The 57,671-nt window shown below is 47.7% G+C and carries 54 protein-coding genes (1 of these 54 running past the window's edge); 20 read left to right on the top strand and 34 right to left on the bottom strand.

Translation table 11 applies throughout. The annotated features are described in order from the left end of the window. The 4 genes from dnaX to HXW94_RS02455 form a co-directional block, all read left to right on the top strand. A protein-coding gene (gene dnaX, locus HXW94_RS02470; RefSeq protein ID WP_178365321.1) for a DNA polymerase III subunit gamma/tau crosses the window boundary here: on the top strand, positions 1–867 show its final stretch. 903 nt of this gene lie to the left of the window's left edge; the window shows 867 of its 1,770 coding nt (coding positions 904–1,770); its start codon lies beyond the left edge, outside the window; it ends in the stop codon at positions 865–867. Between the two features lie 82 nt (positions 868–949). Next, positions 950–1,258 (top strand): YbaB/EbfC family nucleoid-associated protein, encoded by a 309-nt coding sequence (locus HXW94_RS02465; protein WP_178365320.1) that lies wholly within the window; start codon positions 950–952, stop codon positions 1,256–1,258. Positions 1,259–1,275: 17 nt separating this feature from the next. Beyond that, positions 1,276–1,875, top strand: a complete 600-nt coding sequence (gene recR, locus HXW94_RS02460; protein ID WP_178365319.1) for a recombination mediator RecR — start codon at positions 1,276–1,278, stop codon at positions 1,873–1,875. 4 nt (positions 1,876–1,879) lie between these two features. Then, positions 1,880–2,293, top strand: coding sequence for a YkgJ family cysteine cluster protein (locus HXW94_RS02455; protein WP_178365318.1), 414 nt, complete (start codon positions 1,880–1,882; stop codon positions 2,291–2,293). Positions 2,294–2,299: 6 nt separating this feature from the next. Here the strand turns inward: HXW94_RS02455 and HXW94_RS02450 are convergent, their stop codons facing one another. Then, positions 2,300–3,013, bottom strand: coding sequence for a DnaJ domain-containing protein (locus tag HXW94_RS02450; RefSeq protein WP_178365317.1), 714 nt, complete (start codon positions 3,011–3,013; stop codon positions 2,300–2,302). A 204-nt stretch (positions 3,014–3,217) separates the two neighbouring features. Here HXW94_RS02450 and HXW94_RS02445 point away from each other — a divergent pair, with 204 nt between their 5' ends. From HXW94_RS02445 to HXW94_RS02430, 4 genes are all read left to right on the top strand, one after another. Further along, positions 3,218–3,670 carry an Hsp20/alpha crystallin family protein gene (locus tag HXW94_RS02445; protein ID WP_178365316.1) on the top strand — a complete coding sequence of 151 codons (453 nt, stop codon included), beginning with the start codon at positions 3,218–3,220 and terminating at the stop codon, positions 3,668–3,670. A gap of 113 nt (positions 3,671–3,783) precedes the next feature. Beyond that, a complete protein-coding gene (locus HXW94_RS20060; RefSeq protein ID WP_178365315.1) occupies positions 3,784–4,350 on the top strand; it encodes an Hsp20 family protein in 567 nt (188 codons plus the stop codon). Positions 4,351–4,396: 46 nt separating this feature from the next. After that, positions 4,397–4,837, top strand: coding sequence for an Hsp20/alpha crystallin family protein (locus tag HXW94_RS02435; protein ID WP_178365314.1), 441 nt, complete (start codon positions 4,397–4,399; stop codon positions 4,835–4,837). 37 nt (positions 4,838–4,874) lie between these two features. Then, positions 4,875–5,261: an Hsp20/alpha crystallin family protein gene (locus HXW94_RS02430; RefSeq protein ID WP_178365313.1), complete on the top strand. Its 387-nt coding sequence runs from the start codon at positions 4,875–4,877 to the stop codon at positions 5,259–5,261. Positions 5,262–5,267: 6 nt separating this feature from the next. Here the strand turns inward: HXW94_RS02430 and HXW94_RS20055 are convergent, their stop codons facing one another. The 4 genes from HXW94_RS20055 to HXW94_RS02410 all read right to left on the bottom strand — a co-directional run bounded on the left by HXW94_RS20055 (position 5,268) and on the right by HXW94_RS02410 (position 8,945). Then, on the bottom strand, positions 5,268–6,077 hold the full coding sequence (locus tag HXW94_RS20055) for an OmpA family protein (protein ID WP_178365312.1): 810 nt from the start codon (positions 6,075–6,077) through the stop codon (positions 5,268–5,270). 156 nt (positions 6,078–6,233) lie between these two features. Then, a complete protein-coding gene (locus HXW94_RS02420) occupies positions 6,234–6,995 on the bottom strand; it encodes a motility protein A (protein ID WP_178365311.1) in 762 nt (253 codons plus the stop codon). Positions 6,996–7,000: 5 nt separating this feature from the next. Further along, positions 7,001–8,368 (bottom strand): HD-GYP domain-containing protein, encoded by a 1,368-nt coding sequence (locus HXW94_RS02415; RefSeq protein ID WP_178365310.1) that lies wholly within the window; start codon positions 8,366–8,368, stop codon positions 7,001–7,003. Between the two features lie 25 nt (positions 8,369–8,393). Beyond that, positions 8,394–8,945: an HD domain-containing protein gene (locus tag HXW94_RS02410; RefSeq protein WP_178365309.1), complete on the bottom strand. Its 552-nt coding sequence runs from the start codon at positions 8,943–8,945 to the stop codon at positions 8,394–8,396. A 106-nt stretch (positions 8,946–9,051) separates the two neighbouring features. On the opposite strand from HXW94_RS02410, the gene HXW94_RS02405 reads away from it, so the two are divergent. Further along, on the top strand, positions 9,052–10,056 hold the full coding sequence (locus tag HXW94_RS02405) for a LysM peptidoglycan-binding domain-containing protein (protein WP_178365308.1): 1,005 nt from the start codon (positions 9,052–9,054) through the stop codon (positions 10,054–10,056). Positions 10,057–10,067: 11 nt separating this feature from the next. On the opposite strand, the gene HXW94_RS02400 is transcribed toward HXW94_RS02405, so the two are convergent. The 4 genes from HXW94_RS02400 to HXW94_RS02385 all read right to left on the bottom strand — a co-directional run bounded on the left by HXW94_RS02400 (position 10,068) and on the right by HXW94_RS02385 (position 15,667). Beyond that, positions 10,068–11,885, bottom strand: coding sequence for a GspE/PulE family protein (locus tag HXW94_RS02400; protein ID WP_178365307.1), 1,818 nt, complete (start codon positions 11,883–11,885; stop codon positions 10,068–10,070). Positions 11,886–12,101: 216 nt separating this feature from the next. Further along, positions 12,102–12,290 carry a ferredoxin family protein gene (locus HXW94_RS02395; RefSeq protein WP_178365306.1) on the bottom strand — a complete coding sequence of 63 codons (189 nt, stop codon included), beginning with the start codon at positions 12,288–12,290 and terminating at the stop codon, positions 12,102–12,104. Positions 12,291–12,406: 116 nt separating this feature from the next. Continuing rightward, positions 12,407–13,369: a hypothetical protein gene (locus tag HXW94_RS02390; protein ID WP_178365305.1), complete on the bottom strand. Its 963-nt coding sequence runs from the start codon at positions 13,367–13,369 to the stop codon at positions 12,407–12,409. 21 nt (positions 13,370–13,390) lie between these two features. Then, positions 13,391–15,667 carry a cysteine synthase gene (locus HXW94_RS02385; RefSeq protein WP_178365304.1) on the bottom strand — a complete coding sequence of 759 codons (2,277 nt, stop codon included), beginning with the start codon at positions 15,665–15,667 and terminating at the stop codon, positions 13,391–13,393. Between the two features lie 241 nt (positions 15,668–15,908). On the opposite strand from HXW94_RS02385, the gene HXW94_RS02380 reads away from it, so the two are divergent. The 8 genes from HXW94_RS02380 to HXW94_RS02345 all read left to right on the top strand — a co-directional run bounded on the left by HXW94_RS02380 (position 15,909) and on the right by HXW94_RS02345 (position 28,019). Further along, positions 15,909–18,134 (top strand): LPS-assembly protein LptD, encoded by a 2,226-nt coding sequence (locus HXW94_RS02380; RefSeq protein WP_178365303.1) that lies wholly within the window; start codon positions 15,909–15,911, stop codon positions 18,132–18,134. Further along, positions 18,131–18,655, top strand: a complete 525-nt coding sequence (locus HXW94_RS02375) for a UpxY family transcription antiterminator (protein WP_178365302.1) — start codon at positions 18,131–18,133, stop codon at positions 18,653–18,655. Before HXW94_RS02380 ends, HXW94_RS02375 begins: the two co-directional genes overlap by 4 nt. Positions 18,656–18,730: 75 nt before the next feature. Continuing rightward, complete coding sequence (locus HXW94_RS02370; protein ID WP_178365301.1) at positions 18,731–19,006, top strand: HU family DNA-binding protein; 276 nt, start codon at positions 18,731–18,733, stop codon at positions 19,004–19,006. An 18-nt stretch (positions 19,007–19,024) separates the two neighbouring features. Then, positions 19,025–20,050, top strand: a complete 1,026-nt coding sequence (gene holB / locus HXW94_RS02365) for a DNA polymerase III subunit delta' (protein ID WP_178365300.1) — start codon at positions 19,025–19,027, stop codon at positions 20,048–20,050. Positions 20,051–20,067: 17 nt separating this feature from the next. After that, the gene (locus HXW94_RS02360; protein WP_178365299.1) at positions 20,068–20,865 is read left to right on the top strand and encodes a PSP1 domain-containing protein; all 798 of its coding nucleotides are present in this window, start codon (positions 20,068–20,070) and stop codon (positions 20,863–20,865) included. A 12-nt stretch (positions 20,866–20,877) separates the two neighbouring features. Next, on the top strand, positions 20,878–22,788 hold the full coding sequence (metG, locus tag HXW94_RS02355) for a methionine--tRNA ligase (RefSeq protein WP_178365298.1): 1,911 nt from the start codon (positions 20,878–20,880) through the stop codon (positions 22,786–22,788). A 31-nt stretch (positions 22,789–22,819) separates the two neighbouring features. After that, on the top strand, positions 22,820–24,205 hold the full coding sequence (locus HXW94_RS02350; RefSeq protein ID WP_246293702.1) for a penicillin-binding transpeptidase domain-containing protein: 1,386 nt from the start codon (positions 22,820–22,822) through the stop codon (positions 24,203–24,205). Between the two features lie 100 nt (positions 24,206–24,305). Continuing rightward, entirely contained in the window at positions 24,306–28,019 is a 3,714-nt protein-coding gene (locus tag HXW94_RS02345) for an SIS domain-containing protein (protein ID WP_178365296.1), read from the top strand. Positions 28,020–28,182: 163 nt separating this feature from the next. Here HXW94_RS02345 and HXW94_RS02340 read toward each other — a convergent pair whose 3' ends face one another. The 10 genes from HXW94_RS02340 to HXW94_RS02295 all read right to left on the bottom strand — a co-directional run bounded on the left by HXW94_RS02340 (position 28,183) and on the right by HXW94_RS02295 (position 34,712). After that, positions 28,183–28,563 carry a PIN domain-containing protein gene (locus HXW94_RS02340; protein WP_178365295.1) on the bottom strand — a complete coding sequence of 127 codons (381 nt, stop codon included), beginning with the start codon at positions 28,561–28,563 and terminating at the stop codon, positions 28,183–28,185. Continuing rightward, positions 28,560–28,793 carry a type II toxin-antitoxin system Phd/YefM family antitoxin gene (locus HXW94_RS02335; protein ID WP_178365294.1) on the bottom strand — a complete coding sequence of 78 codons (234 nt, stop codon included), beginning with the start codon at positions 28,791–28,793 and terminating at the stop codon, positions 28,560–28,562. Before HXW94_RS02335 ends, HXW94_RS02340 begins: the two co-directional genes overlap by 4 nt. A 96-nt stretch (positions 28,794–28,889) precedes the next feature. Continuing rightward, complete coding sequence (locus HXW94_RS02330) at positions 28,890–29,657, bottom strand: ComFC family protein (RefSeq protein ID WP_178365293.1); 768 nt, start codon at positions 29,655–29,657, stop codon at positions 28,890–28,892. Beyond that, positions 29,657–30,487, bottom strand: coding sequence for a 23S rRNA (guanosine(2251)-2'-O)-methyltransferase RlmB (gene rlmB / locus HXW94_RS02325; RefSeq protein WP_178365292.1), 831 nt, complete (start codon positions 30,485–30,487; stop codon positions 29,657–29,659). The genes HXW94_RS02330 and rlmB overlap by 1 nt, the downstream gene beginning before the upstream one ends. Then, the gene (gmk, locus tag HXW94_RS02320) at positions 30,487–31,047 is read right to left on the bottom strand and encodes a guanylate kinase (RefSeq protein ID WP_178365291.1); all 561 of its coding nucleotides are present in this window, start codon (positions 31,045–31,047) and stop codon (positions 30,487–30,489) included. The genes rlmB and gmk overlap by 1 nt, the downstream gene beginning before the upstream one ends. Before the next feature lie 2 nt (positions 31,048–31,049). After that, a complete protein-coding gene (locus tag HXW94_RS02315) occupies positions 31,050–31,322 on the bottom strand; it encodes a DUF370 domain-containing protein (RefSeq protein WP_178365290.1) in 273 nt (90 codons plus the stop codon). 19 nt (positions 31,323–31,341) lie between these two features. Further along, complete coding sequence (locus HXW94_RS02310) at positions 31,342–32,226, bottom strand: YicC/YloC family endoribonuclease (protein WP_178365289.1); 885 nt, start codon at positions 32,224–32,226, stop codon at positions 31,342–31,344. Positions 32,227–32,231: 5 nt separating this feature from the next. Next, positions 32,232–32,765: a DUF4416 family protein gene (locus HXW94_RS02305; RefSeq protein ID WP_178365288.1), complete on the bottom strand. Its 534-nt coding sequence runs from the start codon at positions 32,763–32,765 to the stop codon at positions 32,232–32,234. Then, on the bottom strand, positions 32,762–32,935 hold the full coding sequence (locus tag HXW94_RS02300; protein ID WP_178365287.1) for a Trm112 family protein: 174 nt from the start codon (positions 32,933–32,935) through the stop codon (positions 32,762–32,764). The genes HXW94_RS02305 and HXW94_RS02300 overlap by 4 nt, the downstream gene beginning before the upstream one ends. 22 nt (positions 32,936–32,957) lie before the next feature. Continuing rightward, a complete protein-coding gene (locus HXW94_RS02295; RefSeq protein WP_178365286.1) occupies positions 32,958–34,712 on the bottom strand; it encodes an ABC transporter ATP-binding protein in 1,755 nt (584 codons plus the stop codon). 64 nt (positions 34,713–34,776) lie between these two features. Between HXW94_RS02295 and HXW94_RS02290 the strand changes: the two genes are divergently transcribed. Continuing rightward, a complete protein-coding gene (locus tag HXW94_RS02290; protein ID WP_178365285.1) occupies positions 34,777–36,057 on the top strand; it encodes a 3-deoxy-D-manno-octulosonic acid transferase in 1,281 nt (426 codons plus the stop codon). Between the two features lie 104 nt (positions 36,058–36,161). Here the strand turns inward: HXW94_RS02290 and HXW94_RS02285 are convergent, their stop codons facing one another. The 7 genes from HXW94_RS02285 to HXW94_RS02255 form a co-directional block, all read right to left on the bottom strand. After that, entirely contained in the window at positions 36,162–36,647 is a 486-nt protein-coding gene (locus tag HXW94_RS02285; protein WP_178365284.1) for a MaoC family dehydratase, read from the bottom strand. A 378-nt stretch (positions 36,648–37,025) separates the two neighbouring features. After that, entirely contained in the window at positions 37,026–39,023 is a 1,998-nt protein-coding gene (locus tag HXW94_RS02280; RefSeq protein ID WP_178365283.1) for a hypothetical protein, read from the bottom strand. Positions 39,024–39,250: 227 nt separating this feature from the next. Then, a complete protein-coding gene (locus tag HXW94_RS02275) occupies positions 39,251–42,628 on the bottom strand; it encodes a C1 family peptidase (RefSeq protein WP_178365282.1) in 3,378 nt (1,125 codons plus the stop codon). A 15-nt stretch (positions 42,629–42,643) separates the two neighbouring features. Continuing rightward, positions 42,644–43,129 (bottom strand): hypothetical protein, encoded by a 486-nt coding sequence (locus HXW94_RS02270; RefSeq protein WP_178365281.1) that lies wholly within the window; start codon positions 43,127–43,129, stop codon positions 42,644–42,646. Positions 43,130–43,239: 110 nt separating this feature from the next. Continuing rightward, complete coding sequence (locus tag HXW94_RS02265; RefSeq protein ID WP_178365280.1) at positions 43,240–43,719, bottom strand: hypothetical protein; 480 nt, start codon at positions 43,717–43,719, stop codon at positions 43,240–43,242. Between the two features lie 72 nt (positions 43,720–43,791). Next, positions 43,792–45,267 carry a right-handed parallel beta-helix repeat-containing protein gene (locus HXW94_RS02260; protein ID WP_178365279.1) on the bottom strand — a complete coding sequence of 492 codons (1,476 nt, stop codon included), beginning with the start codon at positions 45,265–45,267 and terminating at the stop codon, positions 43,792–43,794. Positions 45,268–45,429: 162 nt separating this feature from the next. Beyond that, a complete protein-coding gene (locus HXW94_RS02255; protein WP_178365278.1) occupies positions 45,430–46,065 on the bottom strand; it encodes a hypothetical protein in 636 nt (211 codons plus the stop codon). A 1,006-nt stretch (positions 46,066–47,071) separates the two neighbouring features. On the opposite strand from HXW94_RS02255, the gene HXW94_RS02250 reads away from it, so the two are divergent. Continuing rightward, positions 47,072–47,269 (top strand): aconitase family protein, encoded by a 198-nt coding sequence (locus tag HXW94_RS02250; protein ID WP_281357788.1) that lies wholly within the window; start codon positions 47,072–47,074, stop codon positions 47,267–47,269. Positions 47,270–47,340: 71 nt separating this feature from the next. Here HXW94_RS02250 and HXW94_RS02245 read toward each other — a convergent pair whose 3' ends face one another. The 8 genes from HXW94_RS02245 to HXW94_RS02210 all read right to left on the bottom strand — a co-directional run bounded on the left by HXW94_RS02245 (position 47,341) and on the right by HXW94_RS02210 (position 56,953). Further along, complete coding sequence (locus HXW94_RS02245) at positions 47,341–48,333, bottom strand: diguanylate cyclase (RefSeq protein WP_178365277.1); 993 nt, start codon at positions 48,331–48,333, stop codon at positions 47,341–47,343. Next, positions 48,326–48,982 (bottom strand): hypothetical protein, encoded by a 657-nt coding sequence (locus tag HXW94_RS02240; protein ID WP_178365276.1) that lies wholly within the window; start codon positions 48,980–48,982, stop codon positions 48,326–48,328. The genes HXW94_RS02245 and HXW94_RS02240 overlap by 8 nt, the downstream gene beginning before the upstream one ends. Before the next feature lie 79 nt (positions 48,983–49,061). Next, a complete protein-coding gene (gene iscB, locus HXW94_RS02235) occupies positions 49,062–50,354 on the bottom strand; it encodes an RNA-guided endonuclease IscB (RefSeq protein ID WP_178365275.1) in 1,293 nt (430 codons plus the stop codon). Between the two features lie 142 nt (positions 50,355–50,496). Then, positions 50,497–50,967, bottom strand: a complete 471-nt coding sequence (locus tag HXW94_RS02230) for a response regulator (protein WP_178365274.1) — start codon at positions 50,965–50,967, stop codon at positions 50,497–50,499. Positions 50,968–51,186: 219 nt separating this feature from the next. Further along, complete coding sequence (locus HXW94_RS02225; protein ID WP_178365273.1) at positions 51,187–55,050, bottom strand: DUF3857 domain-containing protein; 3,864 nt, start codon at positions 55,048–55,050, stop codon at positions 51,187–51,189. Between the two features lie 423 nt (positions 55,051–55,473). Next, positions 55,474–55,692, bottom strand: coding sequence for a CopG family antitoxin (locus HXW94_RS02220; protein WP_178365272.1), 219 nt, complete (start codon positions 55,690–55,692; stop codon positions 55,474–55,476). A 4-nt stretch (positions 55,693–55,696) separates the two neighbouring features. Continuing rightward, on the bottom strand, positions 55,697–55,981 hold the full coding sequence (locus tag HXW94_RS02215) for a BrnT family toxin (protein WP_178365271.1): 285 nt from the start codon (positions 55,979–55,981) through the stop codon (positions 55,697–55,699). A 216-nt stretch (positions 55,982–56,197) separates the two neighbouring features. Next, complete coding sequence (locus tag HXW94_RS02210) at positions 56,198–56,953, bottom strand: GIY-YIG nuclease family protein (protein WP_178365270.1); 756 nt, start codon at positions 56,951–56,953, stop codon at positions 56,198–56,200. 302 nt (positions 56,954–57,255) lie between these two features. On the opposite strand from HXW94_RS02210, the gene HXW94_RS02205 reads away from it, so the two are divergent. Then, the coding region (locus tag HXW94_RS02205; protein ID WP_178365269.1) for a transposase at positions 57,256–57,671 on the top strand (416 nt) is incomplete at its 3' end.

Below are 57,671 nucleotides of genomic sequence, written 5' to 3'. Positions count from 1 at the left end.
GAGAGTCCTGTGCTCAATATGATCGAAACGGAAAAACATGAGCTTGACCGGATGTGCAAAAAATTTTCGTCGGCCTATCTTGGGATGCTGCTGGATCTTCTTTTAAAGGAAGAGAGCATTGTGCGCTTTGCATCCCACACCCAGACTGCCGTGGAGATGGTGTTGCTCAAAATGATCCAGATTGAGCCTGAAATCCGGCTTGATGAAATCATCACCAAGGTGGATCTTTTAGCACGCCGGATGGAAAACCGCCTTGGCCGGGCCGGTGTGGATGCCCCCGCGTCACAATGTGACAATCCGGCCCGGGAATCCGTCCAGCCTGCAGAACAGCCACAGCCCCCCGGCGACCCGTTCACGGAAAAAGTGCCTTTAGCAGCCCACCGGCCAATGCCGGAGCCCGTGCCCTATGAACCGGCGCATGAGCAGGTACCACCGTCGGATATCCAAACGGATTCATCCGGTTCACGCAGTTCCTCCGGGCCCGCCCCCCCTTTGCGTCAGGAGCAAGCACACCAGGGGCCGCCAACCTGGTCGCAGTTCATGGATGTACTCCAACGTGATCTGCCCTTTATCTTCGGCTTATTTTCCAAGGGCCGGGCAGACACATCGAACCCGGACAAAGTAATTGTAACCCTTGCATCCTGCTCCGGATTTGAACAATCCAGGCTCAACACCAAAACCAAGGTACTGACGGCGCTGAGCCGAAAACATTTAGGTAAATCCATTGAGGTAACCATAGAAAACAACACCGGCCCGGCAGATGAGAGGTTCCGGCAGCAAGAGTCCCGGCAAAAAGCGGAACAAGCAGCAACCGGCCACCCCATGGTCCAGCACGCGGTTCGCTTATTTAATGCAGATATTATATAAACGAGGGCCATCCTTGCACTGTCAATCTGCCAAGACCGGTCCACAACGTAACAATAACATTTAATATAAAAGGAATTGACCCATGAAAAATATGAGCAGCATGATGAAACAGGCGCAGAAAATGCAGAAAAAAATGCTGGAGGCCCAGAAGGATCTGGCCACCAGAACCGTTGAAGCCAGTTCAGGCGGTGGTATGGTAAAAGTGGTTGCCAATGGTGCCCAGAAGATTGAATCCATCGCTCTTGAAAAAGAGGTCGTTGACCCGGAAGATGTTGACATGCTTCAAGATCTTGTGCTTTCCGCAGTGAACGACGCGTTGAAAAAATCCCAGGATATGGTCTCCGCTGAAATGGGAAAACTGACCGGCGGCATGAATATTCCAGGCTTGTAAAAGCATCTTAACCCATTGTGAACCATTATCCCGAAGCCATTGTTCGACTGATCCATTCGCTTTCCACCTTGCCGGGAATCGGAAAGAAAACAGCAGAGCGGTTGGCCCTTCATATTCTGCATGCCCCGGAACATGAGGCTGCGGCCCTGGCCGCAGATATTACTGAACTGAAAAAAAGTGTCAGGTTATGCGCATCCTGCTTTGCACTCACGGACCGGGAAACCTGTCAGATCTGTTCAGACCCCGGCCGGGATAATGGCGTAATCTGCGTGGTGGAAAACCCCACGGATATGGCGGCCATTGAAAAATCAGGGGCCTTTTCAGGCGTGTACCATATCCTTGGCGGCGCCTTATCCCCCATTGACGGCATCGGCCCCGGAGACATCCGCCTGGCCGAACTGTTCAAGCGGGTCCGGCGCAGCCAAATCAGAGAAATCATCCTTGCCACCCGGACCAATGTGGAAGGTGAAGCCACGGCGGCTTATATCCGGAGCAAGCTGGCTGCAACAAACATTAAAATGACCCGAATTGCATCGGGCATACCCATGGGCGGGGAGCTTCAGTATGTGGATCCCTTGACGATGCAAAAAGCCATGGAAAAACGTTACGGGATTTAAAAAAATGCTGACCCCCGAAGATATTTTTGACTGTAAATTGTGCGGCCAATGCTGCACAGGATTTGGCGGTACCTATGTGGATGAAAGGGATATCGGAAACATCTGCGATTATATCCAGGCAGATCCTGACACCTTTGTGGAAACATATTGTGACATGTCCGGATCAAGGCCGGTGCTGACACTGGGACAAGACGGAAGATGTATCTTCTTTGATTCCCAAAAGCAGTGTACCATCCATCCGGTCAAACCATATATGTGCCGGGCCTGGCCCTTCATCAAAGCCCTGATCCACCATCCGGAAAACTGGGATATCATGGCAAACGCCTGCCCGGGTATGAAAAAAGGTGTTCCGTTCGAGGATATTTCACGCATCGCTGCCATGGAAAAAGAAAAACTTGATCGGGCTTTCAACCGTTAGCCTGACCTAATATATATCACGGATGCGAAAATGCACGGTCAAATTGAAATTTCCAATTCCATACATATCCACCGGCATTTGAACCACATGATTGTCTGATATTCCTGCCGGATAGCGGATCATGACCGGATACGCTCCTGACCGCGTGCCTTTCCCATGACATCTTCGGCACTCGTCTGCCCCAACCCATCCTTGACCGAAACAGGATGGACATTTTAGTTGTACCGGCAGAGCCACCTTAATTTGTCCTCCCCGAAATGCCTGTTCAGGTGTTAATGTGATCATGACATTGAGATTCTCATAACATTCGCTGTGAGGTTGAGATCTCTGCTTGAAATCATATAATATTCTATCAAACCCGTCATCAAATGATGGTCTGTAGGATTGAAAAGAGTGTGAAAAACTCGCACTGCCCAAATTCATCGCTTGTTCCTGTTCAGGTATGAGAGGCTCAACTTGTTTTCTTGGGCTTGAGCGTATAGGTTCCCTATACGTTGTCCCCCCATTTTTTTTTTGACTTAGGACTTGGCGGTCATGTGTCTGTCGTTTAATTGGATCTGACAATATGGAATATGCTTCCTGGACTGCAAGAAACGGAGAATGGTTATCCCCATACCGGTCTGGATGAAACTCTTTAGCAAGTCGTCTGTAAGCGTCTTTAATTTCATCACATGTTGCATCTGAAGAAATTCCTAAAACAAGGTAATAGTCTTTTGGCATGATAATCACCTTTGATACACATTATATCCGGATTATCTTCAAACTATCCTTTATTTATATTATCATGTCAATAAATATTTTAATAGTAATGAAAGTCATATTGACATGATATATTTTTTTGATTATCTTAGATTAGATCTTAAAAAGGGGTAACAAACCCGCTCTCGAAATTCAGAAATCAATACAGGAAAAGGAGTTGGAACTATGTTTACAAGACTAAGTGACATCGACAGAATGTTCGGAGCCATGGATCTGCTCCGAAACAAAATGGACAGACTTTTCAGTGATTATGACAGGTCATCCCTTTCTGATCCTGCTTTTACACTGAGATCTAATTCACCGCGAACCAATCTTCTGGAAAGTGGTGATACCTTTGAAGTCCAGGCCGAAGTCCCTGGCGTCTCAAAAGAAGACCTGAATATTAAAATTCAGGGGAATTATCTTGAAATCAGCGGCAAACGTTCTGTGGAGACCCCGGAGGGGTACAAAATTCACAGGAATGAAAGAGGCAGCAGTTCTTTTTCACGCAGTTTTTCGTTACCTGATGAAATTGATGCTGAAAAGGTTGAGGCCGCACTTAAGGACGGCATCTTGTACCTGAAACTACCAAGATCAGAAACGGCAAAACCCAAAATGATCGAAATAAACACCGCATAAAATCAGGGCACCATCTCTTATTGCTTGGAGGGCTGTGAGAACCAATTGAGTATTTCGTTGAGGATCTCGCAACCATTCTGACCAAAAATATCAGCTTTAAAAGGAGATGAAAAGTGGAATTAAAAAAAATAGCACCATGGAATTGGTTTAAAAAAGAGACCGGAGATAATGGACATACCATTCCTGAAACCTACAACAAAGATAAAGAGGGCAGGTATTCAGCAGGCTCATTAAGTGTTCTGCACAATGAGGTGGATCGGTTGTTTGATAATTTTTTCAATGGTTTGGGCTCTTTTCCATCATTTTCCAGGTCAGGAATGCGTGAAGAAATAACCGGCAGTCTACTGAAACCCAGGCTTGATCTAAGTGCAACCGATAAAGAATACACGGTTTCTTTAGAGATACCCGGCGTCAGTGAAAAAGATGTAAACCTTGAGCTTGCTGATGATACCTTAATTATTCGGGGAGAAAAAAAACAAAAAAAAGAAGAGAAAAAGAAGAATTTTTACCGGCTCGAAAGATCCTATGGTTCTTTTCAACGGACTTTATCGCTGCCGGAAGATGCCGACAAGGACAATATAAAAGCTGATTTTAAAAATGGTGTATTAAATATCACTATTCCCAGAAAGGCGCTTCCGTCCGGCACCAAAGCGAAACAAATAGAAATCAAAAATACCTAATACGCTAGTATTTACTATAAAAGTCAATTCACAAGCAGGAGGAATTATGTTTACAAGAATTAGCGATATAGACAGATTATTCGGGACCATGAATCTCCTTCAAAGGAAGCTGAACAATCTTTATGGCGATTATGGAAGACCATCCGCCTACAGATGGGAATTAGAATCAGCGACGCCCAGAATAAATCTCTATGAACACGGCGATAATTTTGAAATCAGGGCCGAAGTGCCAGGACTTGAAAAGGATAACTTAAATGTAAAGATCCAGGGTAACTATCTTGAAATCAGTGGAGAAAGAGGATCAGATGCGCCCGAAGGGTATAAAAGCCATAAAACTGAAAGAGGGGTTGGATCTTTCTCCAGAAGCTTTACACTACCGGCAGATGTTGACGCAACTAAAGTTGAAGCCGCACTTAAAGACGGTGTGCTTTATCTTACACTTCCCAAGCATGAAGCAGCAAAACCCAGGAAAATAAGCATCAATTAAACGTTAAGATAAATCTCTGAATAAGGAGGATATAATAATGGATAGAAGACAAGAAATCGTAAAACAAAACGAAAAAAACGTCGAGAAAACGCATGAATTGTATGAAGCAACGCCGGCCGTAGATATTTATGAAAATGACAATGAAATTCTTCTCCACGCTGACATGCCGGGGGTGGTCAAAGAAAATATCTCAGTTGATATTGATAACGGGACGCTATCAATATCCGGTGTCAGAAAACTTGAAACAGAAGGGGCTGCAACATATGAAGAGTTTTCAGACGTAGAATATGTCAGAAGTTTTTCCGTACCCCAGACCATTGATGTTGAAAAAGTTGAGGCGGAATTGAAAGATGGCGTGTTAAGACTGCACCTGCCTAAATCGGAAGCTGCCAAACCCAGACAGATAGAGATAAAAACAGCATAAGATATATCAATTTCTTTTATACAGGTCCTCGAACTGGCGGGCGATACTGTCACGCTCATAAACAATCTCCACCCGCCGGTTCCGGGCCCGGCCCAGGGCTGTATCATTGGTGGCCACGGGATGGTACTGGGCATACCCTTCAGCAGAAATATAAAAAGGCGGAACCCCGTATTTGACCAGCAGGCGTGCAACAGTAGACGCCCTGGCCGAAGAGAGTTCCCAGTTCGATGGATAAATGGGGGACGTAATGGGCTCGGAATCGGTATGCCCCCGAATCTTTACATGGTAGGCAAGCCGTGACAGGACTGCGGCCACTTTTTCAAGAATCTCCAGCCCCTTGGGCGACAACTCGGTGCCACCTGCTGAAAAAAGCAGCAAATCGGACATGGTGATAACCACACCGACATCGGTTTTAGTTACACTGACCTCCCCGCCCAGTTTATTGAAAAGAACCAGTTCCCTGATCTCAGAAACAATCTCATCCATCTCCTTTTCAATCATGCCGCCGAGTTCATCAATGGCCTGGCGATCCTCTTTTTTTTCCGAAGGCACCGGATGCATGACCAATCCCTCCCGGGTACCGGATTCAGGCACGGCCTGGGATCCCAAAGCACTTCTCAGGGATTTGACCAGTTCTTTATAGGTCTCCTGCTGGGTGGTACTCATGGCGAATAAAAGAACAAAAAAGCACATCAAAAGCGTTACCAGATCCGCAAAGGTTGCCATCCATGCAGGCGCACCTTCGGTGACATTGATAATCTCTTCCTTGACAACCTTTTTTTTTCCGCTGTCTGACGCTTCGTCGTTTTCAGCCACGCCTCTATTCCTTTTACTCGATAATTAAATTAGCGCCCTTTGGGCGGGTTGGTAGGTACTGGGTGCTGGGTGCTGGGTGCTGGGTATTGGGTACTGGGTAGTTGGGTGCTGGGGAATGGAAATTCCTATACTATCAATTTTCAGCTGAACCATGGATTACTTTTTCTCTTCCTTGGCACCATCCGCCAAATAGACTTTGAGTTTGTCTTCCATAAGTTTTGGATGTTCGCCTTCCCGAATGGATAAAATGCCCTCATAAACAATATTCATATTGGTGATTTCTTCTTCGGTACGCCCTTTGAGCTTATCGCTCATGGGAATAAAAAAAAGGTTGGCCATGATGGCCCCGTAAAATGTGGTAATCATGGCAACCGCCATCTTCGGACCAATGGTAGACGGGTCATCCAGATTGGCCAGCATCTGCACAAGGCCGATCAGCGTGCCGATCATGCCGAATGCCGGTGCATAGGCTGCCATGGCGGCAAAAACGGCCGAGCCGGTATCCAGATTCTTTTTGGTCAATTCCATCTTCTTTTCCATGATTTGTCCGATATCTTCGGTCTTAACCCCGTCCACCGTCATCTGCAGGGCCTGGGCCAGGTAAGGATCCGAAGTACTCTGAATATCACCTTCAATGGACAGCAACCCCCCTTTTCTGGCCTTGTTGGATATTTCCGTAAGATTGGCAATAATATCTTCGGCTTTTTCAATTTTAAACATGAATACTTTAATGGCGGTTTTAACGATGCCGATCACATCACCCAGAGGGAAACCAATCATGGTGGCGGCAATGGTACCGCCCACAACAATGAGAATAGAGGGGATATTGATGAACATACCGATGGGCCCGCCCAAAAGAATGGTACCCAGAATGAATCCGATCCCGGAAACAACGCCGATTATTGAAGAAATATCCATTGAGCTCAGACCTTTATATAAACAGTTTCGTCTACAGGGTATGCCCTGTGATATTGTATTATTTTATCGATGGCCTGCCGGGTCAGGGTCTGGCCGGCAGGCAGCAGTTTGGTGCCGCTCCGGGTGAACAGCGTTGCGCTGAGAATCATTCCCGGTTTCAGCTGTTCCACACCGACACCACGCACCTTGAGGGTCTCTCCGCCCCAATGCAGGACTGCATATTTTTCAAGCCATCCAGCGACCTCCGGATCAAGTCGGCTGCCTATTTTAGGCTCAAGTTCTGAAAGCAACTCCTGAATACCAACATGCGGATTGTTCTCCCGAAGGGTCTCCAGTTCATCCGCAGCAGCAAGAATTCTTGACGCCAACGGAATATGCCGGCGTTTCAAACCATCAGGATATCCGGTGCCGTCCACATTTTCATTCAAACAACGAATAATAGCCGCAGCCCCCTCAAATCCCCGGCAATGGCTGAGCAATTCAGCACCTTTAACCGGAAACTGCACGATCATGGCTTGATCATATCCTGAGGGACTGGTGAGTGGATACTGATCTGCGTCTTCCCCATCGGACACTTTTTTGCAAATATAATCCTTTGAAAGGAAAAGAAGTCCGATTTCGTGAAGCATACCAGCTCTTGACAGATCCTCAAACTGTTTCCGGGATCCCCCCATCTGCGTTGCGATAAAACAGGCAATTTTCCCCACACGCTCGCCATGGCCGCGATTGAGCTCCACCCGCTGACGAATTAGCGCATAAAGCATGTGGCCAAACCCTTTCATATCCGCAGCCATCTGCGTCTTGATATCCAAAAGACTTTGCTTCAAACGCCTGCGTTCTTCGGACATCTGATGAATCTGTTTCAACGCAGTATTCAAGTTACTCTTATCTTCAAGCAGCTCATCTTTGACCTCTTTTAATTCACTTTTAAACCGATCCAGATACCCAAAGGATTTTTCAAGGGAACCGCTCTTTGAAAAAAGTGTCTGTTCAAGATGAAGTTTATCTATTGCGCCTTTGGCCTTGACTTCAATTTCCCATAGATCCAAAGGCCAGTCCACCACCTGATCAGCACCCGATGCCATAAGACTTAATCGGACACTTTTGCGGGTATCTTCAGGAACAATGATAAAAATTGCCGGAAAAAATTTGAAATGATGCGTGCGCAACGCCTCAACCCATGACCGGACCTTTTCCGGGTCAAGCTCGGCATCATGGGCAAAAAGATCCATCAGCACAACATCCGGTCGCTGTTTCCGGGATGTTATCGCATCAGGCGTATTGACACAGGCAAGGAAAAAGTGCGGATCTGCAGACGCAAGTTCCTGGGGACACCGGGAACCCACGTATAAAATGGAAAGGCGCAAAGCCATAAATCAAACGATACCTGTATGTTGTCTATTCCGAATATCCACGGGTCCACCATTCATCCCAGCGGGTGCCAAGGATCTCCCGGGCAAGCTGTTTACCCGTCTCTGTTCTAAGGCGACCAACCACAAGGGGCAGCCAGGATTCAGGTGAGCTGGCGCCAAGATCTTTTAATTTTTTAAGTTCAAGAATAAAGGAAAGCTGATCTGCGTCATTGGCCAGGCGGGCTTCCATGGTCTCGCCCTGGTTGAATTCATCAATAAGGTCGGGAATATCCTTTGCCCAGTCAAGGCCTTGAATCAAATCTGATACCGCATGGGTTTCATCCACAGTGTTGTAGTGTTTATTAACATAATTCAAATCCCCTGTCCGGGCCTCGGCCGTATCATGCACCAAAGCCATGGAAATAAGCTTTTCAGCATCTACATCCGGTTCAAGACGGGCCATGACAAAGCACAAGAATGCTGTGGTGAAGCAGTGTTCCGCAATGCTTTCCTGTCCGACACCTAGAAAAGCGTATCCGTTGCGGTTCAAATCTTTGAGCATCCGTACTTCAAACAAAAGATCAGCAATTCGTGTCACGTTACACCCATTTTTTGTGATTTAGGCAACAAATATTGACATTTTATAGAACATTAGCTTAAATAAAGTCAAGATTTACAAGAATCAACACATCATTGGAGGCCCCATGCCGGTTCACGGAAAAATGTTTTCACCCTTGGTGTTCCTAATTGTTTTTTTTATCGGTGCCCATTTTTCCTCGCTTGGTGCCCGGGAAAAAGCAGAAAATGTTAACACACATCAGGATACAGGCTTTTACTACACCATTAAAAAAGGCGATACCCTTTGGGATCTGTCCCAAAAATTTTATGATTCCCAATGGGACTGGCCAGGCCTGTGGGAACTCAACAAAAATATTAAAAACCCCCACTGGATCTATCCGGGCAACACCATCAGGGTGTATCTCAAACCCGAATTAAAGCAACCGCGTCCTGAAAAAACAGTCCGGATGGCGGTTGAAACCCGGTTTAATTATCCCGCTATTCACAGAACCGGCTTTATAAAGCAAGAACAGGTGCCGCCTCTTGGCACGATATTGCGGGAAAAAGACGGCAATCTCATGATGGCCACAGATGATATTGTTTACATCAAATCCACGGGCCGCACCCCTTTGATTCCCGGACACAGGTACCAGATTTATACCACCTCTCAAGTGAATCAAAAAATCGGCACAAATCGCTACAAAGGCATTAAACATTTGATCAAGGCCGACCTTGACATTATTCAAGTCAACAATCAATATACTGTCGGAAAAATTATAAAATCCTACAGAGATGTGGTTTCAGGGGATATGATCATGGATTTTTATCCCAGACAACCGGTATTTAAAGTGAATGAACACCCTGATCCCATAGACGCGATGTTGCTCTGTTCCGAGGATGACAATGTTCTGGTTAACGATTACCGCATCGCCTTTATAAACAAAGGCTCCGGAGATAATATCCAGCCCGGCAATATTTACACCATCAAGCGCAGCAAAGAAACCGAATCCGTTTACAATATCAAAACAGGACTGAATATCGCACCGGTGTTAATCGGAAGGCTTATTGTTCTTCATACGGAATCAGCAAGTGCTACGGTCATGCTGCTCTCCTCAACCCAGGATATTAACCCCGGTGATATCGTGAATTAAGGATCTGGGCATCACGCCTGCTCCCAGGTGACTCTTAAAATCTCCTGGTAGGTGGTATGCCCTTTAAGCATCTTTTTTATTCCATTTTCCCGTAAAGGGATCAGACCCTGTTCACGGGCTTTCCGATGCATATCACCAAGGTTTGCGTTCCGGGTTGTCAACTGCTTTAACCCCTGGGTATAAGCAAGAATTTCATAAATCCCGGTCCGGCCGCTGTAACCGGTATTTCTACATTTTACACACCCTTTGCCGTGCTTTAGCTTTAACGGACCATTACCCGGCACCAAAAGGCCTAAGTCTGCAAGCTCCCGGCGGTCCATTTCAAAGGACTGGGTGCAATGGGGACAGATTTTACGCACAAGGCGCTGAGCAACGATCCCGGTAAGGGCGGAATGAATCAGATAGGGTGGAATCCCCAGGTCTAAAAGCCTGAAAACCGTGGACACGGCATCATTGGTGTGCAGGGTAGACAGCACCAAATGCCCTGTCAGGGCCGCCTGGACCGCAGCCTGTGCCGTTTCAAGGTCCCGGATTTCCCCCACCATGATGATATCCGGATCCTGACGCATGATATTTCGCAAAACAGAGCCAAACGTCACATCAATGGCCGGCTGAACACCAATCTGGTTGAACTCCTCATGGATCATCTCAATGGGATCTTCAATGGTCGTGATATTCACTTCCGGCGAAGAAAGCATGCGCAACGAAGAATACAACGTGGTGGATTTCCCGGATCCGGTAGGGCCTGTAACCAGCACAATACCAAAGGGCATTGTAATCAATTCTTTATATTTTTTCAGATCTGTCGGTGTAAATCCCAGGCTTTCCAGGTCCTGGAAAAGAATTTCAGGATCCATGACCCGCATCACCACCTTTTCGCCAAATGCCACAGGGATCGTAGATACCCGGATTTCCACTTCCTGATCTTTTTTGAGCATTTTAATCCGCCCGTCCTGGGGCCGCCGTTTCTCAGCCATATCCAGTGCAGACAAATTTTTAATACGGCTGACCACTGCATTGTGCAGTTTTTTGGGCAATTTGTACACGGTGTGCAACGCCCCGTCAATGCGCATGCGTACGAGGCAGATATCCCGTTTGGGTTCAATATGGACATCACTGGCTTTCTGGTCAAAGGCATATGAAAACAGATGGTTCACGGCATTGACAATATGCTGATCCGTGGATGGCGGTTCATCCATGTGCCCAATTTTGACAAATCGTTCAAGATTGCCTAAATCCAAACCTTTCCGGGAAAATAGATTCTCAGCCGCACTAATGGAATGATGAAAACCGAAAAATTCCTTGATAAGCTTTTCAACATCCGTTTTCGAACTGACAATGGGGGATATCTTCAAATTGGTCACCCGCTGCACATCGGCAATGGCCTCTTGGTTAAAAGGATTAGGGGTGGCCACCATCAGTTTGCCGCCTTTCATATGTAACGGCAACAGCAGATGTCTCAGGGCAAAAGAACGGGAAATGGTACCGGTGACGAGATTAAGTTCAAGCTTTAAAGGATCAATTTTTTTATACGGCAGATGCCAGGACGCGGCCAGAATTTTAAAAATCAAATCTTCATCAATTACTTTGTCGGGTTTGTCCAGTCGATTCAAATTCAAATAGACCAGCACATCAATAAAAGATATGCCGGAAAACACCCCTTGCCTGTTCCCGGATTTTTTACGGCCGGTTTGCACGGCAAGTTTTTCTTTTATCTCACGCTCCCGGCGAAGTAGGTCCCTTGCCTGATCCGACGAAATCAGATGGCCTGAAATCAGGACCTGACAAATGGCTTTGGCGCTAAAATACTTGTCAGAAGTTAAATGCATAAATCCCCTATGTTTATAACCACGGAAAGCACTGAAAGCTAGAGCGCAAAGCCCTCAATCCGTATTTTTGGATGAGCGCCCGAATTGATCCGTATTCAGACTCATTTCCGTGCCCTTCCGTGCCTTCCGTGGTTCCAAACACGACAAAACAAAAATGCCGGGCGACCTTACCTTACAGGTCAACCCGGCACTTATTTGGGTATAAGATAACGCCTTTTAATCTTCTTCTATGGTGATGGCGTCTTCTTCACAAACTTCTATGCAGCTCTCGCAACCCATGCATTCTTCAGCATTGACGGGATCGGATTTGCCGTCTACCATTTCAAATACTTCTGCAGGGCATACATCAACGCATTCTTCGCAGCCTACACATTTTGCCTGATCAACTATCGGGGTAAAAGCCATTTTAAAACCTCCTTAAAAATTAATAATACAATCTTATAAACTCATTTTTTCTATATAAGATAGTAACCTGATTCAGCACCCGCTTTTACAACAATGTTTTTGCTAAAACAAGCTTTTTATGAGTTTAATTCCACCAGGCATACGCCAATTTGTCCGCCTGGATTTTTTTTAGTTAAATTCACATCACCAACTCCCGAAAAAAACCGGATTTGAATCCGCCCGGTCACAGGATCTTGGTCAGCACCAGCACCTTCAAAATATTCTTTTTCAGGATCAGGCGTCAGGCCCTGTGCCATCTGCTCTACGATTGCCTTTATTTTAAGATACCGCTGTTTTATAAACTTACTATCATTTTCATGCACTTTTATGGAATCAATGTCAAGTGCATTTATCGCCTTACCCGCACCGGTCAGGAATTCATCCATGATGGCCCGGCTGGTGGTAATCAGGACCGGAATACCGCCTTGATTAAATATATCAGCATCAGCAGCGGTCTTAAGCCAGGCCTGGATTCTTTTTTCAGTCATGGCCTGACCCGGTTCAGACGTTTTTGCATGACCCCCAGGTACAAAAATATCTCCATCGCCTTTAAGTTCGGCAATAAGTGCCGCATTCTCCTGATCTAAAGCATCTAACGCCGTCTCAATAGCCTGATGTTCCCGGTCATAAATATCTGCCAGTTTAAGGAAAACAAGAGAATCGTTGCTGTCCGGGTCATTGGGTATATCCGGGTCATGGGAGACTGTCCGCTTACGGATGCCGGCACGAATGGCAGCCATACCGGAATCATCTTTTAAAAAAATGTTTTCACGAATTAACGCCCGCAGATTTTTTTCATTGCCCTTGTGGATGCCGGCCCAGTCCAGGTAGGCGCGCGCTTTTTGTTCTGCTAAGGCAAGTTTTTCCTTAGCAAGGCATACCCGCGTAAGCGTTCCGTTGGCTGCAAGACCCGCCATGGGCTCGGGTAGCACAGCTCCGCCGTGAATATCCAACACATTAAAATCATCAAAAAAACAGGATAAGGTCTTTGCCTGACGCTCATCCATAACAGTAAAAGGAAAAAAATAAAAATTTATCATACGATTGTATACCTTTTGGGCTTACACCTTTTGATCGTGAACCAGGACCCCCAGATCATCCAGTTGTTTTCGGATCCTGTCTGCTGTCTTAAAATCTTTTTGCTGCCGGGCCGTATCCCGTTCAGCCATAAGTGCCGTCACTTCTGACGAATACGGACTCTTTCTGCTGAAATCAAAAATATTGAGTACGGTATCCACATCCTTAAAACATTTAAGCAGGCGCTCTCCCCCCGCCGGTCCTACATGACCATCAACAATCATCCGATTAATGCGCTTCACCCCGGACAAAAGACCGGATACCAGGACAGGCACCTTGAGATCGCTTGCCATGGCATTCATCATGCCCTGGCGCAGATCATAGGTGATCTGCTGGATCTCCTCTTCATTGGACTGACCCGACACATGACCAAGGGATTCAATACACCGGTTAATCCGGGAAAGAACGGTTTTGGCATCATCCAGACTTTTTCCGGATAACAGCAGGGATTTTCTGTAATGGGCGGACAACAACCAGAAGCGGATGGTTTTCTCGTCCCATCCCATGTCAACCAGTCGGTCCAGGGTCAGTGACCGGACATCATCCGTATCCAGGGAGCCGTCATACTGCACTGGATGGCAATGCATCCACACCCTGGCAAAAGAACCGCCGGCAGCCCCTGCAATGGCAATCTCGTTTTCATGGTGGGGAAACATAAGTTCTCTTGAGCCCGTATGGATGTCAAAATCGGCGCCAAGAAAGGTGGACGCAAGGGTCGCACACTGCAAATGAAGCGAGGGACGGACATTCCCCCATTCTGTTTTAACACCGAGACCCTGTTTAAGCTCCGCCAGCTTTACCCGCTTGAGCAGGGTAAAATCCCTGGGATTATTCTTTTCATATTCATCCAGGTCCACCGTGGCGCCCACCCGGATCTTGTTGACATCCACCCGGGAAAGGCGGCCGTAATCCCCAAAGCTTGACAAGTCAAAATATACGGAATGAAGTTTTTCATAAGCATAGTTGTTGACAAGCAGTTTCCTTGTCAGATCCGTCATTTCATTAAAATGTTCGGACACCCTGGGATAGGCTTGGGCCGGTCGCATGCCGAGCCGCGAGAGATCCGCCAGAAAGGCATCAATAAAAGGCCGGGTAAATTCCTGAGGGGTCGTATTGGCCTGCCTTGCCCCTTCAATGGTTTTATCATCATAATCGGTGATATTAACGATATGTTTAACTTTCACATCCTGGTATTCAAGGTAGCGAATGAGCAGATCCGTAAACGCATGACGCCTGAAGTGGGTAATATCCTGGCGCCGGTGTACCGTGGGGCCGCAGGTGTATATACCAACTTCCTTATCCCCCTGGGGGGTAAACGCTTCTTTTTTCCCACCCAGGGAATTATATATGGTCAGGTGAATATTCTTCTTTACGCTGAAAAGTTCAGTGGAAAGATAACGCTCGCCTGAATCCGGAAAGATCACAACGATAACCCCGTTTTGAAGACGTTTGGCATAGTCAAGGGCCACGGCCATGGCCGCACCTGAACTCATGCCCACAAAAAGGCCTTCTTTGGCAGCCAATTGCCGGGCGGTTTCAAAAGCTGTTTTATCATCAATATGGATGCTTTCATCCAGCCGGGTTTTGTCAAAAATTTCCGGGGTATAAGACTCTTTCATATTTTTAAGGCCTTGAATGCCGTGCCCTAAATAGGGTTCGGCACAGATCACCCGGGCATGATGCTCCTGATCCTTAAAATACCGGGACAGCCCCATAAGTGTTCCCGAAGTGCCCACAGTCGCCACGACTGCATCGACCTGGCCGTTGGTCTGGGCCATGATTTCAGGTCCTGTGGTATGGTAATGGGCCTTCCAGTTGGCCTCATTATTATACTGATCCGTAAGAAAATATTTTTCCGGATATTCCCTGGCCAGTCGGTAAGCCTCTTCAATGGCCCCGTCCGATCCCAGGTGCCGGGGGGTAAGAATAATCCGGGCACCCCGGGCTTTAAGTATTTTTTTACGCTCCTCACTGGCGCTTTCGGACATGGCCAGGGCCAGTTTGTAGCCCTTGACCGCACAGATCATGGCCAGGCCGATTCCCGTATTTCCCGAAGTGGCTTCAATAACGGTCTTTTCAGGCGTCAGTTCGCCGTTGTCCTCGGCCTGACGGATCATATACAGGGCGGCCCGATCCTTGATAGACCCGCCCGGGTTCATATATTCAAGTTTGGCCAGAATGGTGACGCCCGGCACGGAATTAAGTGTTTGAATCTTTACAAGGGGAGTGTTTCCGATTGAATCAATAATGCTGGCATACATGCGTGTCCTCTCTTTACCGGGGAAGCCGGCTACGATTCTTCCTTATACCCCATATGGGCTGGAAGTCCACAACAAACAATGACATAAAATGGGCGCCGCAGACGCTTCGCCCTCTTATTCCTTGTCTCTTGTCTCTTGCCAAGAGCCGATTTGGCAGCGGCCTTGACTTTTCAAGTATAAAATGGCTTTATACAGTAATTTTATTTGATGCGCAATTTATTAAACAGGACCATTTTTACATATGGTTTCATGTAAACGAGTGCTGTGCCGGATATGTATTATCCCGGCCGTCATTATATTTCTTTCAGCCCAGGCGTTTTCTTTTTCCGCTTCCATGCCCACTCAAAAGGTGTCCTGGCGCATTCAGGCCCGGCAGGTGAGCTACGAAGATAAACGCAAGCTTTATATTGCGGAAAATGACGTGGTGATTACCGGGGGAAAGACGCGCCTGGAAGCCGATTATGTCGAATTTTCAGATATCACCAAAGAGGCCTTTGCCAAAGGCAATGTCCTGTTTATTTCAGGAAAAGATACCATTACCTGCACGTCCATGAACATCAACCTGAACTCGGAAACCGGCACGATTAACCAGGGCACCATATTCATCCAGGACAACAACTATTATATTTCAGGGGAGACGCTTCGAAAAACCGGGGAGTTCACCTATGATGCGGAAAAAGGATCCATCACCACCTGTGAAGGAAAGACCCCGGACTGGAAAATCACAGGAAAGGACATTGAGGTGACCATTGACGGATACGGCCATGCCAGTCATGCCGTACTCTGGGCCAAAAAAATGCCCACCCTTTATGCGCCCTATTTTCTATTTCCTGCCAAAACAACACGCCAGACCGGACTTTTGCTACCCATGGCAGGGTACTCAGACAACATGGGATTTGAATACCAACAACCGCTTTTTTTAGCGCTTTCCGACAATACCGACGCCACCTTGTATCCCTACTATATGTCGGACAGGGGGGTGATGCTCTCCGGCGAATACAGGTATATCCTTTCACCCGAATCCAAAGGGATCATGATGATGAGCTATCTTGAGGATAAAACCGTTGGAGACGATACAAATGAAAACCAAGATTACAATATTTCCGCGACACCTGACCGCACCAACCATGACAGGTACTGGTTTCGGATGAAGCATGACCAGGAGTTGTGGTACGGTTTTGACGCCAAACTGAATATTGATTATGTCTCGGATATGGATTATCTGCGGACCTTTACGGATGGCTTTGCAGGATTTGACAGCACCGATGACGCATTTGAAGACATGTTCGGCCGGGATCTGGACGCAGAAACCGATTACACCCGGGAAAACAGCCTGGTTGTCACAAAAAACTGGTTTTCATACGGCTTGAACATAGAAGCATTGTGGTATGATAATATTAAAGCACGCCGGACAGACATCGATGACACCACTCTGCAGACCCTGCCCTCGGTTGAATTTTTTGCCGCCCGCCGGAAAATTGCAGGGGATTCCGGCTTGTATTATAAAATGGATTCGGAGTTTACGTCATTTTACCGGCAGGATACCACCGACACAGCGGTTACCGGCCAACGGGCCGACCTTCATCCGATATTTTATTATCCCATAAAATTCGGCAAGGCATTTTTTATAGAGCCCTATGCCGGTGTCAGGGGGACCGTATGGAATACAGACGATTTCACCGACAGCGACGGGGATGATGCCGACACCAGAACCCGAGGGCTTTATGAAATGGGCATGGACCTGTCAACCTCCCTTAGCCGTGTATTCACGTTGGACGCAGATTTTGCCGAAAAAATCCAACACAAAATTGTGCCCGGACTGGCGTATGACTATATTCCTTCCGTGGACCAGGAGGATCTGCCCTATTTTGATGCCGTAGACGATATTTCAGAAGAAAATATCATTACCTGGTCTTTGACCAACACATTTACGTCCAGGCATACAATAACAGATGAAAACGGCCAAGAATCCCGGACCTACAAAGAACTTTTGTGGTTCTCGCTCTCCCAGGGCTATGACATCCGGTATGAGCGGGATGGCGATGACGCCGACGAGGACCCCTGGCAGGATTTGACATTAAAATATGAGTTAAATCCGCTGAAATACCTGAGATCAGACGGCACCATCGCCTTTGATCCCAATACCAGTCATTTCACAAAAATACAGGTTGGGGGTATGGTATCAGATAATAGAGGGGACAGTCTTTACATGTCTTATCGATATTCGAAAAGTTATTCACATACCTGGAAAACAAAACTCAGCACAAATCTGGTGCCGGATACCCTGGGCGCCTATTATTCCATTGAAAAAGATCTTGAAGACCGAAAAACAGTTGAAACCGGTGTGGGTATTTCCATCAACCGGCCGTGCTGGGGATTAAATCTGGCGTTTACAGATGAATCCGCAGATAAGTCATTTGCCTTCATGGTGATCCTGAAGGGTATTGGAGGATTTGGTACAAAGTGAAAAATAAAGCGCTTTGGTTTGCCCTGCTGACCCGAAGTAATTTCGAGCAGACCGTGTATTCACATATAAACAAAAAAAAAATAGAGGCGTTCCTGCCGATAACAAGAAAGCCCAGCAAAAGAAAAGACCGTAAACTCATGATAGAAACCCCGCTGTTTCCCGGATACGTATTTGTAAAATCCAGTATGGCGCCGGTGGACCAGTTACCGATCTTAAAAACGTTGGGCGCAGTCAGGCTTATCGGAAATTCTGCCGGCCCCGTACCCGTGCCCGAATGCCAGATTGAGTCGCTCAAGCTTTTGACCTCCGTAACCCAGGACCTAATTACAGGCAATATTATTGAGTTAAAAAAAGGAGATCCGGTAATCATCCTTGAAGGCCCCATGGCCGGGTTAAAAGGAGATTTTCTTGAACATAAGGGCAGGGGCAGGGTCATTATCAAACTGGAGCTTTTAGGCAGCTATGCAGGTGTGGAAATTGATTTTGACAAGGTTGAGAAAATCCCGGATCTGTTATCATAAGCCCTTGACTTTTTGATGCATATTCATTAAAACCCCTGGAAAAACTTTTTAGCTGTTTAACATATTTGAGGTTCCATGAATAAACTTGAATTGATTTCCACATTGAAAGACCGGGCCAACCTGACCAAATCAGAAGCCGCCGACGTAGTAAGAATATTTTTTGATTCCCTGTCAGAAGCCTTTGTCAAAGGTGAACGGGTCGAAATAAGAGGACTTTGCAGCTTTCATATCAAAGAGTATAAAAGCTATGTCGGCAGAAACCCCAAAACCGGGCAGAAAGTAGAAATCCCACCCAAACGCCTGCCGTTTTTTAAATGCGGTAAGGAACTCAAAGAGCGGGTTGATTATTAGCTTCTAATCTAATGTTATATGCCTGCTGCATCTTCCGAAATGAACCGGGAAGCCCTTCCCTCATCTTTGGCATTATCTGAATTAGCCTATATTGTTCAGACCGGCCGGATCCCCAATGCGCTCCTTTTTTACGGGCCCCGGGGAACCGGCAAAAAGCAGGCTGCGCTTTTTTTTGCACAGGCCTGCAACTGCCGTACAAACAACGGCCGGCCGTGCAATCTCTGCGCTTCATGTAAAAAAATAGCTGCGGGCATGCACCCGGACATGATTTTTATTGGCCCGGCTGAAAATAAAAAAATGATTACCATTTCCCAAATCCGGGACATGGGCAGCATCATCGCATCCCGCGCCAATGAAGCTGCATTCAGGATGGTGTGCATCCTGAATGCAGACCTGATGACCCCCCAGGCCCAGAATGCCCTTCTCAAAATGCTTGAAGAACCGCCGGAACACACGTTTTTCATTCTTGCCGTAGCGCAGACCGCTCCCCTTTTACCTACCATTTTATCCAGGTGCCGGCGCATTGACTTCCAGGCCCTTGCAGACCATGAAATCAAAAAGATGTTATGCACACAATACGGGCTTGATCCCGAAACCGCCCACATTATCAGTGGAACGGCCGGAAGCGATCTTGACCAGGCCCTGCGTCTCTCAGGCCTGAATAAAGCGGGCGCGCCTGACTGGAAAATGCTGCGGCCATGGTTAATCAAAGAAATCTGCCGATTTCCGGCAACACCACCGCATCAAAAGGCCTTTAAAGGCCTTGATTTATCCAGGCGTCTGTCGGCCCGGCCGGAATATATTCTTGATGTCATGGCAGTGCTGCGAACCGTATTCAGAGACTTTTGCATATTAAAATACAGGTCGGATAAAATAGTTAACCTTGATTTTTTAAGCGTATTTAAAGATATTAGTATGATGCATTCATACACGCGAATGTTAACATGGATGACACTGTTTCATGAAACGGAAAAAAGACTGGAATCCAACAGCGGCACAAGACTGACCCTTGACCGTTTTTTCCTTTCCTTAGTCGTTAGCTAAATAAGAGGCCGATTTTTATGGTAAACGTTGCCGGGGTTAAATTTAAGACCGCAGGTAAAATATACGATTTCAACAGCCAAGACCTGGCGGTGAACTTAGAAGACCGGGTCATTGTTGAAACCGAACAAGGGCTGGGGTTCGGCATCGTTGCCGTTCCGTCCCGGGAAAAGGACAAAGACGAGACGTCTTTAAAAAATATTGTCAGAGTGGCCACCCAGGAAGATTTCAGCCGGCGCCTGGAACTTGAATCACTGGAACGGCAGGCTCATGAATACTGCCTTACGTGCATAAAAGAGCTGGACCTTTTAATGAACCTGTTCAGTGTGGAAAGCACCTTTGACAGAAACAAACTGACATTTTTTTATACAGCGGACGGCAGGATTGATTTCAGGGAACTGATTAAACTTCTGGTAAAAGAATTTTCCATCCGTATTGAAATGCGCCAGGTCGGTATCCGAAATCTGTCCAAACATGTGGGAGGGGTAGGGAAATGCGGCAGGGAACTGTGCTGTTCATCGTTTATGCATACCTTTGATCCGGTGTCCATAAAAATGGCAAAAGAACAGGGATTGAGCCTGAATCCCACTAAAATTTCAGGGGTATGCGGCCGACTGATGTGCTGCCTGACCTTTGAAAATGAGACCTATCGCCATTATAAGAAGCAAATGCCGAAACTGGGAAGAACCATTACAGTTGAAGATGTCAAAGGCAAAGTGGTCCGTCAGAATGTTCTCAGACAAAGCGTCAATGTCAGACTTGAGGACCGCACGGAAAAGGAAATATTTCTGTCAGAACTGAAAAAAGAAAACACTTAGGAACCCATCTCAATGACTTGTCAATACTATACCACACCTATTTACTATGTGAATGCCAAGCCCCATCTCGGTCATGCCTATACCTCCATTGCAGCAGATGTCGCCACCCGTTTCAAAAAGATGGAAGGTGCCGATACCTTTTTTTTAACCGGAACGGATGAACACGGGGATAAAATCGTTCAGGCGGCTGAAAAGGAAAATACCACGCCCAAGGCTTACGCAGATAAAATCAGCAAACTATTTCAAGATATTCTGCCCCTGCTCAATATAGAAAACAACCACTTTATCCGGACAACGGATCCTGGACATATTGAGGTGGTAAAATCGGTTCTGTCAACGATTTACGACAAAGGGGATATCTATTTTTCAAGTTATGAGGGCATTTATTGTTTCGGGTGTGAAAGATTCTACCAGGAACGCGAGCTTGTGGACGGCAAATGCCCGGACCACGGGACTGTGCCGGAAACCATCAAAGAATCAAACTATTTCTTCAAAATGAGCAAGTACCAGGATTGGCTCATTGAACACATCGAAACCCATCCGGATTTTATCCGGCCCGAACAATACAGAACAGAACTTCTCTCATTTCTTAAGGCGCCTTTGGAAGATTTGTGCATCTCCCGGCCCAAAACCCGGCTGACCTGGGGTATCACCCTGCCCTTTGATGAAGATTATGTCACCTATGTATGGTTTGACGCCCTGGTCAACTATATCACGGCCCTTGGATACCCTGACGGGGAGCGGTTTAAAAAATTCTGGCCCACGGCCCGGCATTTTGTGGCCAAAGACATTATCAAACCCCACGGAATTTACTGGCCCATCATGCTTAAGGCGGCTGGCATTGACATATATAACGGACTTAATGTCCATGGGTTCTGGAATGTTCAGGGCGCTAAAATGTCAAAAAGTATCGGCAATGTCACCGACCCTGTCGAGGTAACCGGCCGGTTCGGTGTGGATGCATTCAGATATTTTCTCATGCGGGAGATGGTATTTGGCCTGGACGCCAATTTTACCGAAGATGTTATTGTGGCAAGAATCAACTCAGACCTTGCCAATGACCTGGGCAACCTGTTCTCCCGGGTATTGTCCATGAACTACAAATATTTTAAAGGCCGCATACAGGGGCCGGCGGCAGGATCCAACAAAGACTTAAGCCTTGAGCCCGACGCCGACGCCGCCTTGGCAGCGTACACAAAAGCCATGGCGGAATGCCGGTTTCACAAGGCCCTTGCAAGTGTCTGGGAACTGGTGTCAGCCATGAATAAATACATTGTTGCCAACGAACCCTGGACCCTGGCCAAAGATCCGGCACGCACAGACGATCTTGGTAGGGTGCTATACGAACTGCTGGAAGGGCTTCGCTTTGTGGCCGGGCTGATCTGGCCGGTCATGCCGGACACCAGCAGTAAAATCATTACCGCCCTTGGCCTTGAGCTGCCTGAAAAGGGATTTTTTACCCTGGATGCCATTCGACCCTGGGGTCAGATGCCATGCGGCATTACCCTGGCAAAGCCCCGGATTCTCTTTCCCCGGGTGGACGTTGAAAAGAAAACGGCTGCACCACCGGCACCCAAAGCGCTCAAACCGGCATTAAAAGAAGAAATCACCATTGATGATTTTTCCAAAGTAGATTTAAGAGCCGGCACAATTCTGTCTGCCGAACGGATTGAAAAATCGGACAAACTGCTAAAACTTCAAGTAGATTTAGGCGCTCAGACCCGGCAAATTGTGGCAGGCATCGGTAAATCCTACACCCCCGAAGAGGTGGTGGGCAAAGAAGTCATTGTTGTGGCCAACCTGAAACCCGTGAAGCTTATGGGAGAACTGTCCGAAGGCATGGTGCTTGCCGCAAGTGTGAAAAAAAACCTTGTTCTTTCCGGATTTAACGGCAGTCCCAAGCCCGGCTGCCCGATTAAATAATGTTTAAGTTTGAGACACGCTTTTGTATGCTATGAAAACAGAACTTTCCTGGCGCGAACTTCAGACAGGTTATAACCGGCAGAAAAAAAGGCACACCATGGCCGGCCGCATACGCCAGACGGCAGCTGTTCTCTGCCTTGGCGTTGCCGGTGTCGCGGCCATAACATTGCTCTGGTTTGGTGGGCAGACGGTCTCCATGCTTGGTGAGCGGCTGTTTTCCCCAAAACCGGATAAGGTTGAAAGCAAACCTGCGCCACCCAAGCACCTTGAAAAATCCGACGTCAAAGCCCTGGTCCAAAACATTGATATTCTCAATTCCAAAACAAACATTTTCTTTGCGGACGGCCCGTCCTGGACATATACCATTCACACCCAACTGGACACACGCCTCCAGGCTAAACTGATCCGGACCCTGAACTATCTTAAAACCCTGGACCGGGGCAAGCCGGAACTCATCGGTATGGTGGCCATGGACGGCAGCACCGGATTCATAAAAGCCATGGCCGGATTTAATCAGGACAATCCGGATGCCAATCCCTGTACATCGGCCGGCTATCCTGCTGCCAGTATTTTCAAGATCGTCACCGCATCTGCTGCCGTGGAAAAATTGAAATATACACCCACTACCCCCCTTTATTTCAACGGCAGGAAATACACCCTTTACAAACGGCAGCTAACAAATCAGAAGACCAAATATACCAATCGGGTTACCTTGGAGACCGCCTTTGCCAAATCCATCAACCCTGTATTCGGCAAACTCGGGCAACTTGCCCTGGGTGAAGCGGCGCTGAGCAATTTTGCTGAAAAATTTGGTTTCAACCAAAATCCGAATACGGACTTTGATTTTCCAGTCCCTCATTTTGCAGCAACCGGCAGCGAGTTCCATTTAGCGGAACTTGGATGCGGCTTTAACCGGAATACCCTGATTTCGCCTGTATTTGCCGTGACGATGGTTTCCGCCATGGTGAACAAGGGGCAAAGCCTTGTCCCCCGTCTTGTAGACCGAGTAGCCAATTCAGACGAAGACGAAATTTACAAAAGCACCAAAGAGGTGTATAAGACACCGGTTAGTCCCAACACAGCGGCCACCATGAAAAGACTTATGAAAAAAACCATATCCGGGGGCACAGCCAGAAAATCATTCAGGGGCTATTCACGGGATAAAGTATTATCAAATCTTTTGATCGGCGGAAAAACCGGCTCCCTGTCCAATCAGGCGCATACAATCAAATACGACTGGTTCACAGGATTTGGACAGCAGAAAACAACAAACGAGACATTAATTGTCGCCGTCATCGTGGGTCACGGCAAATATATCGGAACCCGGGCATGCACTCATGCAAAAAATATGCTAAAAACCTATTTTAACGCCCCCACTCAAGAAACAAGAGGCAAAAGACAAGAGACAAGAGGGTAAAGCGCCTGGGGCGCTCATTTTAACCCTGTATATTAGGTGCTTATGGTTTTATTCGTTGTGGTGCCTGTTAGGGTATAGCTGTTATATGGAGGAGATACATATGAAACGACAAGGCAATCTTTCAACACAACTTTTTGATTATCTTAAACATATCGCAAATATGAATGTGGACATCGGCAAACCCTTGTCATCGGTGAAGGAAAACACCTTACTCTTTTTCCCCGACACCGGCTGCACCCTGGGGTGCGGGATCTGTGCTCTTGTGGCATTTAAAGGGCCGACCTGCGAAAATGATCTGGCCCCCCTGTCCAGGGGCATTGAAACCCTTTCAAAGAATCGGCTTGGCCCGTTTTCCGAAGACAAAAACCTGATGGTTTCCGAAGATTACCTGGGTGGCAAAGACTTTTTATCCACCCTGTTTGACCATGCCCAGAACCTTAAGCAGGAAACGATTTTTGCATCCTTGTTTTATAACCAGGAAAAAACCCGCAAATTGTCCGGCATCACCCAGGATATAAAAAAAATGCTTGCGGATGAAATCCGGGATTTCAAATCTGCAACAGCCGGCTTATCCACCCCCGAGGTAGAAATTGCCGCAGATCATATTGACCAGCTCAAGGACATCCTATGGTGTTTAAAAAAAGAAGTTATTAACAATATTGAAGCCATTAAACAACTGGCCCCGGGTATAGAGAACCAAAACAACCCTGCAGGGACAGCGCTTTTCAAACGGATCAATGCCGTACTCAACAGCCTTGACCGCCTGGAGGTCAGAGGGCGGGATTCAGCAGGCATTTCAGTGCTGTGTACCCTGGATGAAAAGGAATTCTCAAAATACAAAAGCATTCTGAAACAAAAAGGGATCGCCGAAGGGCTGGAAAACAGAAGCAATCAACAGATCCTGTCAAACAACACCATTTCGATCAATGAAATCAGCAGGCCAGGTTCTCCGAACCGTATTACCATCTGTTTTGTTTACAAATTTGCCGCAGAGATAGGTGCCCTTGGCGACAACATCGCCTTTATCAGAAATCAGATTAAAAACGACCACCTGCTCCAGACACTTGCCGAATTTTCTACGTTGTCGTCATCGGTCTCGGCCCATACAAGATGGGCATCCGTTGGTGATATTACCGAGGCCAACTGCCATCCTTTGGACAATACACGCACAGATTCCGGAATATCCCCAAGCGGCATTATCCATGTCTGCCTGAACGGAGATATTGACAACTACCTGGAACTGAAAACCGAATACGAGGCCCGGTACGATAAAATTCATCCCCAGATCACCACGGACACCAAATTGATCCCGTTGCAGATTGAACATCACCTGAAAATGGGCGCGCCCATCGAAGAGGCATTCCGCCTGGCGGTCAATGAGTTTGAAGGGTCCCATGCCATTTCCATGCACACCGACCTTGCCCCGGGCAAATTGTTTCTGGCCCAGAAAGGCAGTGGGCAGGCCATTTTTGTGGGGCTTGCCCCGGACCATTACATTGCGGCATCGGAATTATACGGGGTGGTGGAGGAAACCCGCCACTATATCAAACTCAACGGCGAAGAAAAGGGCCAGATTGTGGTCCTGGATCAAGAGGGTGCCGGCGGTATTGAAGGCGTGCGCTCCTTTTATTATGACTACCAGCCCATCACCCTGACCCGGGCGGATGTGTTCACCAGCCAAATCACCTCCAGGGACATTGACCGCCAGGGCTACAACCACTATTTTCTCAAGGAAATCTCCGAATCCCCGCTGTCCGTTGAAAAAACACTGGAAAACAAATTCAAACAGAATCCGGGGTCAGGACTTCTCAATGTCAATCTGAACAAAACGATTATTCCCCCGGACCTGGAAAACGATTTACGGTCCGGAAAAATAAGAAAAATATATTTCATCGGCCAGGGGACAGCGGGCATTGCAGCCCAGGGGTGTGCGGATCTTCTCACCCATTACCTGGGGGATAAATCCATGGATATACGTGCCCAGAAAGCGTCCGAGCTTTCCGGGTTCAACATCGGCTGTGACGGTGACGATGCCACAGCCATGGCAGACACACTGGTTGTGGCCATCAGCCAGTCCGGCACCACCACGGACACCAACCGGACCGTGGACATGATCCGGGCCCATGGCGCCAAAAGCCTTGCCATTGTCAACCGCAGGGATTCGGACCTGACCTTCAAGGTGGACGGGGTATTATACACCAGTTCCGGCAGGGACATTGAGATGTCCGTGGCCTCCACCAAAGCATTTTATTCCCAGATCACGGCCGGCGCCGTACTTGGCCTGCACCTGGCGGCCCTGCTCAATGCCAGAAGTGAAAATTATATCAGTGATCAGATCCTTGCGCTGGTAGCACTGCCGGCAAAAATGAAAGCCGTTATCGAAATGCGCGATGAAATCAAGGCATGTGCGGACAACCTGGCCATCTCCAAAAATTATTGGGCCACAGTGGGGTCCGGTGCCAACAAAACATCTGCCGACGAAATCAGGATCAAACTGTCGGAACTGTGCTACAAAACCATCTCCTCGGATTTTGTTGAAGACAAAAAACATATTGACCTGTCAAGCGAGCCATTGATCATTGTCTGTGCCGCCGGTACCCGGGAAAGTGTACTCAGGGACATCATTAAAGATACAGCCATTTTCCATGCCCACAAAGCCTGTCCCATTGTGATCACCACCCAGGGCGAAAACCGGTTTGATCTATATGCCAAAGCCGTGTTTAAGATACCCGAAGTCCAGGAACATTTTGCCCCGGTTCTCAATACCCTGGTGGGACATATCTGGGGGTACTATGCAGCGCTTGCCATCAATGCCGGATCAAAATTTTTATATGAGGCAAGGCTGAAAATCGAAAATATCATTGAAGAATTCAAGAACATGGGCCATGACGATTACGAAGTGCTTTTAGAGAACAAATTCGCGGAAACCGTGGCAGCGTTCTATAATCAGTTTTCCCGGAAAAGGCGCCAGGGGGAATTTCCCGGTGCTATGGGTCTGAGTACGGTATCCGACATCACCTTGCTGCTGAAATATCTGTCCGGCAGACTGCCGGTATCGGATTTTGAAGTGGACTTCGGCGTCAAAGGCACCCCGGCCAATATGCTGTCCACCTTTTTTGACACCATGAACCAGGCCATCAATACCATGGCCCGGCCCGTGGATGCCATCAAGCACCAGGCTAAAACAGTGACCGTGGGTACCAGCCGGACCAGTGAACGCTTTGAAGGCATTATATTTGATGCCCTGGCTGAACATAATATCCAGATTCCTTTGATTACCAATACCAATGTACTGGTTCTTAAAAACCTGCAGGAAATCATATCCGAGGTTAAAGGCGCCGTGCTTTACCGCATCACCGGCTTAAACCTTTTAGGAAAAGTCACGGCAGACACGCGCATTGAGGTGGTTTCCAAAACAGGCATTCTGGCCAATGAGTCCTCCCGGGTGGAAACGGATCACCGGCTCAAGGGAACCAAAAACATCATTGTCAGGGAGGGTAACGTATATATCGGCAAAGGCCGGAAAGACAGCCGGAGCATTCTTGTGATTCCGGTACTCTCATCTTCGCCGACATCTCCCAACATCATTGAGTTCCTTCTGTCTTTAAACATTGCCTTTAAATCCACAGGCGACGTTACCCTGCTGAAAAAAATCAAGGCCTTGGGCGGAAAATACACACGGCTTAAGGACTGGATTCTTGAAAGTAAAAATGTGGCATGGGATGATAAATACCTCAACCTTGTGGACATTGAGACCCTGTTCGGGGCCACGGCGGAACAGGCTGTGGAGGCGATTGTTGAAAAGCTAAATTAATACCCAGTGCTGACGCATAACTTTTCATGCCGATTATCGAAATATCAATAGGGTATGATTCAATTTAACTCAAATTACTGCGAAAGTTTTTTCAACTATCTATTATTACAGCGTTTAGTTGTTCGTGCGTCAGCACTAATTAATACCATACATGCTTTGTTCTTTACCATACAGCCTTGAAATAAAAATCAAGAATGATACGATCCGAGGTTAGCAGTTCCATATGGTTAGCACCGGCACTTGCAACAATAACCCTGTCAGCCGGATCACGGTGATCCCAGACCAGGTTCAAAGAATCCATCCATATTTTTTCGTCAATAGACAGGATGTAAAAATGATGAACCTGGTGGAGTTTTGAAATAAATTCTTGCAAGGATATGGGGATATTCAGCTTGCCTTTTTTAATCTTGATCCCGATTTCCCAGATGCTGATGGAACTGATCAAAAAACCGTCATTTTCCTCTATCTTTCGAGTCGCTGTGAAAGATAACTGTTTCCTTTCAAACGCATAATACAACAAGGCGCATGTATCTAAAAATATCACGCAAGCTCTCCCCATTCCTCCTGGGTTCCAGTTTCAAGGGGTTCGGAATAGGTCATTTTGTCCTGATAGGCGCCAAAAATATCATCAAACGTTTTTTTTTCTTTGTAAGGACTTATTCTTAATACCGGCTTATTGTAGTTGAGTACAATCAATTCCTCGCCTGTTTCCTCCACCTCCCGGAAATAGGCGAGCATCTTTGCTTTTAAAACACTTTTTGTAACCGTTTTCATAGTACCTCCAACCATAGTCTTAACCATGGTCATGATTTTAGAGTCTTATTACCGGTTTGTCAAAACTTTCTTGAGAGATGAAAAAAGTTTGCCGACTCAGGCCCGGGCCAGAACCAGAGCAGAAACACCGGCAGCCCCTGCCGCCAAAAGGGTCCGGGCTGCAGCATCACAGGTGGCCCCTGTGGTAAACACATCATCCACCAAAAGAATATTCTTACCTTTGATACGGTCAGGTTTCGGGCAGGCAAAGGCCTGGGTCAAATTCTTTTTCCGAGCCTGATGATCTAAGCCGGTCTGGCTGACCGTTGCCCGAACCCGGGCAAAGCTGCTGATATCAATACGCCATGGTGCCGACCGGTCATAGGCATCCCTGTATAGCCGGGGAAAATGTCGGACAAGAAAATAAGACTGGTTGAATCCGCGCTTTTTAGCCTTTGATCCATGGAGGGGAATGGGCAGGATCAGATGAAAGCGATCCATATCAAAATGGGTGGCAAAGGCCTGAAACAGATAACGTTCAAAGGGACGGGCCAGACTGAGCTTTGATTGGTATTTAAACAATCCCAGGGCCTTTTGTATGAGATCCTTGTACATAAATGCCGCCCTGACACGCTGCAGTGCCATGGGGGTTTCAAGACAGGCGCCACACAGATGATCCGGTCCGGATTCAAAACAACGGCCACAGGCAGGGCAAAACGGGTGATCAAATACCGGCAGCGCCTGGCCCAGGCATGTGTGGCAGAAGCAGACGCTCAACGGTGTATCTGTGGGATTTTTAATGTATTTACCGCACGCCAGGCATTTGTCCGGAAATACCAGTTTACCGATCCCGGTACCGGTCTTTTTGACCAATTTTTTTATCATCAGGACTTGAGAAAAGCCAGGCGCTGGCGGCGGGCCTCAAACATGGCAATACCGCCTGCCACAGACGCATTCAGCGATGTGATATGAGTATCCATGGGGATAGACAGGATAAAATCACACGCTTTTCTTATCCCGGGTCGCAGCCCGGTATGCTCGCCCCCCACCACAAGGACCAGGTTACCGGTCAGGTCTGCCTCAAAAAGGCCTTTATCTGCACCGGCATCCAGACCGGACACCCAGACGCCATATTTTTTAAGGTCACGGATCAGAACCGACAGATTGGTGGCTAAAAAGATAGGGGCATGCTCCATGGCCCCGGCTGAACTGCGGGAGACCCCGGCAGACGGCAGGGCACACCGGTCTTTTGGCATCACAATGTAATCAACGCCGGCACACAGGGCCGTGCGGATCAACGCACCGGTATTCTGGGGATCTTCAATGCTTTCAAGGATCAGAATAAAAAACGAATCTCTCCGGGGTTCGATCTGCTTGAACAACGCAGGGACGGACTGAACCGGAAAGGACGACACCCTGGCGGCAATGCCCTGGTGACGGCCAAAACCGGCCAACCGGTCCAGCGCCTCACCGGAAAGGGGTTGAACAGTCACCTGTTTTTCCCCGGCCAGATCGGCCACAGCCTGCACACGTTTATCAGACCGGTTCTCATATATCATGATGGATTCAAATTTACGGCGCCCGGCTTTCAGGGCTTCCAACACCGAGTGATATCCGTAAAGGATCTCTTTATCCCCGGAATTTCGAATTTCATTTTTTCGTCCATGCCCCCGGGATTTGCGTCTCCGACCCTGGCAGGCGGGTTTGCCGGCCATCAGTTCCCAGTCTCCTGTTCAACAATGGCAATAAATTCGGCAACCGCATCCTCCAGCACATCATTGACCACCACATGGGCATACAAGGATTTCTGTGCAATTTCTTCTTTTGCATTCGCCAGGCGCGTACGGATCACTTCGTCAGTATCGGTTCCCCTGCCTCGCAGTCGCTGTTCAAGCACCGCTAAAGACGGCGGCATGATGAATATGGAAACGGAATCCAGGTCAAAATCCATAATCTGACGTCCCCCCTGGACATCAATATCCAATAAAACACTTTGGCCTGCGGCAAGTTGTTCCTGAACAAACGGTCTGGAGGTACCGTAGCAATTGCCGTGGACTGTTGCCCATTCCAGCATTTGGCCGGATTCTACCATTTCCATAAATTGTGCCTTATCCGTAAAAAAATAATCCTTTCCATGAACCTCCCCCTGCCGGGGGCTGCGGGTGGTGTGGGAAATAGAATATACCAGGTTGTCAAACTGCTTCAAAAATTCTTTGATAAGCGTTGTCTTGCCGGCACCTGAGGGTGCTGAAACAATAAAAAGTTTTGCCGTCATACCTATTCCTCCTGGCGTACGCCGGGGTTTTGGATCAGGGCCTCAAAGCGTGCGGAGACCGTTTCCGCCTGAACCGCGGACAGAATCACATGGTTGGAGTCTGTTACAATGATGGCCCGGGTTTTTCTGCCATGGGTCACGTCAATGAGGCGCCGGTCCTCTCTGGCTTGATCCTTGATCCGCTTCATGGGCGATGAGTTCGGGGATAAAATCGCCACCACCCGGTTTGCCACCACCGTATTGCCAAAACCAATCACCAAAAGCGGCTGCTCCATACTCTTCCTTTTTCCAACTCTATTCAATATTCTGAACCTGCTCCCGGATCTTTTCCAGCTCGGATTTCAGGTCGACCACGGCATGGGACAAGGTTGCATTACCGGCTTTGGAACCAATGGTATTAAATTCCCGGTTAAACTCCTGGATCAAAAAATTGAGCTTTCTGCCCTGGGACTCATTTTCATCCATGACCTCCCGGAACAGTTTTATGTGGCTGTGTACCCGGACAATCTCCTCGGATACATCACTTTTGTCCGCAAGCAACGCGGTTTCCTGGGCCAACCGGACCGGATCAAGACAATCCCCGTCCTCGGCAGTCAGCACGGCCAGGCGTTCCTTGAGCCGGGTCTTGTAAACATCGGGTATGGTTTTGGCCTGTTCTTCAACATCTGCCATACGCTGTTCAATGTCTGCCATACGACGGGTTAAATCCTGGTACAGGTTTTCCCCCTCACGCTTTCGCATGCGGTCAAGCGCCTGAGCCGCATTGCGGGCCGTGTCACACAATGCTGAACGGAGATGCGCCAGATTGACTTCAGGTTTTGCCGCCACAATAACCTGCTTAGCTCCGAGTACGGTTTCCAGGGCAATATCACCGGAAAGCGCAAGGGTGTCCCGGACCGTTTTCAATGCGTTATAATAGGCTTTGGCCTTGATCGTATCCACCTCGAACAAATCCTGGTCCAGGGACTGGTCCGCCAGGCTTGCCCGGATCTCTAGTCTGCCCCGGGTATGGAACTGTCCCATGATCTTTTTAATGTCCTCTTCAAAGGGCTGACAGGTTTCAGGCAGATAAATCGAAAAATCAAGGAACCGGGAATTATAAGCGCGAACGGTCATCTCCACAGTCAGGGTATCCAGGGTGTGCGACACTTTGGCAAAAGCGGTCATGCTTTTTATCATAATAATTATCCTTTTATAGCCCTAAGATCCGCAAGATATTTGCGCCTAAGCTGCGTTAGAAATTTGAGTACAGCATCGGAGGCATAATCCGGGTAAGTCCACGCCAGGGTTTTAAAGCCTTTTTTGGTGTACATTAATGTCAGATCGGCATAAATTTTCTGTCCGATGTAAATCCTGTGGGAATACTCCTTTCCCGTGGCCAGGATAAACCGGGAAGACAAAAGATACCCCGGGTCAATATTGATGGTTCTATTGTTTTGGTCCAGGCAGTCCGCTTCAATCCTGTTGGTGTCAAGCTTAATCGAAGCAAGGGCATCCTGTTCCATAAGCGGTTTGAATGCAATAAGCCTGCGAAACAACGGTTCTCCCATTTCTCTGTAATAATAATCCGTAAAATCAAAATCCAGCCAGGGAGAAATCATGTCCACAGGACCGCCCACAGCTTCAAGGCGGGGGAAGACCGATTCCAGGACCGTCTTATCTTTCATGAAAACCGACATCACAAGCTTGGCCGGTGCCGGGGCTTTAGGTGTACTCATTGTTTAACGGGGATTGCCTCGTCAATGAGCATAATGGGAATATCATCCCTGATTTCGTATTTAAGGGCACAGGTGTTGCAGATCAAGCCGTCCTCTGTCTCGGTCAGTTCCACAGGACCTTTGCATTTGGGACAGACAAGAATTTCAAGCAGTTCCTTTGATACAGCCATGGCGCGATCTCCTTGAATAGTATTAATTTTTTGAAGTTTGCATGGACTGCAATCTATAATAAAAGCCTTTTGCAGCCATCAAGTCATCATGGACACCTTGTTCTACAATGGTACCATTTTTGAGCACAATAATCCGGGAGGCGTAATCTATGGTGGACAGTCTGTGAGCAATGACAAAGGCTGTACGGCCCGCCATTAAATTTTCCAAAGCCTTTTGTACAACTTTCTCCGCCTGGGAATCCAGGGCCGAGGTTGCCTCGTCTAAAATCAGCACCGGCGCATTTTTCAAAAGCGCCCTTGCAATGCAGATCCGCTGCTTTTCTCCCCCGGACAAACGCGATCCCAGTTCTCCGATTACGGTATCATACCCCTTGGGAAAAACGCAGATAAAATCATGGGCAAAGGCAGCCTTGGCTGCCGCTTCAACCGTGGCATCATCCGCATCCATTTTACCATACCGGATATTGTCCCGCACGGTCTCGTTAAATAAAATGGGTTCCTGGGTCACAATGGAAATATGGTCCCGAAGGGACGCAATTGTCAGGTCCCGGACATCGTGTCCGCCAACAAACACACCGCCCTCGACCACATCATAAAGCCTTGGGATCAGGTTCACCAGGCTGGTTTTCCCGCCGCCGCTCATGCCGACTAACGCCAGGGTCTCTCCGGGTGCGGCCTTAAGATTGATGTGCTTTAAGGCCAAAGGTTCTTCAGGGCCGTAGGCAAAGGAAACGTTATCAAAAACCACATCACAGGATGACGCCTTAAGGGTCCGGGCATCGGGTTTGTCCACCACATCATTTTGGGTTTCCAGCACATCAAAAACCCTGGATGCGGCCGCCACGCCCTCCTGGATGGTATTATTCAGGTTGGATAATTTCTTCACCGGGTCATAAAGCATCATCACGGCAGTCAAAAAAGAGAAAAACACACCCGGGGTAGACGTGCCGTTGACCACCCGCACCCCGCCGAACCAGATAACAAACGCGATACCTAACCCGCCTAAAAATTCCATAACCGGGGAAGACAATGCCCGTGTCATCACTTTTTTCATTTCTAAATGAAACAGCTCTCTGGTTTTTTCCTTGAATCTGGCCGTTTCAAAGGCCTGAAGATTGAATATTTTAATAATTTTTGCCCCGGAAAAAGTTTCATGCAGAAAGGCGTTAAGATCTGCCATGGTTTCCTGGGAGCCTGTGGAAAATTTCCGGATTCGTTTACCGAATATGACGATGGGATAAAAGGCAACGGGCAGGACAACAAAAGCGCCTAACGCAAGTTGCCAGTCCCGGTAAAAAATAACAAACAAAAACGCCACAACAGAAAAAGAATCCCGAAACAAACTGATAACAGCCGTGGACACCATGCCTTTGATAATATTGACATCATTGGTGATCCGGGACATAAGCGCCCCGGTCTTTTCTTTGTGGATATAGGCAATGGGCAGGTCCATGATCTTTTCATAAAGACTGTCCTGGAAATCGCGGATAATACGCTGCCCCACATGATTCATCAGGTATTGCGACCCGTATGAACCGGCGCCTTTTAGAAAAAATACCAGGATGGCAAGGCCGGGGATGAGCAATAACTTGGTACTGTCTTTGGCAATAAAAATATCATCAAGCACCGGTTTAACCAGCAGGGCCATGCTACCGTTGGCCCCTGCCACCACCACCATACATAAAGCCGCCAGGGCAATTCTTTTCCAGTGTGCAAACACCATCCGGATAATTTTTTGCCTGCGTTCTGTAGACAATCTGGGTTTTGTTGATTTCATGGGCGGGCAATTGCTTTACAGATTCTATTGTCAAGTTCCAAAAAACATGAGAGCATAGCCTCCCATGACAAAGAGTGCTTTTATACCCAATTTTTTTAAATTTTACAATATCCTGTGGGATGCGGCCCTGCCTTTTTTAAAACGGCACCCAAGACTTGCCCCAACCTTTGACAGGCGTATCAATCCGGTTCACCTTCAACCGGCGGATATCTGGATACAGGCTGCATCGGCCGGGGAGGCTTACCTTGCCGTATCCATCATAAAAGCCCTTAAACCGGACAGGCCGGTCACCATATTGTTGACCACAACCACGGATCAGGGCATGGAAATTTTGACACAAGCGCTGTCGCCAAAAGAATTTTCACCCCGTATCAGCCTGGGCGTTGATATATTTCCTTTTGACAGCCCAAAGGCCATGAACATAGCAGTGAAAACGGTGAATCCTGCCGTCATGGTTTTACTGGAGACCGAACTGTGGCCGGCCCATCTTTATGCGTTAAAAAAAAATCATACAACCGTACTGCTCATCAACGGCAGGTTATCCCCCAAAAGCAGCCGGAATTACAGGCTCACCAAAGCGCTTTGGCGATCTTTTGCCCCGGCGCGTATCCTGGCCATCTCTACCGGGGACGCCAAAAGATTTTCCCAGGTATTTTCCCACACCCCTGTTGATACCATGAACAACATCAAATTTGACCGCATGACGGTTCAGAACACGATCGGTAAAGCTTCGGCCTTAGCTGCAATTGTGTCCCGGGAACTTCCCCTGTCTATTTTTGCCTCCTTCCGCCGTCAGGAAGAAACGCAGATCATTGACATGATAAAAACCTTGTTGGAAAAGGTGCCGAACCAGATTATTGCCCTGTTTCCCAGGCATATGCAGCGAATAGAACCATTTCTAAAAAAATTGAATAAAAACGGCCTCAAGGGTCACAAAGGGTCACAGATATCATCCGTTTTAACCGGTCCGGCCATTATCCTGTGGGACAAATTTGGAGATCTGCACCAGGCTTACAGCCATGCCAGGGTGGTTTTTGTCGGCGGAAGTCTTGCGCCCCTGGGGGGGCAAAATTTTATGGAACCCGCAGGCTTGGGTATTCCCACAATAATCGGCCCCCACTGGCAGGATTTTGTCTGGGTGGGGAAAGAAATCTTCAATACGGGTACCGTAACCCGATGCAGAAACCGACAACATGCGGTTGAAACCATGTGCAGATATCTGGTAAAATCCGGAAATCAAAAAGCCCGTATTGATGCGGTGAGTCATTATATTTTACAAAAACAAGGCGGCGCACAGACTGCTGCAGATACCATTTGGGCGTCATGGGAGGCAAACAAACCATGATTAAATGCCGTATCTGTCTGATATGCTGTTGTCGTTACGCCTGATATGTTCTACGCTGATACGATCACTACCGCATCAATTTCCGAAGATTAAAAATTTGGCGATTAAGGGTAAACGCGTGCCAGAAATTCGACAACACAAGCCGGCTTTTCACCACCTTCAATATCAACGGTAATAAGATAACAGATCTGTATACCGCCTTTCACCTCTTCTACTTGATGAATTGTCGTTCTTGCCCGGATTCTGGCGCCGGCTTTAACAGGAGAAGGAAAACGAAGCCGGTTAAGACCATAGTTTACCCGATACGTCATGCCGGGATAATTTTTTTGAAAAAAATCAGGATGATTGCTTTCAGTCAGATAAGGCAATAAAGACAATGTCAAATACCCGTGAGCAATTGTTGATTTATAAGGCGACTCTTCTTTGGCTCGCTGAACATCCGTATGAATCCATTGCACATCACCGGTAACTTCAGCAAAATCATTAATTCGTTTCTGGTCAATCTCAAGCCAGGGACCCACATGAATCTGTTGACCAATCTGTGGTTTAATAAATTTTAAAAACGCCTGACATTTTTCCTGATCACTCATAGTTTTACTCTCTTTTTAGTTTAAATATTTTTTTCAATCTCATTTTTTCACCTTAAAAATCGGCATCCTTCACAAGTACTTTACACTTTCTGGCGCAAGCTCCGTTTTCCAGGGGCTTCACCCCAAAAGTGTAAACTTCTTTTATAAAAATATGAAGGATGCCTAAAAGTTAACAGTGCTTTTAAGGATATCATTTTACAGGTACGCCGTATAGCATTGAATCGCTCTTATTTACCACGACAGCCACACTTCCGAAAGATATCAACGCCTTTTAACCGGACCGAGGGGATGATGGGCAACCCATCTGAAAGCTTTCCACCTCCTGAATATGCCGGCATGGATGATACGATTTGCCAAAAGATGCATGTCCCGACCAGACTATTTTTCAGTGCAGGCATTGGATCCCATCTCCTTTGCAAACAGGGCAAAATCGGTGACGTCCACATCCCCGTCTCCGTCAAAATCCCCCCGGCATATCAAATCCGTGCCGCAATCGGTCCGCCCATATTCTCCCAAAAATATAAATACATCACTCTCATCCACGTCATGGTCCTTATCCAAATCGCTTTGGCAGAAAAGGCTGAACTCGTCGGCACCCATATCAATGTCTGGCGTGCCGTCCAGATTACCGTCAACAGGCCGCCGCTCCCCTTCAAAGTCAATGGGCGGCAGGCTCTGAATGCCGCTATGGCCCGCGTCAATGCATGGGGATTCCCTGCCGATACGGTAACTGTCCCGGTTCGGATCGATAAACAGGGGCGGCGAATTGATATTGCCCTGCCCCGGCCATCCCCCTTGGACATCAGAGTGAAAAACGGAAACCATTGCTTCGGGTGGCTGGATTTCGTCCGGCATGTTGTACCAGAGAATAGTATTGCCTATGGCGGCCATTCCACCGCTGGACAAACACAATCCACCACCCAGTTTGGCAATGTTATCAGCCATTGTCATGTTATGGAGGCTTACCATTGAAAACTGCCCGGAAATAGTAATGCCGCCGCCACAGTGTTCGGCTGTATTATTGCTGACAATGGTATTGAACAGGGCAGTGGCGGAATTTTCAGCATAAATGCCGCCGCCGGTTTCGGCCGTGCTGTTGTTGATAATGCAGTTACCGATCCAGGGACATGCATTGCTACAGAGTATGGCACCACCTTTGTCGGCCAGACCGTTGCTGACAGTAAAGCCTGACACTTTAGTATCCCCTGTTTCACCCGATTGAAAGATAAACCCTCGGCCCTGTCCCTGGCAGTCGATGATACATTGTTCAGGGCCGTTTTTCGAACAGAGGATCAGGGCCTTGCCCCTGAAGTCCAGATTTTTGTTATTCTTTCCGGTATAAATACCGTCATCCACACTGATGATGTCTCCCTTCAGGGCTACATCAATAGCCTCCTGAATGGCAGGAAAATCAGACGGGACATGGTGGATGCCGATGACATAAATTTCCGTGTCTGTTCCATCGCTGCCCTCCCAGACAACTCCGTTGGCTGATATTGCAGGAAACCGGTCATTTTTTTGGTTACAGGTGAGCTGATGTACCATGTGGCCATCATGCAAAAATATTTCCCAGTCGTTGCCGTCAAACTCTTCCCAAACCACAAGCCCCCGGGCCACCCGGACATGACCGATTTCAGCTGCTGTTTCCCGGATTACGGTGTTTCTTCCGAAGGTATCCATGAGGATCTTCGTTTGATAGGTGCCGTGAGCCCGCCATATAAGGTCGTTTCCGGAAATAACGGAATGGGTGTCATCGGTCCCGTTGCGTGTGACCTGCCGGATGGATTCTCCGTCATACAAAAATATTTCCCAGTCATGCCCGTCAAACCCCTCCCAGGCAATCCATTCCTTTGAAATTTCAGGGTTTCGGTCCGGAAACTGGTTATGGGTTAATTGGGTTGTCTTGCCATTGTTATGGATAAATATTTCCCAGTCATGTCCGTCGAACCCCTCCCAAGCAACAATATCGTTTACAATCCGGGGGTGGCGGTCGTCTGTCCGGTTGTCTGTCAGCTGGGTGATGCATGTCCCGTTGTAAAAGAATATTTCCGAGTCGCCGCCGTCGCATCTCTGCCAAACCATTTTTCCGTTGCTCAGGTGGGGGAACATGTCGCAGACTTCATCATCGGTGAGTTGGACAGATGCCGCGCCGTCAAATATATTCACCTCCAGTGGGGCAAAATGGTAATGGCTGGCCCATGCAACCTGACCATGGTCAACCATGGGACCGATATTGAGCATATTGTTACGGGTAAGCTGAAAGGTAGATGAGCCGTGATAAAAAAATATTTGCCATCGATACCCGTCGGACTGCTGCCAAGCAACGTCTTTGCCGTGAATGTGAGGAAATTTGTCATCCACCTGATTATCGGTCAATTTACGTCCTGCAGCAACTGAAAATCCAGGCACCGTCCACAAAAATAGGGTGGGAAAAAGCATCGTCCATGGAAATAATAAGATTATTCTTTTGAGAAGACGATACCGAATATTATTCATAATTCACCCCTTCTTATTTTTATTTTCAGAACAAGTAACAAGCCTCCGGCAAAGCCGGAAGCTTGAATCTCAGTGAACTGCATAATAGACGTCAAAATATGTTTATATTAGGGACAGTCTGTCCTGCCATAATCAGCTGCAAATACGGCAAAATCCGATACATCCACATCGTTGTCACCATCGAAATTGCCTTCACAGAGATCACCTGTATCACAGTCTGTCCGTCCGTAATCGGCTGCGAATACGGCGAAATCCGATACATCCACATCGTTGTCACCATCGAAATTGCCTTCACATGCATCGGCACATGGCAGGGTTGTGGCTGAGCCAAGACTCACCAATGTGGTTTCAATGGCATCTTCATTTCTTGCCCGGACCCTGAAGGTGTAAGACTTTCCACAGTCCAGACCTGTGCTGTTCCATGAAGTGGCTGTAATCCACCCTGAATTGGTGCCCTGGGTCAGGTTTTCACAATAGTATGCCGTCCCGGCCGGATTGCCGTTGGCACTCCAGTTGGCCTGGATGGAGGTCTGGGTGATATTGGAAAATGCCATAGCCTCCGGTGCTTTTGCCTGGGTATAGCAGGATGCGCTGCCAGACCAGGGGGTCTGATTTCCATCGCCGTTTCTGGCCATTGCCCGGAATGTATACTTCTGGTTTGGTGATAAGCTGCCGCTGGTCCACAGGTTATTGTTCTGTTTCCATCCGGAACTGGTCCCTTCAGTGGTATTTTCGACCAAGAGGCCTGAACTGCCAGAAGAGAGATTAGAGGGCGTGTTGCTGGATCTGGCCTGGATGCTTGTGGTGGTAATGGTGCCAAAGACGATGCCTGCCGGGGTTTCAATATCCGTATATTCCCGACTGGATGTGGAATATGCTGTCATATTGCCCTGGGCATCTTTGGCAGCCACTGTGTACTCGTATTGATGATTTGCCTGGAGTCCGCTGTCTGTATAGCTGGTGGATGTTGTCCACCCAGAATCGCTTCCGCCCGTGCCGCCGGTGGGGCTTGAGGTGAAATCAAAGTAATAGGAAACGGGCGTGGACGGGTCAGATGCGGTGGTTGCGGTCATCTTGATTTCGCTGGTGTCCAGTTCATAGGGGATCACCGACCAGGTCATGGGGTCGGGGGTGGGCGGTGTGGTGTCCACCGTGGTGAAACTCCAGTAAACATATGAACTTGCACTGCCGCATATATTATTGGAACGGACCGCCCACTGGTAGGTGGTGCCCTGGTCCAGGGTGCCGAGTGCCCAGGCACTGGTTTCCGGTTCCCCCAGTTTGGTGTAGGAGGCATCTGTACTCTTTTTGAACCAGACATCATAGTACAGGGTAAAGCTGCTGTTGGCCCAGTCAAGATCGGCCGTCACAGGGACGTTTACCGCTCCGTCGGTTGGCGACGGGGTGGAAGGCGTGCCCGGGGTGGCGCACTTGCCTGCCTGGAGTTTGTACGTGGTGGTCTTGTTGTAGTCGCCGGCATCCGCCTTCCATACTGCAAGGCCGTGAAAACCGGCATCCGGTATGGTAACGTCCATGTATTCATCCTGTCCATCACCGTTGCTGTTGGCATACCCGCCGCTCATGTAATCGCTTTTAGATGCGGTGGTGGTGTCATCGTCATACAGGGTCATGCCGAGGTCGCAGGTACCGGCGGTCTGGTCGAGTTTGAATCGGTAGGTACCGGCCGAAGATGCATAGTATTCATATATATCGAGTACATTGGAGGAGATTTTGCTGTAGGGGCCGTTGGTGCCGTCAAAAATTTTTTCGCTGGCATCCTCTTCAATTCTAAAGGCACCGGATCCCTCATTGTAATTAAGAACGCCTGCATAATAGGTCCCATGTGCAGCCTGGTTATCATTTACAATGACAAAATCCGAGGCAGAACCGCCATAAGAAGAATATTCCAGATAGCTTCCAAACCCGCCTTCTGAACCGGTATAAGTACCGATGTCGTGGAGCCTTACATCATAATCGGCACTGCTGCTGTATGGCAGGATACCCACTGCCGACCACCAGTCCGTGGGATGGGTGCTTTGGACATCAAATGAGAACCCGTCACAATTATAATAAGAGTATCCAAGGGTATTCCTTTTGGGCGGGGCTGAGGAACGGGTAACCGGAACATTATCTGAAAGGCTGTAAGGGCTCCAGACAAACTGTTTGCAGTAGGTGTTGTCGTTTTCGTCATATTCCCAGACCCGGTTGTCATAATCCATGGTGTTCTGGCAGATGGTGTGGCGGCCGCCCCTGACCGTGCTGGGACCGGAATTAACGTGTCTGGAGTCATATCCCGCCGGCTGATAGCTTAAAGAAAACCAGTAAGTATAAATATCATCCACCGACAGATGGGTGACATTGTCCCGGGCCTTGACCGTACCCTCGTTTTTCCAGTTGACATTCCAGTAGGTGGCATTGGAATTGCCGGGCAGGGTTGACGTAACGGTGGCATTGGTGGTTGTGGCTGTGTTGTTGCCCCTGGGAACAATGGGATAGTCCCAACCTGTGGGGGTGCTGTCATTCAGGTTGGGCAGGTTCTGGGGCGTCAGCCAGTAGGCAGCCTCTTCTATCCGGCTTTCGTTGGTGCCGCGGCGGATATAGAAATAGCCGTTTACCCCCCAGCCGGTGCCCCAGGAGTTTTTGCAGATCCAGTAGTCCACTCCGCCCGAGGTGCCCCAGCCCACGATGTTGACAAAATGCCCGCCTTCCTCAACGCTGGAGGTTCGGGTATAAATGCCTCCGGAATAGTCCCAGAAATCATCATAAACCTTCATCCAGACCGGTATGGGACCATAGTAGTATACGGAATTAGCAACCTGGTCCCTGAAAGTTGAACCAGGACCGTAATAGGTGCCGTAATTGGTGACTTTGTATACCCGGTGACTCCAGTTTGAGCATCGGTCACTGCAGTCCAGGGAGGAATTATAGGGCAGGCACTCCTCATCCGGCACCCCGTCGGACTCTATAAAACTCAGAAGGCCCGGTATATTCCAGGCTGAGCAGGAAGCGTGGGGACTGCAGGTCACGGCATACCGTTCCGACAGGTTGATGGGGAGCTGGTACCCATAGGTGCCCCCTTTTTGGTATCTGAGGCGGACTTCCATGGAGCCCAGGGTGGCATGGGCCCAGCAGTCACCGCACATCTGGTTGGTTACCGGGGTCATCCAGTTGGTCCCGCTCCGGTTCCGCCAGTCAAAACTGCTGGCAGGAAACGCACCGCCGATATACGCGCCATCCGGGGTTTTTTCCACGGCGCCTGTGTCGATAATTTGGGGTTCATCCGGACCGCCCAGAAGGGCCCTGCGCTGTTCCGGACTCATGTCCGACATGTTGGTCCGGCCGGCTGTCCAGGATTCACCCTGTGCCTTGAGTTCAAGGTTTAATTGTCTGATACGCTCGTCAACCTGATCCCCCCATGCAGACCCGAAAACAAGCAATACGGCAAAAAGGACGATCAACATTGGCGATTTATGTCTGAAATTCATTTTTCCCTCCTCCTTTTATGCGTCATCCGGGTTTTTATTGGTTTGATCAGCACCTGTTTTCATTTTTTCCGGGATGTCCGGCTGTGAATGTTCATCCGCATTGGGTGTACCTCCCCCGGAGTTATAAAGATCCTCCAGGATCTTTTTGAGTTGTGTTATCTGGGCCGTGTTTTCCGCTGCAACAGCCTTATTGAGCTGACACTCTTTGATGACAATTTCAAGGTCTTGTTTAAGGAATTGGATACGCTTCTGCAATTTTTCCCGCGCTGCCGGGTCTGTTTCCTTTTGCAGCTGAGCCAGGATCTCAAGGATATGGCCGGCACACTCATCTTCAAGGGCCATAAGCTCTTTGTCCTTTGCCATCTCCGGTGATAGTGCGCCCTGATTGTCAGATGCCACTGTTCCCCCATCCTGGATCGGGCTCTGCTCCCATGACAAGGCGGAACTGGAAAATGCTATGATCATGGCTGCTGATAGGGCTAAAAGCTTTAAGGATGTCATATTGCCTCCCTGTATTTATTATGTATGATCGGGTTGAAATCTCTGGTTTCCCCGGGTCCGGGGCCATCGTTAGCTGTTTTTCCTTTTGTGTGTTGGACTGATATGATGGATCACCCCCTTTCCGGTTTTCTATTTTCAAAGTAATCGTCCAGATGAATTTTCGGGAAATCAAAAACCACGGGTGTGCATGGTCCTTTTGTAACAGTCTTGACTATGCAGTCAAAAATGACATTCTCCCTGATTCCGTATTTATCAAGGAATTCCGGCCCCAGATGCCACCCGTTTGCCAGTTTCATGTCAAAGACCCTTTGGGTCACACGGAAATGGGGGGGCGTGAGTTTCTCTTGTGTGCTGAAAACAAATTTTACCGCGTACCGTTTGTGGGAACCGCCACCATAATTCTGGGGCCTGTCAATTTCCTTTACCGAAATAATTTTTGCCTTGCCTTTATATGCTGCATACTCACACGGGCCTCCCCCGGTTTTGGGCAACCCATCTGAAAGCTTTCCACCTCCTGCATATGCCGGCATGGGTAATACGATTACCCAAAAAAGGCATGTTCCCACCATATTAGTTATCAGTGCAGGCATTGGATCCCATCTCCTTTACAAATCCGGCGAAATCACGGCAATAGGTCATCCTGTCTTACCTTGCTTGGATCTTTAAAAACCGGATCCATCATCATGGAGACAATCGGTCCTGCCGAAATTTGCTGCAAATATGGCAAAATCCGATACGTCAACATCACCGTCGCCGTCAAAGTCGCTGTTGCAAGCCGTATCCCGTTCACAATCGGTCCTGCCGAAATCCGCTGCAAATATAGCAAAATCCGATATGTCAACATCTGTATCGTTGTCTGCATTCCCCATACAGGGTGCCGGTCTGAATTCGTCTGCTCCCATGTCATACCCCGCTTTAAGGGGCCGTGAGTCGCACTCAAAATCTATCTGAACTTCACTTGCATGCAATGCCTTATCAATACCGGGGGAGTTAGGGGTCAGGTGGAAATCCATCTGGTCAGGATTTGCAAATAAGGGGGCATCGCCAATATTTCCCGGACCAGGGAAATGTCCAAAAACAGTGCTGTGACTCACCTCTGTTGCTGAGTCTGCATCATTGTAGATCATGTTGCCGGCCAGGTTCCAGACAATGGAATTTGTAATCCTTATCAAAGACCGGAATCCCGACCACAATTCATGCCCCTCTTCTGCCAGGTTGTCCGTCAAGGTGTTATGAAGCAGAAATGGGGTTGCATCATACCCGATCCAGACCCCTCCCCCCCGGACGGCTGCATTGCCGGCAATCATGCAGTTGACAATAAGAGATTCGGTCCGGTCCAGGGCAATCCCCCCGCCGTTCTGGCCGGCCGAATTGCCAAAAATCTTGTTGCGCCGGATGTCCGGGGATGCGTTATAACCGAAAATGCCGCCGCCCCAGCGTCCGGCATGGTTACCTGAAATAAGGTTGTCGATAATCTGCGCATCGACATATAAAAAGCAGCAGATTCCCCCGCCGTAGTCATCACAGGTGTTGTCTTGGATAGTATTATGGGCGATGACGGGCGCTGCTTTGAAAAAAGAGAAGATTCCCCCACCGTGTTCATCGGCAGTGTTGTGGGTGATGACGTTTCCGGAAATTTCAGGCGAGGCATATTCGTAACAGCAGATGCCGCCGCCGTAATGCAGTGCTGTATTCTTTGATAGGATATTGTCCAATATACGGGGAGAGGCTGTGCCGGCACAAAATATCCCGCCGCCAAAAGCCCCCCAGTATCCTCTGCCGTTGGTGATGGTGAATCCCTGGATCACCGAATCCCTTGTTTCGTTGTCTTGAAACGTTACCACAGGTCCGTTTTTCCCGCCGTCAATGACAGTGATGTCGGCCCCTTTTGTGGATTCGAGGGTGATCGCCTTTCCGGAAAACACAATGGTTTCATAATAGGTGCCGGGATAAACCTGGATGGTGTCACCGTCCCGGGCGGCATCAATAGCCCCTTGAATCGTGCTGTAGGGGGTTCCGGAAGGGGAAACAGAAAGGGTGACACCGGCCTGTGCCTTCGGGATGCCAGGCACCCCGGCCGAAAAGAGGCAGAATATCGCAATCCTTGCCAGAAAAAAATGTAGGGGAATCGTTTTCATGAAGCATTCCAGTAAATGGTAAAGATCCGGGTACAGCCTTGGTCGTGTTTGTCTGGCCGAAAAAAACAGGGGGCCGGATCTTCCGACCCCCCTCCGGCCGAATAAGTGGTAATGCACATGACCGCTTCAAGCTATTGCCGGGCGGTCTTTCATGCATTTTCGCTAACTGTGCAGTTTCCTTTTAACACCTGCCAATCCCAGCAGGCCCGATCCCAACAGCAGCAATGCACCCGGAACAGGGGTCTGGTTGATACGGCCCAGAAGTACCCCGCCGGAAATATCTGCGTCTAATACTGTACCATCGAATAGGCCCCAGTCATCAAATCCAGCGCCATGATCTGAATCGTAAAGCCAGAGTTCAGTGATACCGGTAGGGGCGATGCAGTGGAATTCGATAGTGCCGACCAAAATATCATCTCCGTAAATCCCGTCCTGAGCTGGCATGGCTTGACCCAACATGAAAATATGACCTGGGGTTGAGAAATCGGTGCTGCCAAATATTTTGGGCATTTTCAATTCTGTTCCCGGAGTAATTTCAACGGCACTGGGATCATAAACGATATCAATACCCATGCCTGCCAAGCCGAGAATATTGGTAACGATTGGGCCGTTGGCTTCGGCTGGAATGCCGGATACATACAGGTCGATAAAGACAAATTCTGAAGGCTGTAATTCCCAGTAATCCTCGTATACACCGTCCTGGCCGAAATCAAGGTCAAATGTCAGGGCTGCAGAAGCCATACCTGCCCACCCGAATACCATAATCAGTAAAAAACACACAAATACACTCTTTTTCATTGTCGATTCTCCTTTTGATGTTAGGTTGATTTCTAAAAATTATCGTTCCTGTTACGTCTCACGCCCACAAGTCCCGGAATCCGGTACTCAGGATCAAAAAAGTCGTGGGTATGGGAGTCTGGTTAAGCCTGAAAGCCATATCCACATCGGCCAGGATATCATTGGACACAGGATTACCGGGAAAGATCCGACCGGCATTTGCGCCCCAGTGATCATGAGATTCCTGTCATCCCCACTGGACTGTTGCGCAATTGTAATTGACTGCCTGGATTGCAATCCAGTATTCCCCTTCCGGAAGTCCGCCAAACGGTTGGTCAAACATAATGTTGATTTCTATTCATATAGCCCTCCTTTTAGCTTTTTAAAACTTAAATGTATCATAAAAACAATATGTTGCATTTTTAGATTTCTATTCTGAATACCAAATATTTACCTAAAGTAACCGCTATATTGTCCCCTCCCCAAAAAAGGGTTTCCTGCCAGTATCAACAACATTGTAAACAGCGATAGATTTTGTAATGCCCCCCTTCTGAAAGGGTAAACAGATGTATTTTTTTGGCCCAAAAGCTTTTATTGGCGGGAATCAATTTGAGAAGAGAATGAAAGAATTATAGAATATCAGGTAGCACAAGCACATTTATTGAGAAGAGAATGAGAGAATTATAGAATATCAGGTGACACAAGCACATTTCCCACAATAAAAAATAAAGCAAAAAATATACCACAAAACCATGAATTCCATTAGGGTAATCGCATGAAAAATTGGCATGATTTTTAATTTTTATAAATTCAGATAGTTAAAAAAATAAAACTTTTAAAGAGAACACAAGAACTAAAATAACGCTTTATAACCTATTGAATTTATTAAAACCGAAATTTCATGCGACTGTCCTGTGAATTCCCTGAACCAGTAAAGAAGGGTTTTAAGCGCTATTAGGTAAAAAAAATCATAACAATATTTACATAAAAATAATACATTTTTTTCATAACAGTATGGATCACAAATATGGTCATTGAGTTTGGCGGGCTTGTGGTGGATGCCATGGACATGGAGCAGCGCATGACCCTGTCCAATATGGCCGTTGAGGCCGGTACCACCTCGGGCATCTGCCTGCCGGACAAGACCACGGTGGATTATCTGTGGGCCTTTATCAAAGATGAAAAATTTTTCATACCGGCCAAGTCGACTGATATCAAAGGGTAAAAAAATTCATGCCTCAGCCCTCAGCACTGCAATAAATAAGTAAGGTGCCCTCCGGGATTCCCGAATCACGCCTAACCCGGCGTTTTCATCGCCGCACATCCTGTGATCTTATACAGGGTAACCCGATTTCTTCCGTTCTTTTTAGAATGGTAGAGGGCAAGATCTGCCTCGTGAATCATCTGGGATGCGTTCTTAATGTCCGGCCGGAACTGGACAACGCCAAGGCTGATGGTGACTTTAATTTCTTTGTCTTTGTACTGGGTGGTCATGGATTCAATGGTCGCCCTCAGCCGCTGGGCCATCATTGATGCGCTTTTCAGGTTTGTCTCCGGCAGAAGAATCAAGAACTCCTCTCCGCCATATCGGCCGATGATATCCGACTGGCGCAGGTGCTTTTTCATGGTTTCTGCGATCTTCTTCAGCACCTCGTCACCGGCAAGGTGCCCATATTGATCATTTACGCCCTTAAAATCATCAATGTCAAAAAACAAAACCGAGAAAATATTACCGTACCGTTTGGCTTTATTGAACTCCTGTTGAATCTGAGTCTCAATATACATCTTGTTGTAAAGAGAGGTAAGATTGTCATGGTTGGTTATCTGTTCAAGGGTTTTGTTGATATCTGAAATTTCGGAAAGTTTCATCTGGGAGATCACCACATCGGTCATGTTGTGGATGGTGATGCAGACGTAGATATCTCCGGTGAGGGGATCACTCACCGGAATAAAGGTGCAGTCCTGGTGCATAAAATCAACACCGTTCCCCTTGATCATGCTGCTGTGGCTGAAACGGAACAGGTAGGGCTTCTGGGTCCATGATACAAACGAGTAGTTTTTGATCAGCCGGACACTTTTCAGTTTTAACTCCATCCACTGTTTAGGCAGATAGGTAAATACGTCAAACAGATTCTTTCCAAGCAGATCTGAAGAATGGATACCGCTGTGCTTTGCCATGAATTTGTTCCAGAACACCACCCGGTTATCTTTATCCAGCACCGTCATTCCGATATTAACGTGATCAATAATATCGTACAGCATATCCAGATTATCAATCATCTTATTCATATTCCGCCAACAGTTTGTCAAGGGCTTGAGCTACTGCATTTATGGCCTCCTGGGAAATAAAAATCAAAAGATCACTTTTAAAGGATCTCTCCTTTAGCTTAAAAGTTATTTTTGAAAGCAGGGTGTAATCCCATTTAAGATTTCTTCTTTTAAAAATATCGTAGGCAATATTCCCAAGCCGGCTGTTTTCCGAAAGAAGCTCAGGAGAAGAAAATGTCATGGCCTGGTTGAACAGCTGCGTAGAAATATTATTAAGGCAGGCACCCACCATGAGGTTTGTCAGTTCCAGCATAAAATCAATCTCTTCAACAGCATCCATTTTATCAGAAAGCCCAAGAATCTCATAGAACTGCTGGCGGGTTTCATTGTCAAACAGCACAATGGCTTCCCCCTCAATAAAAGCAGTATTGTAAAAGGTCTGACGGAAAAGGTTTACCTGCTCTTTTTCAGAAAAGACACTCTCCTGAAGTATCTTGTCCGCAACATGTTCCGCTTCCACCACAAGAATTTCAGGAACGGATAGATCAACAAAGGATTTGAGAATGATGGCAAGATCGTGGCCGGCCTGGCCCATTGCAATATTGACAATTTCCTGGAGCATTTCATATTGATCTTCAGTCAACTGCACCTGTTTCATAAAATGCGGCAAGGAAACCCCTGAGTCTTTAGCTCAGGGGAGGAATTGCCGCCCTCCTTAATAATTAAGATATTAGCCCAGGCACCGGACCTTAGCACGTCGTATTGTAGGAATAGCCGTCAGATGCGTGAAGCAGCCTGCAATATTTCCAGCTAATGCCCTGTACTGTTTTGTCCACTGTTTTAATGTTAAACGAACCGCTTTTTCTGACAGCGACACGTCCGATGTACGTTCCAACCTTTTTGCCGGAAGTGACAACCGCCTTGACGATATCGCCCGTCTGAAACCCTTTGACTTTTTTCTCAGTTGACTTTGCTGTTGTCCGGGGGAATCCGAACTTGTTTACCCTGCACATCTGTCTTGAGCCATGACCGTCTGCCTTTACAATCAACACGGCCTTATCGATCTGAAACATCTTTTCCGGTGTGCTTTTCCCAACACAGGCGGCATCGAGCCAATGCGTTTTGTGAAGTCCCCTGGTCGTCCGGTTGAATTTTGTCAGACCGCCGGAGCCTGTTTCAACCGGCAGTCCGGTTTTTTTCAAGGTACGGAACAAGTCCCATCGGGTCGTGTTGACGGCACCCGCATCCTTGAGCGGCACTTTGGATTGCTTTTGAATTCGTTTCAACAGTCGCGGTTTCCTTGAAAGGAAGTGTTCTAGGGGCTTGTTCCCCTTCTTCCTGTTGCACGCCGTACAGGCCAGTGTCAGATTGCTGACTCTGTTGGAACCGCCTTTCGATTTCGGCACGATATGTTCAATCTCCAATGGGATATCTGTTTTTCCGCAATAGGCACACGTTCTGTCCCATTTTTCCAGAAGGTATTCCCGTACCTCATAACCCATGAGTTCCCCCTGCTGATACGCGACACCGGATATTTCGGGATTCTGTATTTTCTGCATGTCAAACCGAACCAATTCCATTGAAATTGCCTGAATATTGCAAAACCGGCACAACCGGTTGACCCAGGTTTCGATATTGTGAATCCGGCTTTTTAATGAAGGCGGCAGCCATCCTTCCGCCCTGGTCCGGTTATCAAAACGCGGTTTTCGGTATCGCGTTTTCCGGTTTCTCCGGGATCTTCTGATGGCTCGTCTTGATTCCAGATTATTTTTGATCTGCTGGCCTCGATGTCTCAGTTCCATGGCAAAAACAATCTCTCCGGTATCGTCGTTAATCACGGCAATTCCGGTGTCTCTACTGCCCGGATCAATCTTGATCCGCAACGGGTTTGATGCCACGTCCAAAACGGTCTCTTTCAAAATGATTGTGAAGGGGAACTGTCTGAAAACTGCGGCTTTCCCTTCTGTCAAAAGCAGTCTTGCTTTTGCCGGATGTACCGGATTCTGCGGCTTTTTGTTTGTATCCAGAACAAATACGTTCAATTTTAAAATCCTCTTGTTTCCAAGGTAATGTTTGCCTCGTCAATGTTATGATCGGGTTTGGCGCAAGCAGCATCGGCTTAACCCCTTAAACCTGTTTAACCACTTACCGTAGAACCTGGAGCTGGCGAGCACCCCAGGGTACCTATTTCCGATCTAACGTAGTACTCGAAGCACTTAGACTGGTCAACTTTGGGGCTTTTTCAAGCCCCTCGGTCTTTAGCCGAGGGGTAGTTGACAATATACCTATGCTTGTTAAAATATCCTGAAGGGGTTTCATGTTCAACGGGCGTTCTTTTTTTATGTAAGCAAGAGCCCCAAGTTTTTTAACAATTTTTTCCGCCTCTGGTTGAATGTCCGCCGTCAGCACAATAATATTTGTCCGAATGCCTTTCTCCTTCAACGCCTCAAGCACTTCATACCCATTTTTTTCCGGCATGGTCAGATCCAGCAACACCAAGTCAAAGGAGGTGGTAAAAAGATGTTCAAGGGCTTCTTTACCATTGGCCGCCTCTGTCAAGTTCAGGGTTTTATCGGCTAAAATGTTGGAAAGCTCCTTTGCTATTCCTTTACGGATAAATTTGGAATCGTCAACCAGCAAAATGGAGAACCCCATAGTATCGTTTCCTTTAAAGAGTGAATAACAAAAATGTCAAATTTTTTTAGCATTTCAAAGTGGACCCTGTCAAATAACATTTCTGTATTCCGGATATTTGCCATAAGCACTTTTTACATCTAAACCATCTTTATGTTGTGGCTAAATGGCACAATATACACGATATGTGCTATCCGGATTCCTTATGGCAAATATCCCGTGAGACGGGAAGCGGAAATTTCAATGACCGCCTTGTATTTTTAATATCAAGGTGCGGTTGGCGGCATCTGCCACCTTTTGTCGGGCCTCAACCAGTTCCGGATAGGTCTGGGGCATGACCACCCCCATATTCAGCGTGATCTTCTGCTCAAGGGTCATGACCCGGCCCTTGACTTCCCGGGTCATGGAGACCTGACCCAGGCCGGGTACTTTTATGACCTGTTTCTCAGCCGGCATCACCTGGGTAAAGTCCAGGTCAGCGGAACGATGCAGACGGATTCTGGTTGTCAGGTTGCTGGATTTGTTTCTGAATAGCGGACTTGACCGGTCATCCCGTTCAGCACCGGCAAAGCCGTGAATCACAAAGGGGAGATCCAGAATCACAAATTCGTCCTGCCGGGCCGCAAAATCATCCACCTCAACAGCAAATCGTTCAACACCCGGATAGACGTCAAAATCAGTTACATAACTGCCTGCGGGGCGGGCCCCCATGCGAAAGTCGGAGACCAATTCCTCGTGGTAGCGCCGGCGTTCTTCCGGTGTCTGTTCACTGAATCGTTTGTTCAACAGGGCATAGGCCGTTCCCCGGTAACGGCGCTCAATGTCCAGCCGCACCTTGCCCGTTGCATTGATATCCATCCGTACACAGGTTTCCCGGCCATTGGCATACGCCGGCGATAACCCATGGATCAATATTTCCCGGCCCTCTTTGAGTGCCAGGCCGGGGTGACCGTCATAACCGGTTGTGCCCAGGGCCGCATATTGGTCCGTGTCTCCCAGGTAGATCCAGCCTTCCGGGATCTTCACCCGTACCAGCAGATCAACATAGAGCTGCCGGCTGGGTGATTCGGCAAAAGGGGCATTCAGAGCGCCTGCCGCCGGCAGGCTTGAGGGCAGCACAAATTCCGGACTGAATCCTGCCGCCTTCAGCAGGCTGAACAGCAGTACAGTCCGGTCGCAGGAATTTCCGTAACCGTTTTCAAGGGTTGCTGTGGCCTGGGAGATGCGGGGCATATCGAATATGCCGGTATCAATACGGTTGATATTCAAAGAGATGTGGTCACGAATGGCGCGGATGCGTTCTTTGGTGTCCGTGATATCCTTGACCAAGTCACGGGCCAGGGCGGACAGGGGCTGATCCGGTTCGGCGGCCTTAACCAGGGCCTGGTCCAGCTGCCGGGCAAATTGTTCCAGGTTTCCGGTGGAGGCATGTACCACCGGATGACGGCTGAATCCCGGCACCATATTGGTTTCATTGCGTTGTGCCGGTATATCTGTGCCGTGAAATGTGTATTCCCGGGCACCGTCCCGGCGGGTCTTAACCTCAGATGTGATCATGGACCCGGGATCAATTTTATTGATATGGAGTGCCATACCGGCAGGCATCACAACCTGAACCTGTTTGTCAAGTATGGGGATATCCCTGCTGAAAACACCGTCGGCAAAAAGATAAAAACGGCGTTGGTGGGTCTTTTGCCCCCGTCGGTGGTCAACAATCGCGTTTTCGTTGATACTGAAAAAGGGGCGCCCGGTCTTTTTCTTGCGTACCGTCAAGTCAATCACACTGCCTTCGCTGATACCCGGCAGGCTGATGACCATAATTTTGGACGCAGGATAGCGCGGGGCCATACCGGCCCAGGGGGCATCCATCAGGTTTATTTCTTTTTTTGAAGCCTCCTGGGTCCGGCCATCAGGGGCGGTTACCGCAGCCCGTTCAACCTCAACTGCATCCCATGCCGGATTATAGGCGATGTGTATATCCCCGAATCGTTTGCGGCCGTTATAGTTGAGCACCTTGAGTTTGAGGGTTTTGATTTCGGTCCAGTCCCCGGCCGATGTCACCTCAAAGCGGTTGATATCCTCAAGGATGACCGCGTCGCTTTTGCTTGTGAGGTCCTTCTCCCCGGGGGTGATCACGGTTTTGCGGACCCTGGCCGCGGCAACGGCAGCCAGGGTTTCCTGCAGCACGGCATATTCCTTTGGCTGGAACTCCGTCACATCAAGTGTAAACCGTCCCTGGCTGATCAAGCGTCCGTCGGCGAGAGACGTCGTTTGCTGCCAGGCATGGGTATCATGGCTGACCTTACAGGGATCGGGCAGGCTGATGTTTTTTTGCAGCCTGTCCGGCAGATCTATTTCCAGTCGTTCATCGACCCCGCAGGTATGCCCGGTCACCAGGGGATACTTGCGTTCTTTAAGCCCCATATCCCCCAAAATATAATTGAGCATGCCCAGGCTCTTGCCCATCTGAAGACCGGGCAGTACGGTCATATCACCTGCCTCAAGCGCATAATCCCTGATGTTAACGGAAAGACGGACCTTGAGCGGGGTGGACGTGTCCTGCATATTGTCCGGATAGACGGCCAATGCCTCCAGAACAGCTGTGGGCGCACTTTGTTTAATAATTTTTTCAAAAAATCCGCGCAGCTTATGTGCATCCAGACGGGCAAAAAATCCCCGGTAGGCATTATCGTTGACGCCTTCAAATCTCAGGGTGGTATCCACCAGCAGGTTATTTTTATCAAAACGGCCATAGGACCGGATCCGCATCATGTTGATTTCGGCCGGTTCCACCCGACTTGTGCGCAGAGTATCGCCCTGGGGCAGGGCCACCAGATAACTTTGGTCATTGAGATAGGCCGGCAGCAGTTCCTTGGTGTTCTCATCGGTTGAATCCATGAGTACATACTCCCCTTCATTGAGCCGCACCGCGGTGATGGCGTGGTTGAAGTACGGCTGGGGCACTTCTTCATCTTTGCGGGGCCCGTTCATCATGAGTACCGGATAGGCATCCAACCCTGCCAGCCGCAGCATGGCTGCCAGCAATGCGGCCTTGTCCCGGCAGACACCTGCCCGGCTGTTGAAGGTCAGGCTGACGGGATGGGGCTCATACCCGGGTGCCTCCTTTTCAACCGTAATGCCCAGGTAGCGGATTTCCTGGGATACCCAGCGGAATATGTGTTGTATTTTTTCCATGGGGTCATCAATACCCTCGGTAATCTCCCTGACCTTGGCTGCCATCTCAGGCGTGTCATCCTCAATGGCCGGCTTGCTCAGCTGCCAGTACCACCGGGACAGCGCCTGCCAGTCTGTGAGCGTGCTGATCAGCAATCGCTGTACCTGGGTATGAAGGGGCGGCATATCCGGTTCCCTGAAGGCCCTGGGAACGTTTCGGGCTGTCCACCGGTAGATGATTTCATTGTTGATTTTATCCTGGTCGAAACGGATAGATCCTTTTATCTCGGATTTGACGGCAATGCTTTTCAGGGGCAGGTTCCTGGGTGCCGCCAATATATATTCAGCCCTGATAATGGGGTGTTCACCCTCAAAGGTTACAAAATCACTGAAGGTGCCGGGCACCCTGACCTTGGCAAAGCGGTCGTACATGATAAAGTGTACGATATCGCCAATCTGCACGTCGGGCAGGGTCACGCTCAGGATGCGGCTGTTCGGATTGTAAATATTGGTGGCCATCTGGGACTGCTCAACCGTTACCCGGGAGTTGTGCGTCAGGTCAACGGCAATGCGCTGTCCGCCCGGGCGGATGACTTCAACGACTTTGAACTCGGTTTCATTATAGGGGATGGTAAAGGAGGAGGAAACACTTCGGAACTGCCGGCGCCCTTTTTCAGTTAAAATTTTGGCGTATATTTCATAATACTCCTCATACCGGCCGTCGGCCTGATAGCGAACAAAGGTTTTGCGGACCAGATCTACCACATCGCCATTGGGAAAACGTTGGACATCGGCTTCGGCAGCCAATGCCATGACCTGTCCATAGTTGACAGGGGCCCACTCCGATTTTAATTGTGTTGCCACCAGCACACGGGGAAGTACCAGGAGTACCAGAATCAGAATAACCGCACAATATTTTTTCAATCTCATTTTTCCACCTTAATAATTGGTAAAAATTGGGGTCAGAGTAAAATTAAATTTCTGGCTTCCGCCACCCAACCAGCCTTCCTCTTTTCTTTTCCTTCTTGAGTGAATTTAACGCTTAATTTTACTCTGACCCCAGTCATCACGCCAGTCATCACGGAGGCCTCACCCCGATGAAGGCCTGAACGGTACCCGGGCCGAATGGCTTGGGTAAATGGTTGTGGTGAGTAAGTAGAAGGATTTTATGGGAATAATGCGGCAGTGGCCGAAATTTCCATAGCATGACTCTACACAAAACCCGGTAAATCGGTGGGATAACCTACAGCCGATTTTGTTAACACCAGCCGAACCGCCTTGGTACGAGATCCGTATGCCGGGTGGTGTGGGAGGGCTCCTCAGTAATGGGGAGTCCTATCCCTATTCTCCTAATTATGATGACCAAGTCAACGATGGCCTACGATTTGATTGAACACAATCTCGTAAATAGAGATTAATTAAATTTTGATAAGGAACGCCTGTTTCTTCCGCCAGTTCTTTAAAATATTCAATGATATCGACGCTCATCCGAATGGTAACCTGTTTTTTCAAGTGTTTCGCATAAGGATTTTTACGCCCTTTCATGTTTTCAAAATCATATTCTTTCCTCATGATGTCACCTATAGTACGCTTTTTGTTCTTTTTTAGTTGCTTTCCTGGCTGAAATAATACGTATTGTGGATTCACTACCCCGATAACAATGGCATACAACCAGAATTTTAAGGCTTTGGCTAAAACCTAAAAGCAAATATCTTTCTTCATCAAGGGAATGATCAGGGTCGTCAAATTCAATTGCATTATCATCAAAGAAAACCGTTTGGGCTTCTTCAAAAGAGACCCCGTGTTTCTTTAAATTGATTTTGTTTTTTGTGTCATCCCATTCAAAAATCAATTTGTTCATATTTACACTGTAAATATATCATAATGATGTGTCAAGGGCATTTGTTTTAAAGGAAAAAAAAACGGGGAGCTGAGGGGCCGGGCTTTAAACCCAAAAAGCTCCGATGAAAGTTAAAACTTTCTTGAACCATATACCTCCCAAAACGCCGCGCAGGTAGCCCGGTCCCTTCAAGCGTTTTGTTGTGCAATATTTCCCTTTTGGTATTACAACAATAGTCTATCCTATTAAACCTAATAATACTAGCATGAATATAAAAAGAGAAAAAAGTGAAAACAATATAAAGCCTGCATATACAATTCCATTTGAATCCATATTGTCAGGCGGTTCAACAATTGAATGTTCACACTTATTGCATACAAATTTACCAGTAGGATGTAGATATCCTTCCTTTTTTTGAAAGTATTTTTTGCAATAATAACATTCCTTTACTTCTCTTTTATCTTGAAAAGCCTCATTTCTATTTTTAACTTGAAAAGTTTTTAGGATATTGTGAACATGTTTTGGCAAACTTTCTGCGTGGGTGGGGTTTGGTTGTTCAGCAGCAAGACGTAGCTTTCTTTTTTGTTCAACTTGGTCTTTAATATATTGTTCGTTTAATTCCTTTGATCTATAGAACGAGGCACCGGATGAGTTTGACTTTACTTCTTTTACAGCATTTTTTTGTCGCGGTTGATCAATTTTCTCGCAGACTTTGATAATGACTTGCCGTGCCTTGAATATCGGGACTTTAAAAAATTCCCGGTAATTATTTACCCGGTACGTTGAGAGTTGGGAGTGTATCTGTCGCTCCGCCAAAGCACAGTCAGATACTTTTATTGAAAATTCAACAGAAAATTTACCTGGGACAGCGGTATTTTTATTGTATAGTTCAAAAGCCCTTGTACTTGGAGAACGTGAGGTCATGCCAATCTTGTAATAATCTTCTTGATAGGCATCGTTTGAAAGTATGTAAACGTATCCCGGTTTACTCATAATTAAATACCCTCGGTTCGATAGTTTTTTATTAAATAAATTCAATTACTTATTAATTTTGGTGTAAATTTTGAAAACAAATGCCAGATTCAGATCAAGTCTATTTAGTATCTGCTGATTTTCTATTTTATCGGCTTTAAAGCACCTATTGAATGCTATCCTATTCTGTTGTACAAAAGCTTGAATAAAACGCCCTTATGCTTATAAACTATAAATAGAGGATTGAAAATGATCGAAAAAAAAACACTGAAGCTTTTAGTGAAGAGTGGGTAAAAAATAACATTAATGATCCGACCAATGAATTGGTTATTTTACGCCAAATTATCCCCTGGCAAAGAATCATCGACAAACTGGCTTGCTATTATGATGACAGCAAGGGACGTATAGGCACCCCGATCCGGACAATAGTAGGGATTTTTATTGTTTTAAAACTCCGGTCGCTCAGTGATCGGACGGTCGTTAATCAGGTTAAAGAAAACCGGTATATTCAATACTTTTGCAATGTCCCAGATGAAGATTTGTCTACTTTCATGCATCCCAGCAACCTGAGCAAATTGCGAAAACGCTTTGGTATAAAAGGGATTGAAGCCATAGAGGCCGTCATTTTCGATCTGCTAAGGGTTACAAAAGTTATTGATAAGAGTACTATGCTGATTGATTCCACTGTACTACCCAACAATATTTCTTATCCAACAGATATCGGGTTGATTTTCAAGGC

The organism is Desulfobacter latus, assembly GCF_013389365.1.
GTDB lineage: Bacteria > Desulfobacterota > Desulfobacteria > Desulfobacterales > Desulfobacteraceae > Desulfobacter > Desulfobacter latus.
The sequence above is the reverse complement of the archived record's forward strand: the minus strand, read 5'-3'. Positions and strand labels throughout refer to the sequence as shown.

What these genes read in the sequence shown, in the direction of transcription:
- HXW94_RS02465 (WP_178365320.1), top strand. Translation starts at nt 950, where the DNA reads ATGAAAAATATGAGCAGCATGATGAAACAGGCGCAGAAAATGCAGAAA.
- HXW94_RS02455 (WP_178365318.1), top strand. Translation starts at nt 1,880, where the DNA reads ATGCTGACCCCCGAAGATATTTTTGACTGTAAATTGTGCGGCCAATGC.
- HXW94_RS02450 (WP_178365317.1), bottom strand. Translation starts at nt 3,013, where the DNA reads ATGCCAAAAGACTATTACCTTGTTTTAGGAATTTCTTCAGATGCAACA.
- HXW94_RS02445 (WP_178365316.1), top strand. Translation starts at nt 3,218, where the DNA reads ATGTTTACAAGACTAAGTGACATCGACAGAATGTTCGGAGCCATGGAT.
- HXW94_RS02435 (WP_178365314.1), top strand. Translation starts at nt 4,397, where the DNA reads ATGTTTACAAGAATTAGCGATATAGACAGATTATTCGGGACCATGAAT.
- HXW94_RS02430 (WP_178365313.1), top strand. Translation starts at nt 4,875, where the DNA reads ATGGATAGAAGACAAGAAATCGTAAAACAAAACGAAAAAAACGTCGAG.
- HXW94_RS02420 (WP_178365311.1), bottom strand. Translation starts at nt 6,995, where the DNA reads ATGGATATTTCTTCAATAATCGGCGTTGTTTCCGGGATCGGATTCATT.
- HXW94_RS02415 (WP_178365310.1), bottom strand. Translation starts at nt 8,368, where the DNA reads ATGGCTTTGCGCCTTTCCATTTTATACGTGGGTTCCCGGTGTCCCCAG.
- HXW94_RS02405 (WP_178365308.1), top strand. Translation starts at nt 9,052, where the DNA reads ATGCCGGTTCACGGAAAAATGTTTTCACCCTTGGTGTTCCTAATTGTT.
- HXW94_RS02400 (WP_178365307.1), bottom strand. Translation starts at nt 11,885, where the DNA reads ATGCATTTAACTTCTGACAAGTATTTTAGCGCCAAAGCCATTTGTCAG.
- HXW94_RS02395 (WP_178365306.1), bottom strand. Translation starts at nt 12,290, where the DNA reads ATGGCTTTTACCCCGATAGTTGATCAGGCAAAATGTGTAGGCTGCGAA.
- HXW94_RS02390 (WP_178365305.1), bottom strand. Translation starts at nt 13,369, where the DNA reads ATGATAAATTTTTATTTTTTTCCTTTTACTGTTATGGATGAGCGTCAG.
- HXW94_RS02385 (WP_178365304.1), bottom strand. Translation starts at nt 15,667, where the DNA reads ATGTATGCCAGCATTATTGATTCAATCGGAAACACTCCCCTTGTAAAG.
- HXW94_RS02380 (WP_178365303.1), top strand. Translation starts at nt 15,909, where the DNA reads ATGGTTTCATGTAAACGAGTGCTGTGCCGGATATGTATTATCCCGGCC.
- HXW94_RS02370 (WP_178365301.1), top strand. Translation starts at nt 18,731, where the DNA reads ATGAATAAACTTGAATTGATTTCCACATTGAAAGACCGGGCCAACCTG.
- holB (WP_178365300.1), top strand. Translation starts at nt 19,025, where the DNA reads ATGCCTGCTGCATCTTCCGAAATGAACCGGGAAGCCCTTCCCTCATCT.
- HXW94_RS02360 (WP_178365299.1), top strand. Translation starts at nt 20,068, where the DNA reads ATGGTAAACGTTGCCGGGGTTAAATTTAAGACCGCAGGTAAAATATAC.
- metG (WP_178365298.1), top strand. Translation starts at nt 20,878, where the DNA reads ATGACTTGTCAATACTATACCACACCTATTTACTATGTGAATGCCAAG.
- HXW94_RS02350 (WP_246293702.1), top strand. Translation starts at nt 22,820, where the DNA reads ATGAAAACAGAACTTTCCTGGCGCGAACTTCAGACAGGTTATAACCGG.
- HXW94_RS02345 (WP_178365296.1), top strand. Translation starts at nt 24,306, where the DNA reads ATGAAACGACAAGGCAATCTTTCAACACAACTTTTTGATTATCTTAAA.
- HXW94_RS02335 (WP_178365294.1), bottom strand. Translation starts at nt 28,793, where the DNA reads ATGAAAACGGTTACAAAAAGTGTTTTAAAAGCAAAGATGCTCGCCTAT.
- HXW94_RS02330 (WP_178365293.1), bottom strand. Translation starts at nt 29,657, where the DNA reads ATGATAAAAAAATTGGTCAAAAAGACCGGTACCGGGATCGGTAAACTG.
- rlmB (WP_178365292.1), bottom strand. Translation starts at nt 30,487, where the DNA reads ATGGCCGGCAAACCCGCCTGCCAGGGTCGGAGACGCAAATCCCGGGGG.
- gmk (WP_178365291.1), bottom strand. Translation starts at nt 31,047, where the DNA reads ATGACGGCAAAACTTTTTATTGTTTCAGCACCCTCAGGTGCCGGCAAG.
- HXW94_RS02315 (WP_178365290.1), bottom strand. Translation starts at nt 31,322, where the DNA reads ATGGAGCAGCCGCTTTTGGTGATTGGTTTTGGCAATACGGTGGTGGCA.
- HXW94_RS02310 (WP_178365289.1), bottom strand. Translation starts at nt 32,226, where the DNA reads ATGATAAAAAGCATGACCGCTTTTGCCAAAGTGTCGCACACCCTGGAT.
- HXW94_RS02305 (WP_178365288.1), bottom strand. Translation starts at nt 32,765, where the DNA reads ATGAGTACACCTAAAGCCCCGGCACCGGCCAAGCTTGTGATGTCGGTT.
- HXW94_RS02300 (WP_178365287.1), bottom strand. Translation starts at nt 32,935, where the DNA reads ATGGCTGTATCAAAGGAACTGCTTGAAATTCTTGTCTGTCCCAAATGC.
- HXW94_RS02295 (WP_178365286.1), bottom strand. Translation starts at nt 34,712, where the DNA reads ATGAAATCAACAAAACCCAGATTGTCTACAGAACGCAGGCAAAAAATT.
- HXW94_RS02290 (WP_178365285.1), top strand. Translation starts at nt 34,777, where the DNA reads ATGACAAAGAGTGCTTTTATACCCAATTTTTTTAAATTTTACAATATC.
- HXW94_RS02285 (WP_178365284.1), bottom strand. Translation starts at nt 36,647, where the DNA reads ATGAGTGATCAGGAAAAATGTCAGGCGTTTTTAAAATTTATTAAACCA.
- HXW94_RS02275 (WP_178365282.1), bottom strand. Translation starts at nt 42,628, where the DNA reads ATGAATTTCAGACATAAATCGCCAATGTTGATCGTCCTTTTTGCCGTA.
- HXW94_RS02270 (WP_178365281.1), bottom strand. Translation starts at nt 43,129, where the DNA reads ATGACATCCTTAAAGCTTTTAGCCCTATCAGCAGCCATGATCATAGCA.
- HXW94_RS02265 (WP_178365280.1), bottom strand. Translation starts at nt 43,719, where the DNA reads ATGCCTGCACTGATAACTAATATGGTGGGAACATGCCTTTTTTGGGTA.
- HXW94_RS02260 (WP_178365279.1), bottom strand. Translation starts at nt 45,267, where the DNA reads ATGAAAACGATTCCCCTACATTTTTTTCTGGCAAGGATTGCGATATTC.
- HXW94_RS02255 (WP_178365278.1), bottom strand. Translation starts at nt 46,065, where the DNA reads ATGAAAAAGAGTGTATTTGTGTGTTTTTTACTGATTATGGTATTCGGG.
- HXW94_RS02250 (WP_281357788.1), top strand. Translation starts at nt 47,072, where the DNA reads ATGGTCATTGAGTTTGGCGGGCTTGTGGTGGATGCCATGGACATGGAG.
- HXW94_RS02245 (WP_178365277.1), bottom strand. Translation starts at nt 48,333, where the DNA reads ATGAATAAGATGATTGATAATCTGGATATGCTGTACGATATTATTGAT.
- HXW94_RS02230 (WP_178365274.1), bottom strand. Translation starts at nt 50,967, where the DNA reads ATGGGGTTCTCCATTTTGCTGGTTGACGATTCCAAATTTATCCGTAAA.
- HXW94_RS02225 (WP_178365273.1), bottom strand. Translation starts at nt 55,050, where the DNA reads ATGAGATTGAAAAAATATTGTGCGGTTATTCTGATTCTGGTACTCCTG.
- HXW94_RS02220 (WP_178365272.1), bottom strand. Translation starts at nt 55,692, where the DNA reads ATGAGGAAAGAATATGATTTTGAAAACATGAAAGGGCGTAAAAATCCT.
- HXW94_RS02215 (WP_178365271.1), bottom strand. Translation starts at nt 55,981, where the DNA reads ATGAACAAATTGATTTTTGAATGGGATGACACAAAAAACAAAATCAAT.
- HXW94_RS02210 (WP_178365270.1), bottom strand. Translation starts at nt 56,953, where the DNA reads ATGAGTAAACCGGGATACGTTTACATACTTTCAAACGATGCCTATCAA.